49 protein-coding genes, 1 tRNA gene and 1 pseudogene (1 of these 51 cut by a window edge) are annotated in these 57,671 nt (G+C 43.5%); 27 read left to right on the top strand and 24 right to left on the bottom strand.

Annotated features, from left to right (window positions below):
• Window positions 1-135: 135 nt before the first annotated feature.
• The 3 genes from J5X94_RS05160 to J5X94_RS05150 all read right to left on the bottom strand — a co-directional run bounded on the left by J5X94_RS05160 (window position 136) and on the right by J5X94_RS05150 (window position 4,702).
• Window positions 136-2,343, bottom strand: coding sequence for a sensor histidine kinase (locus J5X94_RS05160; protein ID WP_210540472.1), 2,208 nt, complete (start codon window positions 2,341-2,343; stop codon window positions 136-138).
• A gap of 111 nt (window positions 2,344-2,454) precedes the next feature.
• The gene (locus tag J5X94_RS05155) at window positions 2,455-3,177 is read right to left on the bottom strand and encodes a response regulator transcription factor (protein WP_010201627.1); all 723 of its coding nucleotides are present in this window, start codon (window positions 3,175-3,177) and stop codon (window positions 2,455-2,457) included.
• Window positions 3,178-3,472: 295 nt separating this feature from the next.
• Window positions 3,473-4,702 (bottom strand): efflux RND transporter periplasmic adaptor subunit, encoded by a 1,230-nt coding sequence (locus J5X94_RS05150; protein ID WP_210540471.1) that lies wholly within the window; start codon window positions 4,700-4,702, stop codon window positions 3,473-3,475.
• An 814-nt stretch (window positions 4,703-5,516) separates the two neighbouring features.
• On the opposite strand from J5X94_RS05150, the gene pilG reads away from it, so the two are divergent.
• The 9 genes and pseudogenes from pilG to J5X94_RS05105 all read left to right on the top strand — a co-directional run bounded on the left by pilG (window position 5,517) and on the right by J5X94_RS05105 (window position 19,091).
• The gene (gene pilG, locus J5X94_RS05145) at window positions 5,517-5,894 is read left to right on the top strand and encodes a twitching motility response regulator PilG (RefSeq protein ID WP_010201623.1); all 378 of its coding nucleotides are present in this window, start codon (window positions 5,517-5,519) and stop codon (window positions 5,892-5,894) included.
• A 333-nt stretch (window positions 5,895-6,227) separates the two neighbouring features.
• Window positions 6,228-6,590, top strand: a complete 363-nt coding sequence (locus J5X94_RS05140) for a response regulator (protein WP_010201622.1) — start codon at window positions 6,228-6,230, stop codon at window positions 6,588-6,590.
• A gap of 3 nt (window positions 6,591-6,593) precedes the next feature.
• Complete coding sequence (locus J5X94_RS05135) at window positions 6,594-7,124, top strand: chemotaxis protein CheW (RefSeq protein ID WP_210540470.1); 531 nt, start codon at window positions 6,594-6,596, stop codon at window positions 7,122-7,124.
• Between the two features lie 548 nt (window positions 7,125-7,672).
• Window positions 7,673-8,719, top strand: a pseudogene (locus tag J5X94_RS05130) (methyl-accepting chemotaxis protein); the annotation flags it as partial.
• Window positions 8,720-8,847: 128 nt separating this feature from the next.
• Window positions 8,848-9,798: a CheR family methyltransferase gene (locus J5X94_RS05125; RefSeq protein WP_210540468.1), complete on the top strand. Its 951-nt coding sequence runs from the start codon at window positions 8,848-8,850 to the stop codon at window positions 9,796-9,798.
• A gap of 30 nt (window positions 9,799-9,828) precedes the next feature.
• Complete coding sequence (locus tag J5X94_RS05120) at window positions 9,829-16,800, top strand: Hpt domain-containing protein (RefSeq protein WP_210540467.1); 6,972 nt, start codon at window positions 9,829-9,831, stop codon at window positions 16,798-16,800.
• Entirely contained in the window at window positions 16,790-17,785 is a 996-nt protein-coding gene (locus tag J5X94_RS05115; RefSeq protein WP_210540466.1) for a chemotaxis protein CheB, read from the top strand. The genes J5X94_RS05120 and J5X94_RS05115 overlap by 11 nt, the downstream gene beginning before the upstream one ends.
• Window positions 17,786-17,802: 17 nt before the next feature.
• Window positions 17,803-18,387 (top strand): hypothetical protein, encoded by a 585-nt coding sequence (locus J5X94_RS05110; RefSeq protein WP_210540465.1) that lies wholly within the window; start codon window positions 17,803-17,805, stop codon window positions 18,385-18,387.
• 176 nt (window positions 18,388-18,563) lie between these two features.
• A complete protein-coding gene (locus J5X94_RS05105) occupies window positions 18,564-19,091 on the top strand; it encodes a cytochrome b (protein WP_210540464.1) in 528 nt (175 codons plus the stop codon).
• A 108-nt stretch (window positions 19,092-19,199) separates the two neighbouring features.
• On the opposite strand, the gene minE is transcribed toward J5X94_RS05105, so the two are convergent.
• The 5 genes from minE to J5X94_RS05080 form a co-directional block, all read right to left on the bottom strand.
• Window positions 19,200-19,490: a cell division topological specificity factor MinE gene (gene minE, locus J5X94_RS05100; protein WP_010201590.1), complete on the bottom strand. Its 291-nt coding sequence runs from the start codon at window positions 19,488-19,490 to the stop codon at window positions 19,200-19,202.
• 2 nt (window positions 19,491-19,492) lie between these two features.
• Window positions 19,493-20,305, bottom strand: coding sequence for a septum site-determining protein MinD (minD, locus tag J5X94_RS05095; RefSeq protein ID WP_010201589.1), 813 nt, complete (start codon window positions 20,303-20,305; stop codon window positions 19,493-19,495).
• Between the two features lie 360 nt (window positions 20,306-20,665).
• The gene (gene minC, locus J5X94_RS05090; RefSeq protein WP_210540463.1) at window positions 20,666-21,508 is read right to left on the bottom strand and encodes a septum site-determining protein MinC; all 843 of its coding nucleotides are present in this window, start codon (window positions 21,506-21,508) and stop codon (window positions 20,666-20,668) included.
• A 111-nt stretch (window positions 21,509-21,619) separates the two neighbouring features.
• The gene (locus J5X94_RS05085; RefSeq protein WP_228293162.1) at window positions 21,620-22,747 is read right to left on the bottom strand and encodes a hypothetical protein; all 1,128 of its coding nucleotides are present in this window, start codon (window positions 22,745-22,747) and stop codon (window positions 21,620-21,622) included.
• A 443-nt stretch (window positions 22,748-23,190) separates the two neighbouring features.
• Window positions 23,191-24,147 carry an acyltransferase gene (locus J5X94_RS05080; protein ID WP_210540461.1) on the bottom strand — a complete coding sequence of 319 codons (957 nt, stop codon included), beginning with the start codon at window positions 24,145-24,147 and terminating at the stop codon, window positions 23,191-23,193.
• Window positions 24,148-24,560: 413 nt separating this feature from the next.
• Between J5X94_RS05080 and J5X94_RS05075 the strand changes: the two genes are divergently transcribed.
• The 7 genes from J5X94_RS05075 (at window position 24,561) to J5X94_RS05045 (ending at window position 33,129) form a co-directional block, all read left to right on the top strand.
• Window positions 24,561-25,217, top strand: coding sequence for an OmpA family protein (locus J5X94_RS05075; protein ID WP_189585567.1), 657 nt, complete (start codon window positions 24,561-24,563; stop codon window positions 25,215-25,217).
• Between the two features lie 289 nt (window positions 25,218-25,506).
• The gene (locus J5X94_RS05070; protein WP_210540460.1) at window positions 25,507-26,955 is read left to right on the top strand and encodes an imelysin family protein; all 1,449 of its coding nucleotides are present in this window, start codon (window positions 25,507-25,509) and stop codon (window positions 26,953-26,955) included.
• A 274-nt stretch (window positions 26,956-27,229) separates the two neighbouring features.
• Window positions 27,230-28,885 carry a di-heme oxidoredictase family protein gene (locus J5X94_RS05065; protein ID WP_210540459.1) on the top strand — a complete coding sequence of 552 codons (1,656 nt, stop codon included), beginning with the start codon at window positions 27,230-27,232 and terminating at the stop codon, window positions 28,883-28,885.
• Between the two features lie 41 nt (window positions 28,886-28,926).
• Window positions 28,927-30,075, top strand: coding sequence for an imelysin family protein (locus J5X94_RS05060; protein ID WP_210540458.1), 1,149 nt, complete (start codon window positions 28,927-28,929; stop codon window positions 30,073-30,075).
• 3 nt (window positions 30,076-30,078) lie between these two features.
• On the top strand, window positions 30,079-31,695 hold the full coding sequence (locus J5X94_RS05055) for a DUF1513 domain-containing protein (RefSeq protein WP_210540457.1): 1,617 nt from the start codon (window positions 30,079-30,081) through the stop codon (window positions 31,693-31,695).
• Window positions 31,696-31,719: 24 nt separating this feature from the next.
• Window positions 31,720-32,382, top strand: a complete 663-nt coding sequence (locus tag J5X94_RS05050; protein ID WP_210540456.1) for a M48 family metallopeptidase — start codon at window positions 31,720-31,722, stop codon at window positions 32,380-32,382.
• Between the two features lie 144 nt (window positions 32,383-32,526).
• Window positions 32,527-33,129 carry a methyltransferase domain-containing protein gene (locus J5X94_RS05045; RefSeq protein ID WP_210540455.1) on the top strand — a complete coding sequence of 201 codons (603 nt, stop codon included), beginning with the start codon at window positions 32,527-32,529 and terminating at the stop codon, window positions 33,127-33,129.
• Here the strand turns inward: J5X94_RS05045 and J5X94_RS05040 are convergent.
• Window positions 33,110-33,778, bottom strand: coding sequence for a hypothetical protein (locus J5X94_RS05040; RefSeq protein ID WP_210540454.1), 669 nt, complete (start codon window positions 33,776-33,778; stop codon window positions 33,110-33,112). The two genes, J5X94_RS05045 and J5X94_RS05040, sit on opposite strands and share 20 nt — an antisense overlap.
• 53 nt (window positions 33,779-33,831) lie before the next feature.
• Window positions 33,832-34,740 carry a hydrogen peroxide-inducible genes activator gene (locus J5X94_RS05035; protein ID WP_210540453.1) on the bottom strand — a complete coding sequence of 303 codons (909 nt, stop codon included), beginning with the start codon at window positions 34,738-34,740 and terminating at the stop codon, window positions 33,832-33,834.
• 277 nt (window positions 34,741-35,017) lie between these two features.
• On the opposite strand from J5X94_RS05035, the gene ahpC reads away from it, so the two are divergent.
• Window positions 35,018-35,584: an alkyl hydroperoxide reductase subunit C gene (gene ahpC, locus J5X94_RS05030; protein ID WP_210540452.1), complete on the top strand. Its 567-nt coding sequence runs from the start codon at window positions 35,018-35,020 to the stop codon at window positions 35,582-35,584.
• Between the two features lie 175 nt (window positions 35,585-35,759).
• Here the strand turns inward: ahpC and J5X94_RS05025 are convergent, their stop codons facing one another.
• Both J5X94_RS05025 and J5X94_RS05020 read right to left on the bottom strand, forming a co-directional pair.
• Complete coding sequence (locus tag J5X94_RS05025; protein ID WP_189585550.1) at window positions 35,760-36,008, bottom strand: YdcH family protein; 249 nt, start codon at window positions 36,006-36,008, stop codon at window positions 35,760-35,762.
• A 214-nt stretch (window positions 36,009-36,222) separates the two neighbouring features.
• Window positions 36,223-36,471 (bottom strand): YdcH family protein, encoded by a 249-nt coding sequence (locus J5X94_RS05020; protein ID WP_210540451.1) that lies wholly within the window; start codon window positions 36,469-36,471, stop codon window positions 36,223-36,225.
• A 488-nt stretch (window positions 36,472-36,959) separates the two neighbouring features.
• Between J5X94_RS05020 and ahpF the strand changes: the two genes are divergently transcribed.
• Window positions 36,960-38,537, top strand: coding sequence for an alkyl hydroperoxide reductase subunit F (gene ahpF / locus J5X94_RS05015; protein WP_210540450.1), 1,578 nt, complete (start codon window positions 36,960-36,962; stop codon window positions 38,535-38,537).
• Window positions 38,538-38,774: 237 nt separating this feature from the next.
• Window positions 38,775-40,223: an alanine/glycine:cation symporter family protein gene (locus J5X94_RS05010; protein ID WP_210540449.1), complete on the top strand. Its 1,449-nt coding sequence runs from the start codon at window positions 38,775-38,777 to the stop codon at window positions 40,221-40,223.
• Window positions 40,224-40,297: 74 nt separating this feature from the next.
• On the opposite strand, the gene J5X94_RS05005 is transcribed toward J5X94_RS05010, so the two are convergent.
• The 5 genes from J5X94_RS05005 to J5X94_RS04985 all read right to left on the bottom strand — a co-directional run bounded on the left by J5X94_RS05005 (window position 40,298) and on the right by J5X94_RS04985 (window position 44,272).
• On the bottom strand, window positions 40,298-41,041 hold the full coding sequence (locus J5X94_RS05005) for a glutathione S-transferase family protein (RefSeq protein ID WP_210540448.1): 744 nt from the start codon (window positions 41,039-41,041) through the stop codon (window positions 40,298-40,300).
• A gap of 144 nt (window positions 41,042-41,185) precedes the next feature.
• Window positions 41,186-41,518, bottom strand: a complete 333-nt coding sequence (locus tag J5X94_RS05000) for a TIGR01244 family sulfur transferase (RefSeq protein WP_010201553.1) — start codon at window positions 41,516-41,518, stop codon at window positions 41,186-41,188.
• 108 nt (window positions 41,519-41,626) lie between these two features.
• Entirely contained in the window at window positions 41,627-41,953 is a 327-nt protein-coding gene (locus tag J5X94_RS04995) for a beta-lactamase hydrolase domain-containing protein (protein ID WP_210540447.1), read from the bottom strand.
• A gap of 214 nt (window positions 41,954-42,167) precedes the next feature.
• The gene (locus tag J5X94_RS04990) at window positions 42,168-43,877 is read right to left on the bottom strand and encodes a SulP family inorganic anion transporter (protein WP_210540446.1); all 1,710 of its coding nucleotides are present in this window, start codon (window positions 43,875-43,877) and stop codon (window positions 42,168-42,170) included.
• A 56-nt stretch (window positions 43,878-43,933) separates the two neighbouring features.
• Window positions 43,934-44,272 (bottom strand): ArsR/SmtB family transcription factor, encoded by a 339-nt coding sequence (locus J5X94_RS04985; protein WP_228293161.1) that lies wholly within the window; start codon window positions 44,270-44,272, stop codon window positions 43,934-43,936.
• 410 nt (window positions 44,273-44,682) lie between these two features.
• Here J5X94_RS04985 and J5X94_RS04980 point away from each other — a divergent pair, with 410 nt between their 5' ends.
• The 3 genes from J5X94_RS04980 to trxC all read left to right on the top strand — a co-directional run bounded on the left by J5X94_RS04980 (window position 44,683) and on the right by trxC (window position 47,042).
• Entirely contained in the window at window positions 44,683-45,555 is an 873-nt protein-coding gene (locus tag J5X94_RS04980; RefSeq protein WP_189585542.1) for an MBL fold metallo-hydrolase, read from the top strand.
• Window positions 45,556-45,867: 312 nt separating this feature from the next.
• Entirely contained in the window at window positions 45,868-46,488 is a 621-nt protein-coding gene (locus J5X94_RS04975; protein ID WP_210540445.1) for a class I SAM-dependent methyltransferase, read from the top strand.
• Between the two features lie 119 nt (window positions 46,489-46,607).
• On the top strand, window positions 46,608-47,042 hold the full coding sequence (gene trxC / locus J5X94_RS04970; protein WP_210540444.1) for a thioredoxin TrxC: 435 nt from the start codon (window positions 46,608-46,610) through the stop codon (window positions 47,040-47,042).
• A 127-nt stretch (window positions 47,043-47,169) separates the two neighbouring features.
• On the opposite strand, the gene J5X94_RS04965 is transcribed toward trxC, so the two are convergent.
• From J5X94_RS04965 to J5X94_RS04950, 4 genes are all read right to left on the bottom strand, one after another.
• Entirely contained in the window at window positions 47,170-47,571 is a 402-nt protein-coding gene (locus J5X94_RS04965) for a hypothetical protein (RefSeq protein ID WP_010201538.1), read from the bottom strand.
• Window positions 47,572-47,812: 241 nt separating this feature from the next.
• Window positions 47,813-48,172 (bottom strand): SirB2 family protein, encoded by a 360-nt coding sequence (locus J5X94_RS04960; RefSeq protein WP_210540443.1) that lies wholly within the window; start codon window positions 48,170-48,172, stop codon window positions 47,813-47,815.
• A gap of 140 nt (window positions 48,173-48,312) precedes the next feature.
• Window positions 48,313-48,639 carry a BolA family protein gene (locus tag J5X94_RS04955; RefSeq protein ID WP_201592111.1) on the bottom strand — a complete coding sequence of 109 codons (327 nt, stop codon included), beginning with the start codon at window positions 48,637-48,639 and terminating at the stop codon, window positions 48,313-48,315.
• Window positions 48,640-48,911: 272 nt separating this feature from the next.
• Complete coding sequence (locus J5X94_RS04950; RefSeq protein WP_189585530.1) at window positions 48,912-49,724, bottom strand: M48 family metallopeptidase; 813 nt, start codon at window positions 49,722-49,724, stop codon at window positions 48,912-48,914.
• Between the two features lie 596 nt (window positions 49,725-50,320).
• On the opposite strand from J5X94_RS04950, the gene J5X94_RS04945 reads away from it, so the two are divergent.
• Both J5X94_RS04945 and J5X94_RS04940 read left to right on the top strand, forming a co-directional pair.
• Window positions 50,321-50,395: transfer RNA gene (locus J5X94_RS04945), tRNA-Gly, on the top strand.
• A gap of 442 nt (window positions 50,396-50,837) precedes the next feature.
• Window positions 50,838-51,464, top strand: a complete 627-nt coding sequence (locus J5X94_RS04940) for a nitroreductase family protein (protein ID WP_210540442.1) — start codon at window positions 50,838-50,840, stop codon at window positions 51,462-51,464.
• Between the two features lie 245 nt (window positions 51,465-51,709).
• On the opposite strand, the gene J5X94_RS04935 is transcribed toward J5X94_RS04940, so the two are convergent.
• From J5X94_RS04935 to nadR, 3 genes are all read right to left on the bottom strand, one after another.
• The gene (locus tag J5X94_RS04935) at window positions 51,710-52,150 is read right to left on the bottom strand and encodes a DUF962 domain-containing protein (protein WP_010201522.1); all 441 of its coding nucleotides are present in this window, start codon (window positions 52,148-52,150) and stop codon (window positions 51,710-51,712) included.
• 173 nt (window positions 52,151-52,323) lie between these two features.
• Window positions 52,324-53,061, bottom strand: coding sequence for a nicotinamide riboside transporter PnuC (gene pnuC / locus J5X94_RS04930; RefSeq protein ID WP_201592121.1), 738 nt, complete (start codon window positions 53,059-53,061; stop codon window positions 52,324-52,326).
• A 107-nt stretch (window positions 53,062-53,168) separates the two neighbouring features.
• Window positions 53,169-54,239 (bottom strand): multifunctional transcriptional regulator/nicotinamide-nucleotide adenylyltransferase/ribosylnicotinamide kinase NadR, encoded by a 1,071-nt coding sequence (nadR, locus tag J5X94_RS04925; RefSeq protein WP_210540441.1) that lies wholly within the window; start codon window positions 54,237-54,239, stop codon window positions 53,169-53,171.
• A 507-nt stretch (window positions 54,240-54,746) separates the two neighbouring features.
• On the opposite strand from nadR, the gene J5X94_RS04920 reads away from it, so the two are divergent.
• From J5X94_RS04920 to glyS, 3 genes are all read left to right on the top strand, one after another.
• Window positions 54,747-54,959: a PspC domain-containing protein gene (locus J5X94_RS04920; RefSeq protein WP_010201518.1), complete on the top strand. Its 213-nt coding sequence runs from the start codon at window positions 54,747-54,749 to the stop codon at window positions 54,957-54,959.
• Window positions 54,960-55,391: 432 nt separating this feature from the next.
• The gene (gene glyQ, locus J5X94_RS04915) at window positions 55,392-56,363 is read left to right on the top strand and encodes a glycine--tRNA ligase subunit alpha (RefSeq protein WP_210540546.1); all 972 of its coding nucleotides are present in this window, start codon (window positions 55,392-55,394) and stop codon (window positions 56,361-56,363) included.
• A gap of 9 nt (window positions 56,364-56,372) precedes the next feature.
• A protein-coding gene (glyS, locus tag J5X94_RS04910) for a glycine--tRNA ligase subunit beta (RefSeq protein WP_210540440.1) crosses the window boundary here: on the top strand, window positions 56,373-57,671 show its 5' portion. It continues 795 nt past the right edge of the window; 1,299 of the gene's 2,094 nt are visible here — the first part of the coding sequence; it begins with the start codon at window positions 56,373-56,375; the stop codon falls past the right edge of the window.

Raw genomic sequence — 57,671 nt, 5'->3', positions numbered from 1 at the left:
GCACATCCGTGAACGGCTTATGACTAATGGTTATTAGTTATAAGCTATCTGGAAAATTTAAGTTGCTGTATGAGAAGGAGGTTATGACCAGCAGGGTAAAGGATGTTCTGCCAGTTGCTAGTGATGATTATCGTGCTAGTGGTTATTGTCGTGATAGTTATAATGTGGATCTTGCTTTACGGGTATAACGACCAAAAATCTGGTGTGACCATTGATAGTATCAGTCACGATACGCCCTTGGTGAGCAGTGACGATTTGCGATACCAAGGATAAGCCCAAACCTGAGCCTTTGTTCTTTTGCTGCAAGCGCACGAATGGGCTAAAGACTTCTTCGCGTTTGTCTTCAGGAATACCTTCGCCTTCATCAATGACCGCCAAGACCACGTATTTTGGTAGCGGGCGTATTGGTTCGGCTTTGGCTTTTTTCATGTGTTTAGTGAATAAATTTTCTTTACGTGCTGTGGTCGGCGTCTCGCTCTCGCTTTGAGCATTGTCTTTAATATCATCTTTGCTAACAGTTTCATCGGTCGTTAATTTATTAGTTTTCCGAGATTGAATATTATCATTTAATAGCGCATCAGTGGATTTACTGGTCGCTTGGTTATTAATAATTGCTTCGTTATTACTACTGATTTCTACAGATTTTTTACTGTCAGGAACGGCTTTCCACATGACTTTTTTGATTTTCTCAGTCAGTTCCGTGGTAAAACTCTGGTAGTTGGCGATTAGGGACGATTCTGAATTAACGTTGACCGCATTGTCATTGATTATAGTATTTCTAGCAGCATTTTCTTCAACATCGGCACAATTGCTAGCGTCTGTTGCTGAGGTGCCAGTTTCTAGCCCAGTCATGTCAGTTATTTTAGTGTTGTCAGTGATGACGTCAGTTACATCCACATTTGAACTGTCATCATCAGCATCGTTATTATCAAGCACAATGCTCTCACCATTTCGATAAATCGGCGGTGCTGGTAGTGTGATTAGCGCGGCTACTTTTTCTGATTTGTCTTTGTCATTATTGGTTGTAGGAGACCCATTAGAAATTTCGTTAAGTTGTGCCGACGTTTGCTGTGTTAAGTTATCAGAGGCTTGTGATTCATCATAATGGTCAAAATCTGAACTGTTATAATCAGCAAAGCTACTACACACCACTGTTTGCAGCAAATAATCTGGAATGATATCGGCTTCATCAACAGTCTGAATGCCATAGATCAAGACGGTAACCGGTGGCTTACCATGTAGCATGGCATTGGTTAAGAGGTTGCGAATGAGATGGGTCAACATCGGTGCCTGACCATCAATGACGATATGTTCACCTATCAAAGTGGCTTCAGGATAATGCTGACGCTCTTGATTCACTAAGTCATACAAATCTAAATGCTCGACTTGCTGCATGACATGACCAGCATCTAAGCGACTCACCAATAAGATGCTTTCAACCAAATCATTAAGCCCCGACAAATCTCGGTTGATCGCTTGCGCACGTTTATCGAATTTTGCTTTGGTATCTGTTGGCATCGCATTTGCCAGCATATCCATCATCTCGATTTGTAGGCGGATACGGGTAATCGGCGTACGCAGCTCGTGAGAGGCATGCGCCAACAGCAGATTGTTGGCATTAATAAGGTGCTCAATTTTTTGCGCCGCTTGGTTAAAGCCGCGTGCTAACGAAGCAATTTCATCGTTACCACGTGCATTGACTCTTACCGTAAAATCACCATCACCCAATTGGGTCATTTGCTGGCTCATCTGATTGATACGCCACGTCATAGTGCGAGCAATCAACCATAGAACGCCTGCCATAATTAATAGCAGCAATAGGGTACCAGTAAATAAATTTAAGGCAGCGGACAGCACGGGTTTTTTTGGCGGCAAGCGTGATTCGTACAGCAACGTATAACCAGTGCTGCTATACACTTGAGCCTGTTTGGTAGGGGAGGTGTCTGAAAGGGATGGAAAAACTTGTGAAAATAAAGAGGGAGTGGGCGGTAGCACTAACGGCAAGTCACTATTGTCAGTCTGCATAAGCAAACGACCTTCGTTGTCGTATAACCCCATCTTTGCTTGTAAGGATTCATCAAAGATATCAAAGCTTTTTTTGACTACAGCCAGCATAAAGCGTGACTGTAAACGGTTGTCCTTACTAATGGAGATATTCAGCTCATGCAAAAAAGGATCAATTTGACCCAAAATCTGTGTAGCCAATACTTCTGAGCGGATACCCGCATCTTTGTCATGCACCAGCTGTGTCAATAGCACCATGGCGACTGCAAATAAGGTAAGTGCCAGCATCACGCTGGCAAATAACTTGGCAAATACGGAGCGAAAACCCAGTTGCTGCATTAAACCATCTCTATTGTCAGATGCTCGTATCAATTCATATCACGCCATTCGTCTGATTTAATCCAAACTATGGCAACAGGCTCGATTAATTGTATATCGAGCCATTTAAGATTAAACCTGATCGGTAGCAAACTGATAACCGACACCGCGTACAGTAATAATACGCTTTGGTTGGCGTGGATTGTCTTCGATCAAGGCACGTAAGCGTGAGATATGAACATCGATAGCACGATCAATATTGTCTGAACTGTCATCATTTGGCATGGCTTGCCACAATTGCTCACGATTCAGTACCTTACCAGAATGGGTGGCAAAGTAGTGCAGCAATTGAAACTGATGCGTCGTCAAACGCACGGGCAGCTCATCGATCGTTACTTCGTGGCTATCAGGGAACACACTGAGACGGCCAAAGGTCAAACTGTCTGATTGACTGTCTGCTTGATTTGGCTGCTCGTGACGACGAATGACCGCTCGTATCCGTGCCAATAGTTCACGTGGCTCGAATGGTTTAGAGATATAGTCATCAGCGCCCATCTCAAGACCCAATACGCGATCGGTAGTATCGCCTTTTGCCGTTAGCATGATGATCGGCACTTTATTGGTCATATTGTTTTTGTTACCGCGTATCTTTTGGCAAACCTGCATGCCATCCATATCAGGTAGCATCAAATCAAGAACCACCAAGTCAATACCGCGCTCTTTGGTGTCTAGCAACTCCAGACCTTCTTGACCAAGTCCTGCATGATGCACATCATAGTAATTCATGGTCAGATAGTCGCTGATTAGTTCTGCTAAATCTGGATCATCTTCAATTAACAAAATCTGCTTACTCATAGCTTGTCCTCTAGTTGTTGTTATGGTTTGTCAAGAAATCGCTTTTTATTAAAATTCTAGCGCGCCTCGATATCTATACTATCCTAAATCTAAGTGCTTCTAAATCTAAGTGCTTCTAAATCGTTATTGTCCTTAATCATAAGACATTGACCGTTAAGATAGGGTTAAAAAAACATGATTAAGCTTTCAGTCAATATAAGACAAAGTAATAATACTATATTGCCTAATTAGCACGTGACTAAACAAGACACGCTTTGTTAATGTTTCTACACAATGTAACTGTCTCTACTGCTCTCTAAGAAACCACTACTTTTTTGCCTTTAGATTCAATGGTTAAGTCGGCAAGACAAATTAAACTGTCATTGCTAATGCCTGCAATTAAATACTGCTTGGTAATAGGATCGTATTCGACGACCTCAACTGGCTGACGAGTTAGGCGTTGGTCTTGCTTAATAATCCATACATTGGCGCTCAAGGGTCTTAACGGTTTATAGGGTGGGCGCTGCAACTCTGTTAAGTCAACGTCATGTAACGCGCGTTCGGGGACAATCGTACCGACATCGATCTGACCATAATTGACACGCCCCGTCACTTGCATATCGGGCTGTAATTTCTCGCGACTGATTTCATTATTGACGACATTTACATGAACCAAAAGCTGTTTGGGCTGAACTGTTGCCGTCAACCTGCTAACTTGTCCAGTAAACTTATCCGACATGCCTTCAGCGGTAAAATTGACCGTCTGTCCGACAGAAAGCTGAGGCTCAGCTTGAATAGGTACAATGCCGATGAAATGTAATTCAGTTTCATCACTGAGCTGCAAAAGTGGTTGGCGTGCGTCCACTTTTTGTTCAGCTTCGGCATACAGCTTTTCGACACGTCCTGAGAAGCTGGCACGCACCGTCATCAGTTTGTAGGATGGTTTGGTACTAGCAGGTGCATTTTTTCTGGCTATTACATTATTTTTATCAGCGCTAGTTTTATCGCCGCTAGACTGAGGTGCTTCAGCGTTATTTTCATTAGCCTTTCTCGATGTCGGTGTCGGCTTCGTTGTTCGGTTTGGGTTATCAGTCTTGTTCTGTGTTTTACTATTTTGTGTAGATTGTTCTGATGTTGCAAATTCTGTATTCTCAGCCGTTGAGGTAGTCGCTGACTCTGTGGGTTTACTAGCTGCTTCCTGACGCTGGACAATTAACAGTGGCGTGCCTTTTTCTACCCATTGATTTTCTTCTACCAATACCTGCTGGACAGTGAGCGCTTTTGCTGCGGTGAACTGGGTCTTCTTGATTGGTTCAATACGGCCTTGGAGTCCTATGCTGGGCTGATAGCGTGATGGCTTTATACTTAAAATATGATCAGGCGTCATGGTAACGCTATCGTCATCAATGATAATGGGTGTCTCTACCGTCTCACTATTTTCAGCGGTCACAGGCTCATCAGTAGGGGGCGAGGGCTGACAGGCAGCAAGCAATAATAAAGCACTGCATAAATACGCACTATTTTTTAGACCTATAAAAACTCTCATACCAATTGCCCTCATAAACATTGGTTTATTATATAGTGAATCGGGGCGAGGGCAAATAATAGTGCGATATTTACGCAACGAGACAGAGTTATTGATTTCAAACGCATGACTGGAAGAGGAAGAGTCATAATCAGAGTATTTTTGCTAAACCGATGATTAATTTGAACATAAATTCACTAAATAACTGGAAAACAACGAGTAACTGTGCTAAAACGAACATATTAAAATACAGTGATACATATTTATCACAAATGAAGATGATTCGGTAAGATAACTGTTGCTTCTACCCAATGTTAGATTCTTACCACACTTCTTTGATGAGTGTTATGCCCGTTAAATTGTTTGTATTTATAACGATTATGCCTGTTAATTTTGACAGGTTTGAAATTTACATAAGAAAAATGATTGGTCATATAGGCGGTTTTATACAGTAAGACGCTTGTTAGCCACATGACTTCTTAGCTATATGACCTCCCATTTAAGTATTTATCTCATTTTTATTATTATTTTCAAAATGAGGACACGCCCTAGTGATGGTCATAAAATCTGATAATTATCTTCGTAAGTTAAACTCAGATTAGAAATTAATTTACGAAGATAATTGACGATAAAGTGCGTATAGTAACTGAAGGTAACGTCATGCTTGATAGACAATACTGATAAAGAACATGTTAGCTATTATGACAGCGTAAAATGCAAACTTAGTCGTTCATATCAATCCAAGAATAAGCCATTTTATAAATTGGAATAACTGTTAAAATTTTGCACTGACAGATAGCGCTACGAATAAATAGTCATTCATAGGATAATGATAATGGAAAATAATTTTGAGGGTCTGAAGGTCATGGTTATCGATGACTCAAAAACCATTCGCCGTACGGCAGAGACTTTATTGCAAAAAGCTGGCTGCGAAGTCGTAACCGCTATTGACGGTTTTGATGCTTTAGCCAAGATTGTTGACAACAATCCCGATATCATTTTTGTTGATATCATGATGCCACGCTTGGATGGCTATCAGACTTGTGCATTGATCAAAAACAACCCTGATTATGCCAGTAAGCCGGTGATTATGCTGTCATCTAAAGATGGTTTATTCGACAAGGCGCGTGGACGTATTGTCGGTTCAGATGAGTATTTGACTAAACCCTTTAGCAAAGATGAGCTTTTTGAAGCAATCAATCAGTACCGTTAATAACCAACCATTTTATAAAACTGATAATTAGACAGTCATATTGGTATGCTTTATATGTGCAGCGGTACGGCTAGTGCAAGTGGCTAAGAAGACTGTCATACAAAAAACAACTATAGCTGTCGTGACTGTTCCATGAATTAAGATTTCAGGTTAATTAAATAGCCGTGTTAGAAATAGCTCAGTGACGATCACAACAGTATTGTTTAGTATTTACTACTTTATATATATCATCGTGGAAATAGTGCTGCCCTCGAAAGTGTTAGGCATTATTTTTAATAGATTTGTCTCAATAATATATCCCAACGGATATCATCGAAAATAAAGGAAATTTCCATGGCTACTATTTTAGTCATTGACGACTCGCCATCAGAGATGGCGAAATTTCGCGACATGCTTGCAAAAAACAACTATCAGGTGCTTGAAGCAACCAATGGTGAGCAAGGCTGTCAAATGGCAACTGATCATTTACCAGATGTCATCTTGATGGATGTGGTGATGCCTGAAATGAATGGTTTTCAAGCTACTCGCAAGATAACTCGTGGCAAAACAACATCGCATATTCCTATCATTATGATTAGTACCAAAAATCAAGAAACGGATCGTGTTTGGGGTAAGCGCCAAGGCGCTAAAGAATATATAACCAAGCCAGTTGACGAAAATGGTTTGGTTAATATTATTCGCAAAGTAATGGGGTAACTTGTGGCTTCCAAAGGGTTTATTGAGCTTCTGCGTTTCGCAGATTTGGCACGCGCACGTAAAAGTGGCCGTCACGGTGGACAAGAATCCGACTGGCAGGGTGTGGTATTTGAGATTGGTGGTCAGCGCTTGGTGGCACCAATGGGTCAAGTCTCAGAAATACTCACTATGCCAGAATTCACCAGTCTGCCCTTAGTAAAGCCTTGGATGATTGGCATCGCCAACATTCGCGGACGCCTATTACCACTGACGGATTTGTCTGAGTTTTTGCAGGTTCCTAGTCGGTTGGCGCAAATGAGCCAACGCAAGGTTATTGTGATCGATCATGATAATGTGTTTTCAGGATTACTTGTCGATCAAGTACTTGGTATCGAGCAATTTACTCGTGATGAATATCGCCCAGAAACGCTTGAATATAACTCGCCATTCTCTCCTTATAACCATGGCAAGTTTTTTAAAGATGAACAAGATTGGTATATTTTTATGCCAAGCTTGTTAGTGCAAGATTTGCAGTATGCTGATGCAGCGCTATAACGGTCTTTCATACGGTATTTGCTGCCATGAAATACTCGCCTGCTAGCACGATGAAAAGAAACACCGACTGACATAATACAGTTGTATGTCAGCATTCATACAGGCTTTGCTAATCACTATTGTTTCGATAACAATATGATTGTCGGAGTCAGTCACGATAAGACTTTGACGATTGTTCGAAAGGGATACGCAAGATGAGTGATGTTATAAAGAACTCTGTAACTGGCAATAGCAAAACAACGCACACGGTTAAAGACGCCAATAATATTTGGAAATTATTATTGGGGTTTTTTGCTTTATTGACCGTGGTCTGTCTAATTTGGCTAGTCAATTCATTGTCATCAGTAAGTCAATATCTGCCTGATTTTAATCAATCAGTAGTATTGCCAGTGATTATATTTGTAGTAGGTGTTGCCGGTATTCTATTTGCCTTATATAAGTTACTTAGTCAGCGTGGCGGCTCAGAGCGTCTACTCATCGAAAAAGAGACATTGCGTCGTCGTCAAGAAGCAGAAGCAGAATCCGAGCGTGCTCGCCAAATTCAAGAAGAGAATGAGCGCAACCAGATTGCAATTTTGCGTTTGCTTGATGAATTGGGTGATTTGGCAGACGGTGATTTGACGGTCAATGCGACTGTATCAGAGGATTTCACTGGGGCGATTGCTGATTCGGTAAACTTCGCCATTGACCAATTACGTCAATTGGTACTGGTTATCAACAGTACTGCTGATCGCGTTTCACAGTCCTCAGACCAGACGCAGATGAATGCGGTTGAGCTTGCTGAAGCCTCGGAAAACCAAGCGCAAGAAATCGCTGGTGTATCCGCAGCAATTAATGAGATGACTGTCTCGATTGACCAAGTTTCAAACAATGCGGCAGAGTCTGCAACAGTTGCTCAGCGCTCGGTTGCTATCTCTTATAATGGGGCGGAGGTTGTACAGCGCTCTATTGAAGGGATGAACGTTATTCGCGATCAGATTCAAGAGACGTCAAAGCGTATCAAACGCCTTGGTGAATCTTCGCAAGAGATTGGTGATATCGTTGGATTGATTAATGATATTGCGGATCAGACCAACGTATTGGCATTGAATGCGGCCATTCAGGCGTCAATGGCAGGGGAGGCTGGTCGAGGTTTCGCGGTAGTTGCTGATGAAGTTCAACGTCTCGCTGAGCGTTCAGCCAATGCCACCAAACAGATTGAAACACTGGTAAAAACCATTCAGGCAGATACCAACGAAGCTGTGATGTCAATGGAATCCACGACCTCTGAGGTTGTACGCGGTGCACGTTTGGCCAAAGATGCTGGTGAAGCACTAGAAGAGGTACAGAGCGTTTCTAATACCTTGGCAGATCTGATTCAAAACATCTCAAATGCCGCCCAGCAACAGGCTGAGTCTGCTGGACATATCTCTCACACGATGAATATCATTCAAGACATTACCTCACAAACCTCATCTGGTACGATGGCTACGGCGCGTTCTATTGGTGAGCTAAGTGAAATGGCTGCTGCCCTTCAAGAGTCGGTGACTGGTTTCAAAGTATCGAACGATGATGAGCAGTTAGAAAATGAAGAAAACCTATTGGCCAACGCTTAATAATTAGCGAATGCGCAATAAGTGAGTATCATAATTAGTCATCAAGCTTAGGGTTTTGTTATCTTGAGATGTTAATCAAAGTGCTGCTCTAGTAGTGATGCTGGGCAGCAGTAATAATAGCAGGTCACGTGGATAAGCATACTCAACAAGACGTTAGTGTAGTCGATAAAGCCAATCCCGATTTGGTGACAGTCTTAGGGCAAGTTAATGCCTTTGATACACAGCAATGGCAGCGTTATATAGAGCAAGAGATTGGCTTTGTTTTACCTCCTATCCAACGACAGTGGTTGGCAAATGCGATTGACCGTACGGCTGCCGCGCATGGACTATCGATTTTGCAATTATGGCGTCAACTGCCAAGCAATGATGCGCTGCGCCAGCAATTATTGGACAAAGTGCTGATTGATGAAAGTCGCTTCTTTCGTCATATGCCTTCTATAGACTTCATTACAGAGTACGCCTTGCGACATCAGCGACTGAGGCTAACAGATGACAGTATTGATGAGACGTTTCGTATTTGGAGTGTTGGTTGTGCCAGTGGGCAGGAGACTTGGTCGCTTGCCATGAGTTTGGCATCGAAGCAGCTGGTCAGTTACGCTGTATTGGGTACGGATGTCAGCCAAAAAGCAATTACGAAAGCACGTTTGGCACAATATGACAAACGTCAAAAAGCATTGATTCCGTCAAGCTGTCAGCAGTTTATTTACCCATTACATTCTGAAACTGTACCCGATCAATCGACTGTTTTTGAGTCATCTATAGTAGAAAATACTATTAACGACACTCAAGCACATTGGCAAATCGTGCCAACTTTACAGCAGTATGTTAGCTTTGCTTTACACAATATTATCGGTCAAGAACCACCTACGTCCGATCTGCAGCAGGTCATCATCTGCCAAAATATGCTGCTATATTTTCGTAAATTTGATCAGCGAGATATTCTTAACAAGCTGTCAGAGCAGTGTGCGCTAGGTGGTTATATAGTATTGGCTCCAGGTGAGGCGTTATTTTGGCGTCCTTCAAATATGCGCCGTATTGCGCACCCAAAAATTAATGCGTGGCAAAAGATCAGTGCCTAAATTAGCGCCTAGACGAGTTAGGATAAATCTATGAAAAACCAGCCCAATGACATGGTGACGATCGAGTGGTTATTACCACTTTTTAATCAGCAATTATCACAAGTATCTGATGGCTGGCAATTAGACGCTGACAGCAATAATTACGAGCAAATGATGCAGCACTATCATCAAGTTGGTGGTGCTTTAACTATGATTAATCTGCCTTTGCTGTCAAATTTAGCGACTAAGCTGAGTCTGTTGGCAGGGGCGGGTAGCCAAGATGGTTTTACCGCTGATGATCGCCGCATCGGTCAGTTTTCTCATCGGCTGCTACAACGTGAGCTGACGCAATATATGCGTACAAGTAGTCATCATACTGCTCTAATCAGTAGAGCGGCTGATGATCTTACTCAGTCGCTATCACGACTGGGTATAGCGACCGACCATTTGTCACCGCAATCCACTATAGCCAGCAATACTCATTACAAAGACCTTGTCGATGGCGGTGTTAATTCTGAAAAAGTTATCGATGATATTGAACTAGTCGTGCCAAGCCATGCGGTAGATGCTCATCTAGACACTCAGCAGTATCAAAAATTACTATTGGTTTGGCGTCAGCAAGTACAGGCGCTACTGGTTGCCAATAGCAACCAGCCCTCAGTACTGACGATCTTAGAAAAAGTAAGTGAGTATTTATGGCAAACCACGCAAGACGATGATTTGCAGCGTCTATGGTATTTAACCGAGCTGTGGTTGCGCGATCTTGCTCATAATAAAACACCGTTGCCTAAGCACTATGCACCGCTATTGGCAAAGCTTGAGCAAGTGCTAGAGTCTTGTGGACATCAAGCCGAGTTGGCGTCGAGCGTTATTAAAGAATTGCTAGCCAGCCTCTATATTGAGCTGAGTGGTCTTGCGCAAAGCAGCGAGCATACTCAGTCTATCCTTAGTAATCTACCGCAAAGTGCAATAATGGATGCACGTTTTTTACCTCGTATACTGAGCGAGCTTGAGACCCTCATTTTCAGTCTCGATCAACCGCAGACTTTATTGAACCCATTGCAACGCATAAATAGTCAGCTCGAAGCTCGAGGGTGGACTTTTTATGCCTCAAAAGCTGCATCCATCATTGCTGACATAGAGCGTGCCCTTTCCTCAGAGATTGGGTTTGCGCAAGAACAGTGGCAGATTGAACGCCAGCTTCAAGAGTTATATAGCGCTATTTATAATACAGAGCAGGCAATATCTACAAAGATCGGTGATGCCGCTGATTTTACGCCGGCGTCTGATGTAGCAGCGAGTGTCGACGCACAGTCAGATTCTAGTACGGATATCAACTCTACTAGTAAAGACTTACGTGAATTGCGCATTGCTGTTGAAGACATAAAACAAAGCTTTAACGCATATATACAGCGTCAGGATATTGCCCTTTTACCTGAGGCTGCTGATTTTACTAATATTGGTCATGCTTTCGATGAAATGGGATTGCCTTCAATCCGTGAAGCGACTGATGCTATAGCCAGCCTATTTGTACAACTCACCACTCATGAAATTGACGTGCTCAGTTGGAAGGTTACCCAAGCATTGGCTGAAGGTCTGACTTCGATAGAGCTGTTGCTTGATTATCTGGCTCAGCAAGTTTTTGACCAGCCACTATTAGCATTGGCAAATCAGCATATTGATAATGCTGCTACATTGCTCAGTGAGTATATTCAAGCACCTCAAAGTGTTGACCAAAGCTTACTTAGCCAAAAAGTCGCGGCGACCGATGTACTGCGCTACGATGATAACGGTGAGATTGCGCCGATTACTGAGCACGCTATCGATGACCAAATTCTTAAAGATCAAGACTTTGATACGGCAATTTTGAGCCATGAAACGGCGGGAGAAGACGAGTCGGATAACCTCATCATAAATAATACCGTCGGTGATGATTTCAGCACTGTTAATGACAGTGAAGCTTTGCTACGTGCGCGTGAACAAGTGAAGCCAGATAGTTTCGATATAGATGAAGATATTCGTGATATTTTCATTGAAGAGGTGACAGAGGTCGTTGAGGACTTAGAAGATTTTTTACCAATTTGGCAACAGGATTCACAAGATCTAACACCTTTAACAGAAGTGCGTAGAGGTTTTCATACGTTAAAAGGGTCGGGGCGCATGGTTGGTGCCTTTAGTATCAGCGAGATGGCGTGGTCAATCGAAAATCTGCTCAATCGACTTTTAGACAAGACGCTGCCTGTCACTGATGAGGTCGTTGCGCTAGTAACAGAGACGACCAAGCGACTTTCAGTTTTAGTTACAGATTTTACGGCGCAACAATCGCCAAGCTTTGATCCTGCGGTAACCATCTTACAAAGTCATAATGTACTAACGGGACAGCCAGTTAACACAGGTTTAAACATTGCCGTATCTGCCTCATCGGACACTGAATTAGACGAAGCTTTGGACTCAGATGAGACAATGGCAACTGCTGCATATAACAATCTGGTAGACACGATTGATGAGTCTGAAAATGAACAGGAAGTAGGCGGAGACAGAAACGTCATAGACTCTCTTTCTGGTCTGATATTACCTACTGTACTCATTCCTTTCATGCAAGAGACGCAGCAGTTACCGACGGATGCGAATGATGCCGATCCTGATATCAAAGAGATATTTATAGAAGAGGCGAATGAAGTGTTGGACGACATCGTGCCTTTATATGAGCATTGGCAGCTGTCTCCCACTGATTTGAGCGATTTGGCAGACATTCGTCGCGGATTCCATACGCTAAAAGGTTCTGGTCGTATGGTTGGTGCCAACTATACCGGTGAGCTGGCATGGTCAATAGAAAACATGCTCAATCGCATTTTAGATAAGAGTATTGTCGCTTCAGCTGATATGAGACAGCTTATTACCGATGTGTTAGCAGCATATCCTGCTATGCTCATCACGTTTGAAAGTGGCAGCCAAGATTATCCAGTGCTAGTGCCACTATGGATTGCCTGTGCGAACGCTTTTAGTAAGCAGCATGGTAATGAGTTCAGCTATGCTAAGTTATATGAGCAAGCGCTTACCTCTACTGAGCAACCTTCAGCGTTAAAGTATGATGATACGGTCGAAAGTATTGATGATAGTAGTGATGAAGACATTGATAATATGCTGCAGACCATTCATTCGGCTAATGAAATGATGGCAGAAGCGCCAGTCATTTTGACGCATCAGAATGCAGAAGAAAAAGCATTTTTTGAGATTTTCATCGACGAAGCAGAGACCCTATTACAGGAGGTTGATACCTTTGTTAATGAGCATCAAGGTCAGCCCTATGTTGCAGTTAGTGATCATATTGTTCGGGCATTCCATACCCTAAGAGCCGCTTCAGGTTCTAGCGCTTTGGCGGCGATTAGCGAAATCAGTGCAACAATAGAGCAGAGTCTGGAGCTGTTGCAACAGCAAGATATTCCTATGAGGGCGCAACACTTAGAGGCGTTAGCCCAGTCTGTGACACTGATTAATGGCTATCTTAATAATTACAAACCAAACGTCGAACAGCAAGATATATCGGTAGAAGAAGCGCAGAGCCAGCAAGATATTGCGTCATTGCAAGCGATGTTGGGTGAGCATTATGCTGTCGGTGATTATAGTGAGGTAGCAGACAATAAACTCACTATAGAGCAGCTTTTCGATGAAAATATTGATGAACTGCTCGATGCTGAATGGCAATTAAATGAGGCGCTGAGCCACTCCGAAAGTGAGCATGTCCAGAAATATATTGAACAACAACTGGCACAAATAAGTTATCTGGCTGGCAAAGCGGTAGATATTCCAAAATTCACTGCAATTCTCAGTGCCTTAGCTGGCGCTTATAATCATCTGCAAGCCAGTCCTGAAACAGCAGCTGACACGGACATTCAAACCACGTTGTTGGCTGGGCATGCGCAGTTAGTAGGGTTGTTCGATGCATTGGCCGGTAGCACGTCATTAAAAGTCGATGGGCACATTCTTGAGGATTTACAGCGTATTGCTAGTGGCGCTGACACTGAAGATGACATTATTGATGAGGATAATGATGGTTTGCCTACCGTGCAAAGCGTCTCTGCCGCTGAGTTTCAGTTAGAGTCTATCGATACTGACATTGAACTGTTAGAGATCTTTTTAGAAGAAGCGCAAGAGCTTGATGATGCCCTTGCCGAAAGCTTTAATAAGTGGCGTGCGGATATTACTAACATCAATACGCTAAAGGTATTACAACGTCATTTGCATACCATCAAAGGTGGTGCACGCATGGCAGGTATCCGTAGTATTGGAGACTTGACCCATGAAGCAGAGAGTATCTATGAAGCTTTTGTAGAGCACAGACGCGCGCCAACCACACAGTGGCTTGAGATTATGCAAATCGTGCAAGATACCTTGTCGTTGCAAGTCATGCATATGGTAAATCATCAGCAATCATTTTTTGCTCCCGAACTTATCGAGCAATTACAACGTTTTGAGAAAGCACAAGTATTGCCAGATACGGTTAATTTGATTGTACCAGTGCCAAAACATCATACTGTCGCTGAGCCGCAAGCTGTTGAAGATGACTCTATACTCAGCAATGTCGAAAACACAGAAATCCTAACGCTTGATAGAATGATTAAACAGTCATGGGCCAATGGCTTACCGGATCCTGACATATTAGAAGTATTCTTAGAAGAAGCAGAAGCGCTGACCAATAATAATCAATATCTACAGTTATTTTTAGATAACGTGAGCGATACGGTTGCCTTACAAGCGCTACAGCGTGACTTGCATACCCTCAAAGGTGGAGCAAGAATGGTCACGGCTAATGGAATAGCAGACTTGGCACACGACATGGAGTCGGTCTATGAAGATCTTGCCCATCATCGTCGTCCTGCTACAAAAAAAGTCTTAGAGCTACTCGTGGCCTGTCATGACTGGATGGCAGATGCACTATTTATTCTCAAGCAACAAGTCAACCCGCCAACGCCTGCTTTATTAATAGAGGCGCTACAAGAATTTAGTAAAAACCCTGATAGCTTAAAACAAATACCTAATGAATCTCTGCAAGCGCAGCGCAAAGCGATTTTGACTGCCAAAGAAAATCGAAACTCAGCAGGTATGGTAAAAGACATCAGTAAAATGCCGGCGATGATCGGTGAGTTTACGGAGCAAGAGCAGAGCGCTAGTAGCAATGAGATGATCCGTATCTCAGGTGGTTTGATTGAGCATATGATTAACTTGTCTGGCGAGTCGGCGATTAACCGTGCGCGTATTGACATGGGCATGAGTAGCTTGACCAACAGCCTTGAAGAGATGGGCATCACGGTACAGCGTTTGGCAGATCAGTTACGCCGAATGGAGATTGAGCTTGAAGCCCAAATCTTATCGCAGATAGATGATGAGTTGATAAGCCATGAAGGTTTTGACCCGCTAGAGATGGATCAATACTCTTCTTTGAATCAGCTATCAAAATCTCTGACAGAGTCGGCATCAGATTTGGTTGATATTAATCATACTCTTTTAGAAAAAACGCGTGATAGTGAGAGCTTATTATTACAACTGTCACGGACGCAAACTGAGCTACAAGATGGCTTGATGAATTCGCGTATGGTGCCATTTACGCGCTTAATACCACGCCTTGAGCGTACGGTACGCCAAACGGCTAATGAGCTTAATAGGTCGGTTGAGCTGACAATTATTAATGCTGATGACGAAATGGATAGAACCATTCTAGAGCGTATTACGTCGCCGCTTGAGCATATGCTACGTAACGCCGTCGATCATGGTATCGAAGACAGTACAACGCGTCTGAAAGCTGGTAAAGAGCGCAGTGGTAACATCACTTTAGAGGTGTTGCGCGAAGGCAGTGAAATTGTCATCAACTTATCCGATGATGGGCGCGGTATCGATGTTGAAGCTGTTCGCAGCAAAGCCATTGCGCAAGGCCTTATCGATGCAGCAGACAGTAGTCTGACCGATCTTGATATCATGCAGTACATCTTTAATGCGGGCTTAAGTACCAGTAAGCAATTAACACAGATCTCAGGGCGCGGCGTTGGCATGGATGTCGTCATCAGCGAGATTCGTCAATTAGGTGGCGTCGTGTCTGTAGTCTCTGAGCTGGGCAAAGGGTCACGTTTTACCATGCGCCTACCGCTCACAGTAGCCGTATCGGATGCCCTAGTAGTGCGAGCAGCAGATCGCTACTATGCCATACCACTGGTTCAGATTGAGCGTGTGGTACGTATCAATCCAGAAAAGCTTTATGATTACTATCAGTCAAATGACGCCACGCTAAATTTTGAAGACGCTGATTACCGTGTGCGCTATTTAAATGAGATTTTATCAGGTAATAAACTCAATGAGCTGGTGGTCAATACCAATACGAGCTTGCCGGTGATTATCATCAAAAACCGTACTGGACAGAATATTGCCCTGCAGGTCGATCAGATAGCTGGGTCACGTATTGAAGTCGTAGTAAAACCATTAGGACAACAATTCTCAAACCTATCGGGTATTTCAGCCGCTACCATCATGGGTGATGGCTCGGTCATGCTTATCTTAGATTTGATTGCCTTGATGCGTAATGCACCAGCGCTTAAAGAAGTCATGCCATCTGTTGGCTCTAAGCATAGACGCTTAGAATCTCAGCCGACGGTTATGGTCGTCGATGACTCGGTCACAGTACGTAAAGTAACGTCGCGCTTCTTAGAGCGTCAAGGGTATAAAGTTGCCGTTGCCAAAGATGGTGTCGATGCGATTGAGATACTACAAGAGACGATACCGGATCTTATCTTATTGGATATTGAGATGCCACGTATGGACGGCTTCGAAGTGGCCATTCAAATACGTCACAATAAACGCTTGCAGCATATTCCGATTATTATGATTACCTCACGTACTGGTGAAAAGCATCGTGAGCGTGCCCTAGAGATTGGGGTGAATGATTATATGGGTAAACCATTCCAAGAAAACGAGCTACTGAATAAAATCCAAATGCTATTGGGTGAAGAGGTCAGCTTAACTTATGAAGGATAAGGCACCTGTTCCATTAGCGCTCAAAAACAAAAGCGATATCAAGGTGCTGGTAGTCGCAGAAGATCATCACCAGCGTATGGCCTTTTCGGATACCGTACGTGGCTGTGGCTTTACCCTCATTGATTGTGTATCACGGGCGCAGTTGCATGATAAGTTTGAACGTTATGAAACACCCATTGATATTTGGTTGATAGACAGTGATTATGATGACAGTGTAGCCACGGCTACTGCTATGTCTCAATCAATCGGGGTTTTGGTGGGTTTTAGTCAAGCGCCTTATTTAAATGAGGCAAAGCAGTATGCTAAATGGCAACGCAAACTAAAACGTAAGCTTGCACAGATGCTACTCCTACCAGCATTGGTAGATACCAATGCTTATCAGAGCGATACCAATGACTGGCAGTATGTTGTGTTTTTGGGTGCGTCTATGGGCGGTCCTAGCGCTGTAAAAGAGTTCTTAGATAACTTGTCACCCACGCTACCCATTTGTATTTTATTGGCGCATCATTTCAACCAGACGATGATTGGGACGCTACCACGCATACTGAATCGTCATAACGATTGGCGCTGTCAGGTCATTACCTCGTCGCAACGTTTACAGGCGGGTCAATGTCTGATTGCGCCTATTGATAAGCAAATTGTTTGCGATTCGACCGGACGGATTATATTACTTGCTAAAGCATGGGAAGGTGATTACAAGCCCGCTATTGGTCAGATCCTAAAAAACACCAGCGATGTTTATGGTAGTGAGCTGATCAATATTATTTTTTCAGGTATGGGTAACGATGGGGCTCAGCATCTGGATTTAATCCAAGACAATGACAGTCAGTTGTGGGCGCAAGATCCAAGTGTCAGTACTTGTCCTAGTCAGCCACAAGCGATTGTTGATTCTGGATATTGTGGTTTTATTGGTAGCCCTGTGGCTTTAGCACAAAAACTTACCGACTATATTGGTGAAAGGGCGGCTGTTGCCTCTTCGCATTAATCTATTGTGAGCGACGTATGAAACAAATTCTAAAACATTCGTTTGAGGCAGTAAGCTTGCTAACCACGAACAATGGTATGCTAGATGTCACTATCGTTCCAGCATTTAATCAGCCTGATTGGATTATTCCGAGCAGCCTGATTTTGAGTGTGGATGACTTTGATGAGCATATTTGGACTTATCTGTGGCAACAACAAGAAGTCGCTGTATTCCATTTGCTATCCAGTGGGCAAACGCCAGAAAAGATCATAGTATTAGAGGGTAATACGGCTGCCCATCGCATAGCATTACAGACTGTCGGTGAACTGCACCATCTACAGGTACGTATCTCTGACGTCAAGGATATTGAGCTTCCTGAACAGTATACCAGCAATGCTAATATCAGTTATAGCGTCGCCCAAAAAACGAAAAATAGCGACCGCGAAACGGTTCAAGCGACTGGCGAAAATCTGACAGATAGCGAAATCGACTACGCCAAAGAACGCTTTCAAGAAAACGTTGTAGAGTCCTACTTGTTTCAAACCGTAATTATCGATAACATTCTCTACTTGGTGCCTGATTTGGATAAAATTGCGCATCAATTGGTTGATTTAGACAGCTAGCTTTTTTAGTAAGTGTGGCCTATAGTGAATAGCAATTCATTAGTTTTAATCATGACTAATGATCACGACTAATGATAGTGACCAGTAACATCGTCAAGACTAACCTAGCCACAATGACTGTGCCGCCTGTTATTGTCTTTATCTATAAATGTTGGTTAGAGTGAATAGAGCAGCCTATGAATAATATCGATGCGAATGTTTCAAAGTGGTCAATCGCTAGCCGCTTATTTCACTGGATCAGTGCGGTTTTATTGCTGGTAACGTGGCTCATGATGCTGTTATACCAAAATCTTAATGACAATCTCTATATTGGGCTACACAAGGCCTTTGGTATAAGCTTGTTGTGTTGGATGATAGCGCGAGTTATCAATCGCGTCTTTACCAAAGTGCCACCAGCGTTACCGATGCCTAAGTGGCAGCTGTTGATGTCAAAGTTGTCGCACTTTGCGCTATATGCTTTGCTAATCGCGATGCCGTTAGCTGGCTTGCTGATGTCAGTCTATGGGGGTCGACGGGTAGATATATTTGGTTTATTTCAGATTCCTGTCTTTGTCACCCCAGATAGAGGTTTAGCGCGTTATTATAATGATTTACACGCTGATATTATCTGGCCCATGATTATTGCCTTTACTGTATTGCATATCGGTGCAGCTTTGTATCATCAGTTTGTCAAAAAAGACAATTTGATCGCACGTATAAAGTAACGACTAATCTAGAAAGTATACGTCCACAAAAAAGCCCTCAGTATTTTACTGAGGGCTTTTTAGATTAGGGCTTAACTAGAGCGCTTTTTCTATATGCTTTTGAACAGCTTATTTTTTATGCTCAGGCAAGTTGATATTCATCTCTAGCACATCTAAGCTGTCTTCAGAACGATGATTGATATTCACATCATCAATTTGCACGCCATTGACGTACTTATTCACCACTTCTAGTATTTCACGTTTCATTTTTTCGATACGATCCGCTGTTAAGCGGTTGTTTAAGCGATTTTCACTCGCAACGATAACCTTGAGACGCTCAGTGGCTAAATTGGCACTGCCGACATTGCTGCTGTCATCAGTACCAAATAAATTGCTCCAAAATCCTTTTTTCTTACTCATCATTAACCCCCAAACCAGCGCTGTAATAAACTCTTTTTCTTCACGTCAATATGACGTAACGGCCGCTCTTCGCCTAAGAAACGGGCGACAATGTCATCATAACATTGACCAGCGATGGAGTCGGTATAGTGGATAACCGGTTCACCGTGGTTAGATGCCTCAAGCACTGAATGGCTTTCAGGGATAACACCAAGTAATGGTACTTTTAGGATATCATTAGAGATGGTATCGATATCCATCATCTCATTCGCTGCCGCACGTTCGGCATTGTAGCGAGTGATAACCAAATGCTCACGGATAGAACCTTGGTTCTCTTCGATCTTTTTGGTACGGCTTTGTAAGATACCGATAATACGATCCGAGTCACGTACTGAAGAGATCTCAGGGTTGGTCACGATGATCGCTTCATCAGCATGATACATCGCTAACTGGGCACCGCGCTCGATACCAGCAGGCGAATCACAAATGATATAGTCGAACTGCTTAGACAGCTCAGCCATTACTTCGGACACCCCTTCGTCTGTCAGCGCATCTTTGTCCCGCGTCTGACTGGCAGGTAGGATGTATAAGTTCTCAAGCTGTTTGTCTTTGACCAGTGCTTGTGACAAGCGCGCGTTACCGCTGATGACGTCTACAAAGTCATAAACAATTCGATTTTCACAGCCCATGATCAAGTCTAGATTACGTAGACCTACATCAAAATCGATAACAACCGTCTTATAGCCACGCAACGCCAAACCGGCGGCAAAAGAGGCACTAGTGGTGGTTTTGCCCACACCGCCTTTACCTGAAGTGATTACAACAATCTTCGCCACAATGGCACACTCCTATGAATCAATGGGATATCTATTAAATAAAATAGCGCATTCTTTTATGCTTATTATTCACATGTAATATATGCGCTGCGAGCGTAAGCCTAGCATAAATAAACAAAAATTTATAGCAAGTCTGCACTAAAGCGAAAAACAACGATTATCTGTGTTAAGTGCTTCTGCCTACAGGCATTAGCACTGATAGATAGGTTACATAGTGGCAGAGTAAATTATTTGTCTTGAGACAGTTTTGTTAACCAAACTTACTGAAATATTAAGTAAGATATTTAGCCATTACTTTCTCAGCACTACAGCAAATGCCTTTAAGATTTATATATAAAATTCGACAAATCAGCCGTCTAACTAAGCATCATCCATTACGGTAAATACCAAACCTTGACCTTCTATAAAGCGTACTTGTACTGGTTTGTCGATTACGTGTTCCGGTAAATTGTCTCGTAGGCAGTAAGTACCTGCGACTGACACCAATGACGGGTTAAAGACCTGACAAAAAATACGAGCATCTTTGTCGCCTGTTGCTCCTGCGACCAAACGACCTTGGGCGCGGCCGTAGACATGCAAGCTGTTGTCGGTAATCGCTTCAGCGCCACTGTTGACACTGTTGGTCAAAATCAAATCCCCACCGACGTGGTTAAGGCTCTGTCCTGAACGTAGCATTTGATCATAGATGAGGCTGGTGATATGTTCAGCGCTTACCAACGTTTCTGCTGGAATATTGGCGATGGTCGTCTCGGTCGCTGTCTCAAGTGCGGGTTCAGACGCTGCGACTGCGTCATTCGTGCTGGTCGACTCTGTACTTTTGGCTTCTGATGCTTTACTGACCTGAGCAGTGGCTTTTTTACTGGGTAGAATACGCTCGATACGTTTGCCATCGGCAGGAAATATCGCCAATCGCTGCTCACGTGCTTGTGCATCCAACACACCTGTCACGACACCGATAGGTTGCAGTCCCCATGACCATAACAGCTCTACCAATGCAGACAGATCTTGTTCGACCTCGCTATCAATGAGGATAGGGATATTGCTGGATTTGTTGCTAAGCGTTTCAGCAAGCTGAGTCTCGATAGCGTTCAAGTCATCCGTACTGAACTGTAAGCGCGAAAAGGTGAGCATCTTGCCGTAAAAGGCGAGAGCAGGCGTGGCACTCGGGGTTGGGGTGCTGTTGTCGTTATCTAAAATCGTCATAAGATTGATCCTCAAAAAATATCGTATGGCTGCATGCGTACTATATTTATTATTATTTAGTAGTTATTTACTTAGGTGCTGATTATTTAGTAGCCATTTTTAGAAAAAATGTTATAAGTTAAGCATATCTTGGTGCTTCCATTGCTGCACTTTTATTTGTGCTTCAAATGCTGTCAAACTGTCCTCAATAATGCTAGAAATCAAAGTATCCAGCGCGGTGTTGTTGGTATCGATTTGTGCCACACCGCTGGCAATAGCGACCATCAATGCATCAAGACGTTCAGCATCGAGGAGACGCTCGTTTAAAGCAATGACCACATTTTCGCCAATATTGTGTCCCACATGCTGCAATTGCGACTCAATCAAGCCACCAGCGATGGGTATCATGCGCAAGTAGCGACGTAACTCTGGCGTATTGGCCAAACCTTCTTTAATCGCTTCGCCCATCGCACCAGCTATCATGTTATTGCCTCCTGGTGAAGCCGTCAGTGCTTGCAGCTTTGGCGCCAGCTCTGTGCGTAGTAACGACAATAATGCTGCTTCAATCTCATGACGGTTGCGAGCAATCGTTGATTCGATCAATGATTTGTGCGTTTTGGTGTCGGTAAGCTGCACACGAAAATTATCGATTGCAGTCAAAATGACACGATCTGACAACTCTTCTAATAGCAGATCAATATAGAATTTGATGCGGTCAATCCACGACTGCGGTAGTACTTGATAGCCAAGCTGGTAGAGTCGGCGGCCGATAACCACTACTCGAAATAACCGTAGCGCGCGTAGCTGCGGAAAACAGCCCAACACCTCATACCAGTGGACAAACGGAAAAAAGAACCAGCGATAATAAACCTTTTCTTTAATGGCAATTGCCCAGCGTAATAATAGCTCGACGACTAAGAATATGGTGAAAAACCCACCTGCTGTACGCAACGGATCATGCAAAGTGCCTTGATACCAGTTAAGCGCATCACTCAGTGTCAGCCACCCTGCAACATTGCTACTAAAGTTACTCATCAAGATGGCATCTATGCTAATCAATAAGAGATCAATACTAATAGCAACAATCATCAAAATGTCATAAGTCAGTTTAAAGCGACTTGGCTTAGGACGATTTGATTGTGGTGACTGCTCGCTTGAGGGTTGCGTGCTCGGAGATTGACTGCTTGCTAAGTTCGATGACTCATTTGGCATTGCTGCGGCTATTGGTGAGCTTTTAGTAGGAGAGGCGGGCACAGTCATACCTTTTAGTAAGAAATGGCATAAGAAATAATGTCATCAGTAGACAGGGTCAGTGATGATATTACAACTGAGTAAGCGAGCGTTTTAATGACTATTCACATTATCAATGAATGCCATCAAAAAACAACCCATCAACCATTATAATTTGGTATTTTATATCAATTGAGTAAAACCTGATATTAGGGCGTGTCCTCAATCTGAACAGTAAACTGTAAACGGGTTAAAAATGGCTAAATATTTGCCAAACTGCGTCAAGTAGCTTGCTCATATCTCGATATTATCTGTACTATTTTCCTTGTTTAGCTGCCATTTATCTCATTTTTATCAGCATTTTCAAAACGAGGACATGCCTTAGCCAGCTTTTAGTGTTTATATTGCAGCATAAAAAGTATGGCAACATTGTGATTTGCAGGTTTACTGAAAAAAATAATTTATCGTTCAGTCTATTTGCTCTGCGGGTTATCTGCAAAGTCAGCAAGCATGGTGGTAATAAGGTCATCTTTTTGACACCATATCTGTTCAACCCAATCAAACATTTTAGCCTTTATTGCCTCGTCCTCTTCATAGCCACCATTTTTGATACCAGCAAACAATTCGTCAGGTATTTTAATATACCGAACGTCAACGCCCAAGCGTGTGATATTGCCTTTCCATAGATCACCATAGGTTGGCACGCCATCCGGATAAACAATGGTCATATCCAAAATACCATCGATGTCATCCCCTAAGGCATTGATAGCCAGCGCCAAGCCACCCGCACGCGGTTTCAGTAAATGCGTATAAGGTGCATTTTGTTTGGCATGTTTTTCTTGGGTGAAGCGAGTGCCTTCTAAATAGTTTAATAAGGTGAACGGTTTGTCTTTTAATAACGCGCAGGCACGCTTGGCTTCTTCAATATCTTTGCCCTTTAATGCAGGGTTTTTGGCAACCTTTTCTTTAGGATGGCGGCGCATCATTGGGAAGTCTAAAAAATAAAAGGCTTGACCAACGATTGGGATATAAATCAGCTCAAACTTGGTAAAAAATCGGGTGAGGGGCAGGCGCTGTTCACCAATGTATTGCACGATACTGGTATCGACCCATGACTGATGATTGCTAACCAGCAGGTATTTACCGGCCATATGGACGTCATCGGGTAAGTTGATACGCCAATCTTTACGTGGCAACATATTATCGATCAAGGCATTATTACTACTAATCCAGTGGGCAGCAATTTTTATCACGGTTTTATCCGCAATGGGTGCTCCAGTAATCATCTTGGTCGCGCCCATTAGCCATAGCGGAATACTATAACCAAAGCTATTGGCCGCGATGACACCAGCTGCTGTAGTCAGCGAAACTGCCTTGCCCAATTTTGGGGCGCGTTGATGTATTTTTTGAATAGTAGAGGTCAGGCGCATGTTTAATCCCTGTCTATCGATATTGTTGATATATAAACACTCCATTTCTGAAGTCGTTATTTCCAAAATTTTTGGCGGTTTTATAGGGTTGAAATTGCGCTATATGTTTAGTGGTGTTATTAGCGCTGCTTCACGGTCAACTTTATTGCATGATTTTAACAGAAATTATTCATAGTGTACGACTGTAAACGTGACTTGCCATGTCTGGTCTAGTAGAGATAGATAACACAAAGGAGAAGGGTGTGAACCCTCCTGCACTTCTCATACATAGATGTGACAAAATATTACACATAGATAGATGGTAATTGCCATAATAATAACGAACGCAAAAAAGCACCTAAATAAGATTCATAAAAAGCACAGCTTAATCTTAATAAAGCACAATTTTAATTTAATACTTAAGAGGAAATATTATGCGTAATACATTAATGATTGCCGCAGTCGCATCTGGTTTAGCACTTAGTGGTTGTGCTACTGATCCAAACACTGGACAACAACGTTTGAACAAAACTGCTATCGGTACATTGGCAGGTGCTTTAGGTGGTGCAACCATCTCTAAAGCAACTGGTGGCGACAAAACTGGCCGCGATGCAGCTATTGGTGCAGCATTGGGCGCTGGTGTTGGTTATTACATGGAGCGTCAAGCTAAGCAGCTTGAGCAACAGATGGCTGGTACAGGCGTAACGGTTGAGCAAAACCCAACGACTGGTAACATTGACTTAGTTATGCCAGGCAGCATCACCTTCTCATTCGATGATGCTACATTGAGCTCATCGTTCAAGCCAACACTTGATAAACTTGCTTCAACGATGAACCAGTACAACAAAACATCAGTTAACATTGCTGGTCATACCGATAGTAAAGGTTCAACGTCATATAACATGGGTCTATCACGTGATCGTGCTTACTCAGTGGCTAACTATCTGACTGCTCGTGGTGTTGCTTCTAACCGTGTCAACGTTGTTGCTTATGGCGAATCACGCCCAGTAGCTGATAACAACACTGATTATGGTCGTCAGCAAAACCGCCGTGTTGAGCTAACCATTAACTCACCACAAAGCGTAAACTAATAAATGGTTTGATAACCATCTATTTTAGTCGCTTACAGTAAGAATAGTGCAAAAAAGGTCAGCAATACGCTGGCCTTTTTTTGGGCTTAGAATTTGATAAGCCAGCTTTTGATCAACGGTAAGACCCAATCCTTAAATTATATTTGATAATAGTTATCAATAACATTATAATTCGCAAATATTTGAATATTTCAGCAATAGTGATGACAGTGTTTAGCAGCTATGACCCTATACATGAGTCATTTATTGTACTTGCCTTTTTTTATAATGTATCTCATCGAGGACGTGTATGAATATGACCACAGTGACGAGCCGTAAAATTTTACCAACTACTTTAGCCGCTGCGCTTGCAGGGATACTGCTGGTATCGGGTTGTACCAAGCAAGCCAATGACGATGCCGCCACTGATGCACAAACAGAGGTGCAAAATACAGACGCTGCCAATAATAAAACCACATCAGGCGCAGAGCAAGCCAATATCGATCGCTTGGCACTTAGCTATGTAAATATGGCTCATGCTGCCTATAAAGATTCATTAGACACCGCAAAGACTTTGCAGACGGCAGTGAATGCTTATGTAGATGCGCCAACTGAAGCGAATCTTGAAGCGGCAAAAGCTGCCTATAAAGCGGCGCGTCAGCCTTACTCACAGACTGAAGTGTTTCGTTTTGATGAAGCATTTGTGAGCGCTGATGACAAGCGTGAGATTGGTAGCGTCGATGGCTGGGAAGGACAGGTCAATGCATGGCCGCTCGATGAAGCGCTCATTGATTACGTCAGCGACGACTATGAAGGTGAATATAACAGTCAAGACAATATCATCAATAGTGATAGCATTGCCGTCGGTAGCATCAAGCAAGATACCAGCACGATTACGCCGCAACTGTTAGCAGACATGAATGAAATCGGTGGTAGCGAAGCCAACGTAACGACCGGCTATCATGCGATTGAGTTTATGCTATGGGGACAAGATACCAACGGCGTCGGTGAGGGTGCGGGCAACCGTCCGATCAGCGATTACAATACCACCGATGGCGAATGTACTAGTGGTGAAAGCGCCAATACCGATGCAAGCATTTGTGAGCGTCGCGGCGAATTCTTAAAGGCCGCTGCGCAGTTATTGGTTGATGATTTGACCGCGATGGAAGCCCAGTGGCAGCCTGACAGTGAGCATACCTTACGCAGCGATATGATAGCGCGTAAAGATAACAATGGCCTGCGCCAAATTATGTATCAGATGGGCAGCTTGGCATTTGGCGAGTTGGCCTCTCAGCGTATGCAGGTCGCTTTCGTCACGGGATCTACCGAAGACGAACATGAATGCTTTAGTGACTTGACCCATCTTAGCTACGCCAATAATGCTCGCGGTATTCAGAATGTCTTTAATGGCAGCTACAAGACCCTCGCGGATAAAACCGTTGGTGGCTATGGCGTGAAGAACTACCTGATTGATACGGGTCATCAGGATGTTGCTGATAAGCTGGCTGCTGACTTTAGTAAAGTAGAAAGTGATTTTAATATCATCGTTGAAAAAGGCGAAAAAGAAGGTATTAAGATTGATCAAATGATCGCGACCGTTGGTCAAGTAAGCAAACAAGGTATCTCTGCTGAAGAGCAAAATGCTCGTCGTGGTTGGATCGAGACGGCCATTACCAGCTTGCAGGAATTGACGACTGGTATCGAAAGCGCGGCAAAAGCGGTTGGTATTGATAATCTAGATGCTGATGCGGGTTCATAGTTTTAAGCTAGGCTGTTTATACGCTTACTAGCGTCAGTTGTATTCATTTATAATGCCTGATAAGTCGCTATAAGTGAATGAGAATTATTTTCATAAGAAAGTAATTTATGTATAATACACACGTTGTCAATCTCGGTTGGCAATGTGTTTTTTTATGCCCTATTAAAATAGCGCGACCAGCCAGCCTTTTTACAGTTGTACCCTGTTGACTGTAACGACATATTGTTATGGTGCGCGATTTTGATGGTTCTATACTAGCGCTAAGGCAATGCTTATGAACGCCATTTCTGCCACGAAAGACAAACTATCTATGTCTCTTCATACCTCTTTATTGTCTAAAAATACACCGTTAAAGCTTGCGCTTAGTGCTCTCTGCGTCTTGTCACTTACGGCTTGTCAGCCCACTGACAGCTCATCCGCTAATAAGAATGACGTCAATGCTGATAAGCAGGATCAGGATAAAGCCTTGTCTGCTGAACGCAGTCAAAATATCGAAGCGCTGGCTGGGGTGCCCATGCAGCAGCTTGCCTCTTTTGACCCGCAAGAGATTAAACAAGGCGGTGATAGCGGTATTAGTATTACCAGTGCTGAGAGTTACTCAAAACCTTCATCAAATCTCACCGCCTTACGCAAAGGTTCTTTTTTTATTGGTAATGCGTTCTTTCAACAACCGTGGGTGATTGCCCCTGCTAGCACGGACAGCCGTGACGGTCTTGGCGCGTTATTCAATGTCGCCGCCTGCCAATCATGCCATGTCAAAGATGGTCGTGGCCACGCGCCGATGAGCAGCAAGGACGATGCTGATAGTTTATTAATACGTCTGTCTATGCCAGCGACAACGGATGAGCAACGTCAGCAATTGCAGGATTCCCTGATCGAAAAAGTGGTGCATCCTATGTATGGCGGTCAGCTACAAGATCGCGGTATTCAGGGCGTACCGGCTGAAGCGCGAATTGCGGTACAGTGGACCGATATGCCAGTTACTTTTGCCGATGGTTATGTCGAAACCCTACGTGCGCCTAGATTTGAGTTGACCAAACCCGGCTATGGGGCGTTTGATAATGAAATGATGGTATCACCGCGAGTGGCTTTACCAATGATTGGGCTTGGGCTCTTAGAACAAATACCTGACGATGATATTAAAAAACAAGCGGTCAATAACAATAATACTAGCGACATCAGTGGCAAGTTTAACTGGGTGATGGACCCGCAAACTGGCAAGCATGCGCTTGGTCGTTTTGGCTGGAAAGCTGGTCAAACCAAGCTGATTACACAAAACCAAAGTGCCTTTAATGAGGATATGGGGCTGACCTCAAACATTCGTCCTCATGAGTCCTGCATGCCGAGCCAAACCGCTTGTATTAACGCGACTACTGGCGCTGATGAGCAAGGTAACGGTAAGCCGCCCGTCGAAGTGAATGATGAAATAGCCAAGTTTGTAGAATTTTATACGCGGAATTTAGCCGTGCCACATCGTCGCAATGCCGATGATAAGCTGGTACTGGCTGGTAAAAAACGCTTTTATGATATGGGTTGTCAAAGTTGCCATACGCCAAGATATCAGTTGCCAAAAACCGATGACGATCATCTTGAGCAGCATGGACAAGTCATTTATCCTTATACGGATTTGCTGCTGCATGATATGGGCGATGCGCTTGCCGATCGCACGATAGCGGGCAAACTACCAGCAAAAAACGCGCAAGTTGAATTTTTGGCCAACTCATACGAGTGGCGTACTCCTGCATTGTGGGGAATTGGTTTGGCTCAAACCGTCGATCCACAAGCGACCTTTTTACATGATGGTCGCGCGCGCACGCTGATGGAAGCGGTACTATGGCATGGCGGTGAAGCAGAAAACCAACGCCAAAAAGTGTTGAAATTAGATAAGCAAGGACGCGCTGAATTAAACGCCTTCTTAAAATCATTATAAAAATGATATAAATTACTACTTATCCCATTACCGAGAAACTTATGAAAATAAATCCTGCATTAGCAATGGCGTTATCGGCACTGAGTGCTGGATTACTCATCAGTTGTGTCAAGCCTGCCGATGAGAGTAAAACAGCAGAGGTGGATAGCCAAGCCGTCGCGCAAGATGGTGCTTCCTCAAACAGTACGGCCGCCGATAGCGCAAATGACGAACAGATAGTCGCCATAGATATCAGCGCGGAGACCGAAAAAACCTATCTGACGCATGTGGCTGAAGACATTATCATTCCAGCTTATGCGGATGCGGCGAAGCAAAGTGGTTTGTTACATGATTTGGCGCAGAAGCATTGTCAGCAAGCGCCTGTCAGCGGTGATGAATTGCAAGCGTTGCGTGCTCAGTGGCTGGTGCTGGCGCAAGCATGGGCGAGTGCTGAGATGATCAACTTCGGTCCTGCGACTGCTAGTATGAGCAACTTGTACATCAATTATTACCCTGACGAGCGCGGCTTGGTACACAGTGGTGTGGCTGACCTGATTGCCGCCAATCCAAAACTAACCCCAGAGCAGCTCGCTAACGAGAGCGCTATTGTGCAAGGCGTACCAGGTCTGGAAGAGGCGCTATTTGCCAATGACAGCTTGAATGCTGCTCAATGTGCTTATGTGGTTAGCGCCAGCGCGGCACTAAGTACGCGATTAAAAGATATCGAAAGTAACTGGCAGCAGAACGCCACAACTTTACTGGCGATTGATAAAACGGCTGATAGCGATCAAGGTTTGAACCAGTGGTTTAACGCTTTATTGTCATTGATTGAGACGATGAAGACCAATGCTATTGATGAACCATTAGGTCTCACAGGCAAAGCCAAGGGACATCTGCCAGCTGCTACCGCTGGACAAAGCCGCGCTATTATCAATGCTAAGTTGGCTACCTTGAATAAAACGCTGACTGACCCGGTATTGACGGCCATTCTTGGTAGCAATGATGAGAATGCTATTGCGGCCAGTCTATCAAGTGAGCTGGCTGATACGACCACGCTATTGGCGCAGATGCCAGAGGATTTAGCGACTGCCGATAAAGCCAAGCAGCAAGAATTGTTTGATCACTTTACGACCATTACCCGCCTGATGAAACGCCAATTGATTCCCACCTTGGGTATCCGTGTTGGTTTTAACAGCAATGATGGCGATTAAGTCATGCAAATCTCTGAAGCCAATACCGCTGCGATAGCAAAATCTCATAGCGCGTCCTCTAAAGCAACGCCTAGACCAGCAGACAAGCGCTCAAATCATGAGCAGCTGGTGACGTCGGCCTTGACTACGCTCGGTAGCGTATTGGGAACGGTGGCATTGGTTGGTATACATCATCACTATCGCAAGCAGCATCAGCCTGAAGCAAAGTTGCAAGACTATGTGTCGGGTGTGCGTGCTCAGCTGCATATATTGCAAGCATCGCCCAAGTCACAGCTAATCCGTTTTCGCTACGCCTATCAGCACGCGTCTGCTGCGTGGCAACGGGCTTATCATGATGATATCGATGATAAAAATCATGATACTAAAAATACCGTGACCGACCTGACGGCAATGCATAGCACCGTTATGCTGGCGCGTCCAGTATGCTGGGTCAGTGGCGTAGCGTCGATGCCACAGAACCTATCATTGATAAATAACGACGATAGTAATGATGATAGTAGTAATGATGAAACTGGCTTTGGGGTAGTCGGCATCGATGCAGACCGACAAATCGTTTGGCAAACGACCATGCCTGAGCGTGTCCACGATATTGTTGTCCAGCCAATCGCTAATATTCAAAACACTCAAAACAGATCAAATGCTCATAATTGTCAACGCGATGTCGTGGTGTTGGGTCGCCGCCCCAGTGAAAGTTTTTGGGTATTAGACACAGCGACAGGACAGGTAAAGCTTGCTATAAAAGCGGCTGATAATCGCCATTTTTATGGGCATGCTTGCTACAGTTTGGATGGCTCAAAGCTATACGTCACTGAGAATGATACGATAAGCTTGGCGGGTAAAATTGGTATCTACGATGCTCATGATAACTATAATAAAATAACCGAATTTGACTCGCACGGTATTGGGCCACATGAGCTGATTATGCATCCAGATGGCGAGACACTGGTCATCGCTAATGGCGGTATCAAAACGGAACAAGCCTCTCGTGAAGAGCTGAATCTCGATACCATGCGTCCATCGTTGACTTATCTGAGTCGTCATGATGGGACGCTGCTTGAGCAAATTATCCCTGAACACAATCAGATGAGTGTGCGTCATTTGGCCATACATGACGATGGCACGGTGATGATTGGTATTCAATTTCAGGGTGAGAAACATATCAATGTACCGTTAGTGCTGACCCATCATCGCGGTGATTCTGACTTTAAACCATTGGTTATGCCCAATAATCACTGGCAATGCTTCCATCAATACATTGCCAGTGTGGCGGTTGATAGTGAGCGCAATCTGTTATGTGTGACCACACCAATTGGTGGCTGTGCAGCGATTTATGATTTAAACACACGCATGCTGATTGACGCTGTGCGTTTGCCAGATTGTGCAGGAGCTTCGCTAGTCGCTGGTCAGGCATCTGGTCAAACTAAAAGTAATCATGGAGCGTCAGGCTTTATCGTCAGCGATGGGCACGGGAAGCTGACAAGATTGAGGGTGAATACCCTACCAGTAGAAACATCGGATGTAGCAGAATCAAATTCAAAGCATACTGCCGACATTATGGTGCAGGACAGTCAAATACATAATATGTCTTTTGACAATCATTTGCAGGCAGTCTTAGCATAAGCGGTATAAAAGGATAAAATCACGATGCCGCAACAGAGTACGTCTCTAGTGTTAGATATGGCAAGACAACAGCTGGCACAAGCGGATATTGTGCTGTACGTGACCAAAAAGCGCGTCAAAAATATCAATTTTCGCTTAAAGCCTTATGCGCTCATGGTCTCTGTACCGATGTCTATCAGCCCCAGCCAAATCGCTCAGTCTGTCGACAAGCGCGTATCATGGGCGCTAGACAACCATCCGCAAGTATTGGCGCGTTATCATCACAAGCAAACCCCGAAACCTGAAGCTCCACGCGTAGACAGCCCCCTTAGCTTGTGGGGTGTCGAGCAATCGTTCACTCTCAACCACGATGAAAAAATCGCTTATTATCGGCAACAACTTACTGAAGTAAATCCAGCACTATTTGCCAAGTGGCAACCAATAGTCGGTGCTACTGCTAATGAAGTTCGACTGAAAAAAATGCATACGCGCTGGGGCAGTTGTAACACGCGTGCGCGTCGAATTTGGTTATCCGTATATCTTCCCGCTTACCCGATTGAATGCACCGAATACGTCATTGTCCATGAGCTGTGTCATTTGTATCATGCCAATCACAGCAAGGCGTTTTGGCAAACGGTGGCGGCAGCGATGCCAGATTATCAGCAGTGGCACGATATGCTAGCAGGCAAATCGGGTCAGCTGGATTAAGCGCCTCACACAAATGATATAAAGGCATTCGTTAACCCTAACATACCTGCTATGATAAGCGCTCACGTCGCAGTATACAGCGTATCATTCAAATAATAGAATGATAGGTATATTGTAGATGCATGGTATATACAGGGATGTCATATGGACAACGTCAATCAAGCTGAATTTTGGCAGCAGCGTTATGAGACTGGTAGCATACAGTGGGATATGGGACAGGTGTCACCACCGCTAAAAGCTTACATCGATCAACTGCCTGCGTCTGCTAAAGATCAGGCTATTCTGGTGCCAGGGGCAGGCAATGCCTATGAGGTTGGCTATCTACACGAGCAGGGTTTTACCAATGTCACGTTGGTTGACTTCGCGCCTGCACCGATTGATGCGTTTGCAGAGCGCTATCCTGATTTCCCAGCGGCGCACCTGATTTGTGCAGATTTTTTTAATTTATCAGCTGAGCAATATCAGTTTGATTGGGTGCTTGAGCAGACGTTTTTTTGTGCGATAAATCCGTCACGTCGTGATGAATATGTCGAGCAGATGGCAGCGCTATTGAAGCCACAAGGCAAGCTGGTTGGCCTGCTTTTCAATGTGGATTTTGGCCGTGATGAACCACCTTTTGGTGGCACAAAAGATGAATATCAGCAGCGTTTTGAGCAGTATTTTGATATAGAGATGATGGAATCCAGCTATAACTCGCATTCTGCACGTCAAGGCAGTGAGTTATTTATCAAGCTGCAAGCGAAGTAATCTCACGCTTGATATTATCTCGCGCTTGCTCTTCTAATCGTTCAAAGTAATAATCGGTCAGATACAGTCTTGGATGCGCCAACAATCCTTTTAACACCGCTGTTCGTCCGATACGGTAATCGGTAGCTGGCACGTGTGCATACTCTTTACGTACCGCAGATGCATATGGTTCATATTCAGACCATACAGCACCCAAAACGCTCAAATCCATATCTAACAGATAAGCCGCATCGCTGCGTTTATCATCATCGGTTAACTCATCAAGTTGATGGGTAGCCGTCATCATGATAAGTGCATAGATATGTTGGCATTGTTCCGCGCTCAAATATTTCCGTAACGCTTCCACCGCATAGTCTGCACTTTTAAGCTCATTATCTGCCCGTGTTGGCTCGTATATCACATCGTGATAATACAGCGCTAAAGCGATAATATGCGGTTCATAAAGGTTGTGCTTAACTTGCTCAAGCTGCGCAAACAACTGCTTAATGTGGTGCAGGGTGTGATAAGCGCGATGGGCTTCGTTATAACGGGTAGCGACAGCTTGCCAAAGCATCTCCACCTCTACCAGATCGATAGTATTAGCGATGGCAGACAAGTGCATGGCGAAATGCTGACCAAGGTCGGACGTTACGTGCGAAACATCGTTCATATTCATACTCAATTGTCTGAGTTACTTAGCGCCTCACAATCCTAATAGTTAACTTAGTCCTGATGAGCTGCATCTTCAAAGGCTTGTTTAAACACCTTGCCCAATAGATTTACATCGTCGACACGGGCATAATTCAAACGGGTGACAAAGGCGATGTGGCGATGTGGGCCTTTTTCTGCTAATGGCACCGCGACGGCATTTTGATTTTGCAGATGCAATTGATCCAGCGCCATCTCAGGTACTAAAGTTGTGCCCATATTAGCGAGTGCCATCTGAATGAGCGTGTTTAAGCTAGCGTCAGAAAAGCTCGATTTCATTTGCGCCCGATCAAAATGACAAACCGATAGCGTCTGATCGGTCAGGCAATGTCCTTCACCCAGCAGCATGAGATTGGCAGTAGCGAGATCCTCAGAATCAATGGTGTCAAGCTTGGCATGGACATCGTCTTTTGGGAATACTGCGAAGAAGTCTTCACTCCAAAATTCAAAACTATGCAATCCGTCTACGGCATAGGGTAGCGCAATGATTGCTGTGTCAATATGACCGTAACGCACTTGCTCAAGCAAGCGTTCGGTTTGTTGCTCAACGATGGTCATGCGAAATTCTGGATAATTGGCTCGCAGTGCAGGCAAGACTTTTGGCAGCAAGTAAGGAGCAATCGTTGGAATGATACCCACGGTCATCGGGTAGGCAAGCGGCGTTTGATGACTGTGCGCACGGGTGGTCAAGTCGCTCACTTCAGAGAATACACGCTGCGCCCGCGTCAGGATATCTTGCCCAATAGGGGTGATAAGCACTTGTTTGTTATTACGCTCAAAAATCTGTGTGTCTAGTTGCTTTTCTAATTCTGCGATACCTAAGCTCAGCGCAGACTGCGAAATATTACAATCTTCTGCTGCCCGTTTGAAATGGCGGTGTTTAGCGACTGCTAAGGCAAATTCAAGTTGACGTAAGGTAATCATAAGACCTCTTTTTTGGTTGTTTTTCACGCAAATGACAATACTTATGCATCTTGGTCATTATCGAGATTTACCGATAGCACACTGATGACATGAAGTAGATAGAATAGTTTAACAAGTTTAATAAAACAAAACATCACATTAAAAACTTTTAACTGGATTAACCATAGAATTCGCGTATAGTTTGTCAGGTAGCCCAGATAGTTCAAGGCTTAACGGAAACAATCAAATAAATAAGCACCATTAAATTAATCACACTTAATCAAAAAAGGAGCCAATCATGGCGTCTATTATCAATCAAGAAATCCCAGAATTTTCAGCAGATGCATATGTAAACGGTGAGTTCAAAACCATCACTTCAGAAGATGTAAAAGGTAACTGGGCGATTTTCCTATTTTACCCAGCTGACTTTACTTTTGTTTGCCCAACTGAGCTTGAAGACATGGCAAACCATTATGAAGAGCTACAAGGTTTGGGCGTAGAAGTATACTCAGTATCGACTGACACTCATTTCACGCATAAAGCATGGCATGATTCTTCAGACGCAATTGGTAAAGTAAACTATCCAATGATCGGCGATCCTACTGGTAAAATCACTCGTGGTTTTAACGTGATGATCGAAGAAGCAGGCCTAGCTGAGCGCGGTACTTTCTTAGTCGATCCAGATGGTTTGATTCAGGTTGCTGAGATTCATGCTGGCGGTATTGGCCGTAGCGCAAAAGACATGCTGCGTAAAGTAAAAGCGGCACAATATGTCCGTGAAAACGATGGCGAAGTTTGCCCAGCAGCTTGGGAACAAGGTGGCGATACATTGAAGCCAAGTCTTGACCTAGTTGGTAAAATCTAGGTTAGCAAAACCTAAGTAGTTATCCAACTATTTAGCGATAGGTAGCGCTGTTTTTATTATTTTATAATTTGAACCAGCGCTATAAATAAAGACCCCATCAGCTTACGTTGATGGGGTCTTTTTATATCTTAAGCTAAAGTTTTATTAGTGTTATTTATCGATAATAAATGAGCGATTACGCTTGAGATTGTACTTTATTCTTATCTATGGTTTTGTAAATCTCATCTTTGAGCTGTAGCTTGCGCCGCTTCATTTGTTCGATTTCTTCATCGCGGCTGGCGTGTTTGACTACGTCATTCTCAAGCTTATCAATTTGCCTGTCCAGTATAGTATGTTCATCGAAGATACTCGCAAAGTGCGCATCTTTTTGCTTGAGCTCATCGATGATGTCGCTGTGATCTTGCCATTTATCAGTCATGGTCATGTTGTCATCCTTGTTATTTAGCGTGTGCTTAGCATAAGCAGTGACGCGTTGTGGTTAAGACAGATTATGATTGTGAGACTTGTTGATTATAAAATTAAGATTTATAAAACTAAATGTAAGAAATTCTTAGCAGTAATTTTGGGGTGTATCCTCAATCTGAACGAAAGTGCTCAGATGAGATAAAAATGAGGACACGCCCCTAATAAATGAAGCATTAAGCGTGAGATTGCATTTTGTTTTTATCGATTATCTTATAAATTTCATCTTTAAGGTGTAGTTTTCGACGCTTCATCTGTTCTATTTCATCATCACAGCTGCTATGTTTTATCAAATCCTTTTCGAGATAATTGATCTTCTCATCCAGCTGAGTATGTTCAGCAAAAATACTCGCAAAATGGCTGTCTTTTTGCTTAAGTTCAGCGATAATTTCTTTGTTATCTAGCCTTGTATCAGTCTTTCTCATCTGGTCATCCTTGTTATGAAGCGCAAGCTAACGATCAGCATCAGCGCATTGTCGTTAAGATTTATGATTGTGAGACTTGATTATTACTCAACCAAACCGCTATTACGCTCAATAGTGATAAGGCTTAATACAAGCAGAAATAGCCTTTGATAAGCACGCATAAAAGCCAATCTTCCGCTAGGAAACAGGAATTATTCCTATTGCTCTTATTCGATTGTAGCGAAAAAATCATCTTGATACTATGATAATAATCCTCTTATAAGTTTAAATTTAATTATAAATACCAATTAATGATTGGTTTTATAAAACATAAGGTTTGGGTTTCTCAGCTTGCTCAAATCTATGGAACCTATGATAATAGGGACATCAAAAGGCACAAGCCTTATCCAAATAACACTTTAAACGATATTACTTACTACAGATTTTCCATCTTTAAACGTGCAACCGCTTAGTTGCCGTTACATATTAAATAATAATGAGGAACAAACATGATAGATCAAAGTTTATTAGATGCCATCAAGAGCTATAGTGAAAACATGACCCGTCCAATTACCTTTGTCTTAGGTAATGGTACGCATGAAAAGCGGGCAGAGTTGATTGACTTTTTGACCAAAATCGCTGGTACGACTGACAAAATCAATTTTGATGCAGAAGCGATTGATGAGAGCTTGCCTAGTGCGATTAGTTTTAAAGTCGTCAGTCATGTTGATGGCGATTTGGCTGATACTGGTATCGTCTTTAGCGGTATTCCTGGTGGTCATGAGTTTACCTCGCTTATTTTGGCAATCTTGCAAGCGGGTGGTCATACGCTCAAACTAGACGAAGGTATTCAAAAGTTAGTCAAACGTTTTAATAAGCCCTTACAGTTCCAGACCTATGTGTCATTGTCTTGCCACAGTTGCCCAGAAGTCGTGCAAGCTTTGAACCAATTTGCGCTATTAAACGATGATATCAGCAATGAGATGATTGATGGTGCGTTATTCCAAGAGCAAGTAGAAGCGAATAACATCCAAGGAGTTCCAGCGGTATTTTTAAACGGTAAGCCGTTTGCTAATGGACTAATCGATACGGCTAAGCTGATCGGAAAATTGCAAGAGCAGTTCCCTGACTTGTTGTCAGAAGTGGAAGACGACGCTGAGCAATTAGAACAACAGGATGTCACTATCATTGGCGCTGGTCCTGCTGGGGTCGCTGCTGCCATTTATACCGCGCGTAAAGGTCTAAAAGTGACCATGGTCGCTGATCGTATCGGTGGACAGGTCAAAGATACGCAAGATATCGAAAACTTGATTTCTGTACCATTGACGACAGGTACACATCTATCAGCAGACTTCGTCAAACATTTAGGCGAATACAACATAACGCTAAAAGAGCACGTCAGCGTTAAAGAAATCGGCGAGACGTCGGAAGAAAACTATAGTATTCATCTAAATACGGGTGAGACTTTTGAGACGCGCAGTATTATCTTGGCGACGGGTGCCCAATGGCGCAAGCTTGGTGTACCAGGTGAAGAAGAAAATATTGGCAAAGGCGTGGCTTTCTGTGCCCACTGTGACGGCCCGTTCTTTAAAGGTAAAGAAATCTCTGTCATCGGTGGCGGTAACTCTGGTGTCGAAGCGGCGTTAGACCTTGCCGGTATCGTGAAGCATGTAACCGTGCTTGAGTTCGCTGATGAGCTAAAAGCGGATCAGGTCTTGATCAACAAAGCCAAAGAGAGATCAAACATCGAGTTCATCACTGGGGCGGCGACCAAAGAGATTAAGGCCACTGATGGTAAAGTCAGCTCTATCGTCTTTGAAGATCGCAAAACAGGTGAAACCCATGAGCGTGATTTGTCCGGTGTCTTTGTACAGATTGGCTTAGTACCCAATACTGGATTTATCAAAGGCTTCGTTGATTTAAACCGCTTTGGTGAAATTGAGATTGATGAGCGCTGCCGTACGGATCGCAAAGGTATCTTTGCTTGTGGTGACGTCACGACTGTGCCATTTAAGCAGATTAACATCGCGATGGGTGAGGGTAGTAAAGCAGCATTGTCAGCGTTTGAATACTTGGTTATGCAGTAAGTTTGAAGTTAGTTTGAATTTGAAAAGCCACCTCTTTTGAGGTGGCTTTTTTGTGCTATCGTATAAATACGTCTATATAGAACAAATCCTAATATTTAGAAAATGATCATTTAAGTAAACCAATAAAGCGATTTTTCTCAGAAAATATCAGCATTTACGTTACAAACTCGTGTTGTTGATGTAATAATGAGCTCAATAAAACCTATCATATGATCATGAACTATAAGGAAAATAGGCATGGAATATATTGAAGCTTTTTTTGCTCTAGTCGGGGATCTAACGTGGGGCTGGGCACTTATCCCTATGTTAGTTATTTTTGGTTTATTATTTTCCATCGTGGGTAGATTTGCCCAGTTTAGATATTTTAAACGTATGTTCCGTGTATTTAAAACGGATGAGGTAGGAGACGACGGAATTTCTGCCCGTCAGGCGTTGCTCGTTTCTATCGGTGGACGTGTTGGCGGCGGTAACATTGCTGGCGTTGCTGTTGCAATCTCTTTAGGGGGTCCGGGAGCGGTATTCTGGATGTGGGTTGTGGCCTTAATTGGAATGATGACTAGCATTGTTGAGTGTAGCTTAGCCCAGCTTTACAAGCGTAGAGATACTGATGGTAACTTTCGCGGTGGCCCTGCGACCTATATTTTACATGGCTTAGGTAAAGAATATCGCTGGCTCGCCATCATCTATGCAATCTCTCTACTACTGTCTTTTTCTATCGGGTTTGTGGCGTTCCAAGGCAATACGGTGGCAGGCTCTGCTCTTGAAAGTTTTGGAATTGACCGCTGGATAACGGGTGTGGTACTGGTGGTTGCAGGTGGATTTATTGTCTTTGGCGGTATTCAGCGCATTGCTAAAGTGGCCGACGTTGTCATTCCTGTTATGGCATTAATTTATATCAGTATGGCACTTATTATTATTGCATTTAATTTCACAGAATTGCCTGCACTAATAGTAATGATTGTCAAAAATGCTTTTGGCATTGAATCTGTCGTGGGCGGTGGTATTGGTGTGGCGATTGAGCAAGGCATGAAGCGTGGTTTATTCTCTAATGAAGCAGGTCTGGGTTCTGCGCCTAATATCGCTGCCACCGCTTACGCCACTCATCCTGTGAGTCAAGGTATCTCGCAGTCATTATCTGTGTTCATTGATACGTTAGTCGTATGTAGTGCCACAGCATTTATGATTTTACTGAGCGGTGTCTATCAGCCAGGTGCTGAAGTTGATGGTATTGTACTGGCACAGCAAGCGCTAACAACCCAGCTTGGAGATTGGGCGCAGTATATCCTGACCATATCGATATTGTTATTTGCCTTAAGCTCTATCATGTATAACTATTATATGGGTGAAAATGCCATTAACTTTTTGGTCAAAAAGAATATCAAAATGGCGACTCTGATTTTGCGAATTGTTGTGATTGCGGTATTATTCTTGGGCGCAGTGGCTCCTGCAGCAACCGCAGTGTTCTTCTTTGCGGACCCGTTGATGGGCGTGCTAGCGCTAGCAAACTTATTGGCCTTGATAATGTTATTTCCACGAGCTAAGCGTCTACTTGACGACTTTGCAAGTCAATTAAAATCAGGGGTTAAAGAGCCATTATTCGATGCGCAAGAGTATGAAAAATTGGACCTCGATCTGAGCGCATGGGGTAAAAAAGCAGTAAAAGAAGCTTTAGACCAAAAACAGTAGTAACCGTACGCTTTACTTGTCATGAAAGAAAAAACCACTTTAACTGAGTTAAAGTGGTTTTTTTATGCAAGATACTATTTATTCGCCAAAATGCCAGCTATCGACATTATCTCACCTGCTTCATCTTCTTCGATGACGCGTGTCTCCTTTAAAGCTGAATCGATCCAAGCTTGTATATGAGGATTGTTTAACATCGTTTCACAATACTGTTTAGTCGTCGGCTTTAATTCTATGCTGGAGGCATCAGTATAAGTCTGCAAGCGTAGCACTACAGGCGCAAAAAAAGCATCGGCAGCCGTGAATTGACCAAAAAGGTAGCTGTCTTTTGAGCGATTTTTTAAGCAATCCGCAAAAATATTTTCGATACGAGCAATGTCAGTTAAGCAGGTATTGCTTGGTTGTATCTTAGCAGTCGCTCTGATATTCATCGGCATCTCATTACGAATACCCGCTAGACCAGAATGCATCTCAGCGACGATGCTTTGGCAATAGGCGCTATTTATTCTGATGCTAGTATGGCTTTTAGTCTCAGACTTACTCAGTCCTGTCCAAACATCTATGTCGGTAAAATAATCATTGATATGCATGGCAATCGCTAAGGTATCCCAAACCGTAAATTTGTCATCATTTTCACCATAAACCAAAACGGGCACTTTGCCTGTTGGCGCATGCTCATCGAGAATGGATGACGCTGAGGGATGAAACAATTCGATAAGCTGCTCATTGAAGTCAACATCGAAGGCTTTGAGCAATAGCCAAGCTCGCAATGACCACGATGAATAGTTTTTATTGCCGATGATGAGAAGTGGTTTTTGCATCATAAAGTCCTATTAAATAAAATTTAATTATGTACCCAATGCTGAAAATTGACCAGTCTATAGTTTAGTAATATGCAAAAAAATGCCCATCCAAATTTTGGACGGGCATTTTCTTAAGTAGTGGCACGTTTGTTTAGGTCGATATCAATCGTCTAACAAGTCCATGCGCTTAGCGGCTTCATAGATACCCGTTGAGCGATTACCCGTACGGCAAAATATTAACACTGGCTGCTCAGCTTGATTAAAGAAGTCAGCAAATTCCTCGACGTGGTTTTGATTGAGCTCACTACCAGCAAATGAGACTTCTTTATAAGCAAGTCCTGCTTCTTTAGCAGCTGCTTCGATATCAGCGCTGGTAGGTTGTCCAGGCTCTTCGCCATCAGGACGATTATTGATAATGGTTTTGAAGCCGTTTTCGGCAAGCATAGGGACTTGATCAGGGGTAATTTGTCCCGTAATACTGATTTCGTGGCTCATAAGAGCTCCTTTTATTGTTTATATGAAAGAGTGGGATGTAAAGTGTAGGAATACAGTATCTAAGCCTAGGCTTATTGCAGTCATTTCTAAAGAGAAGGTGTGTAAGCGTTATAGCAGCCCTTGCATCAACGCGCTTTGATAAAGGAGTTTGGCGCGAGCACCAGTACCACAAAACATCAATATGGGCTTGGGCATTGAGTGATAAAAGACGGCAAACTGTTCTACGGTCAGCATACTCAGGCGCTCATCATCAAAGGGTAGGTGATGATACGTCAGATTTGCCTGCTTCGTTGCAGTCGCCAAGTCACAGCTACTAGGCTGTGTCTCGATCTCAGCATCTGGGCGTATATTGAGCACTGAGCGATAGCCCAGCTCAGCAATCTTGACACATTGGCTTGGGTATATTTGCTTATAAATCGTTAAATCATCGGTCATAAAAAGGGTCATTTACGTTTATTAAAAAATGTTAAAAACACTAAAGCGTCGATTTGACGTCTAAATGTTGTCTTATTTCAGTTCGGCTTGATTTAGCTTGTTTAGATTGAGTGCAGCCATACAACAAGCTAGCATACTATACGCTCTATCATAACGATATTTTGTTGCAGACATCAATAGTGATTGTATGGTTGACGAAAATAGTAGGGCGTATTTATATTTGCTTTAGGTCATTAACGGCATCCATAGTACTGAGGTACACCTGTCCTGATAGCTCAGCAATTAGCGGAGTGTGCTCGATGACATCCATGACTGGGCCTTTAATAAAGCTAAAGTGTAAATGCTTGTTTTGCAGGGCCAGCTCTTGATTTAAGGTGCTGAGCATTTCCTGCGCGGTCAGATCAATATGATTGACCGCGGCCATAATGAGAATCAGCTCATGCGCTTCGGGATATTGTTGTAAGGCATTTAAGATGCGCCGATGTACCGATTCGCTATTACCAAAAAACAGACTCTCATCGATACGTAACATCAATAAATTATGAAAAGTGACGACATCGTGGCGATTGATATTGCGAAAGTGTCCTGTCCCAGCCAATTGTCCGACGATGGCGACGTGTGGTTGGCTCGATTGCCAGATGAGACTGGCAAATGACACCATGAGACCGATGACCAGTCCGGTATTTAGCCCAAATATTAGTACCCCTACAAACGCTGCGATAAAGCTTGCGCCGTCTAAGCGATCCCGTTGCCAAGCAGACTTTAAGGTCGCAATATCGATCAAGCCAATGATGGATGCCATGATGGTTGCGCCAAGTAGAGCATAGGGCAACGGCGCAAGTGCGCTATTAAAGGCGATTAGTGCGGCAATCATCACCAGCACCGTCATCAGGCTGGCGAGTGGAGTTTTGGCACCTGAGTCGACGTTGATTGCCGTCCGTGAAAACCCGCCTGCCACGGCAAAGCTCTGAAACAATCCACCAGAAAGATTGGCGAGTCCAAGCCCTGTCAGCTCACGATTGGCATCAAACTTCTCACCGCGCAGTCGCGCATAGGTGCTGGCGACGGAACTGCTAGAGACAAAGATAATAAGCGCCATCAATCCTGCGGTTGGTAAAAGTTTGAGCGCTTCTTGGATGTCTGGTATATGGGGCAGTGTGAAACGTGGTAACCCTTGCGGAATATTACCGATAGTCGCCACGCCACGCGCGTCCCAATGCAGTGCCATACTGAGTAAAATGGCAATGCCGAGCAAAATAAGGGGAAATAAGCGTTCTGCCCATTTGGCAGATGAAGATGACAGCCACGTTCGCCACACCCATTTGCTACCGTAGCGATTTGCGACCAAGAGCGCAAAAGCGATCACGCCAATCAACAAGGTCAACGGATGTAGCTGGCGCGCATATAACTGCATGGTCGATAAATAACCGATTAGGCTACTGCCCGCGATCGGGATATCCGTTAAGTATTTGAGCTGACTGACGAAAATGAGAACCGCCGCACCGCTCACAAATCCTGCCGATACGCCGCGACTGATAAACTGCATGATCCAGCCAAGCTTGAGCCGTCCTGCGATCCAAAGCAGTGACCCCACCATCAGTGCCAATAGACTTGCCATTAGGGCATACTGCTCAGTGCCTTGCTCAGCGTAAGGCAACAAACTACTGGCAGTCATAATAGCGGTGATGGCCACCGGTCCGACCGCTTGTACATTGCTAGAGCCAAGCCAAGCATAGACGATGACAGGCACAATCGCAGCGTACAGACCATAGACGGGCGGCAAGCCTGCAAGTACGGCGTAGCCTAGGCTTTGCGGTATCACCAGTACGCCCACCACCAGCCCAGCGATGACGTCAGTTGGCAAGGCAGCCAGCTGATACTGGCGCAGCCAAGTAGGAATCAGGCGAGCAGCGATAGAGGTCATATCAATACGTCATCACAATAAATAAAGTTAAAAACAGCTAAGAACTCAATAACCAGTTAAGTATCTGTTTTGGCACAAAAGCGTTGATAAAGTAGCTCTAAGACTGCTAAGGCATCGTCGCTGGCGATGCTATAGTAAATTTGCTTGCCGTCACGTCGTGTCGCGACCAGCTCATCCTTGCGCAATATGCCTAACTGCTGCGATAAGCTTGGCTGTCCAACACCGACCAAGCCCTCAAGCTCACCAACGCAATACTCACCTTGAGTCAATTGACAGAGAAGGAGTAAGCGATCAGGATGCGAGAGTGACTTTAGTAATTGGCTGGCTTGTAGCGATGCTTGTTGCATCTGTTTGGCCAGATCTAGCGGTACAGAGTCTGCGTTATTGACTGACATAGGGTCGGCCTTACTGTCAGTAGAGGTAGCCAATGCTGAGGTAGAAGTTGTCAGAGTGAGCTCCTTATATAAAACCAGATAAAGGTCGCGTGGTTTTTATAAAAGTGATGAGTGATTACCGTTAATTATCAATGATATCGCAGCTTACATCAAGTTATATTTATTTACATTATATAATTTGATAAATTGTATGGTGATTGCTATATTGGTATTAACGTTAAGAAAGCATGTTAAAAAGGCATGCTAAAAATTTGACCGCTGATGTTGTCGGCGGCGTTGATATTAACTGCAATAATTTATAAACATTCAATATGCATTAGTTTTTGAATTAAATATTGTATATGACGATCCATTATACTTAAAGAATGGTTCGAAGGTTAAAACAATCCTATAAAAGCAAAGAGGCAGCTATGCAAGTTCATTCTTTTTTAGATAGTGATACAGAAACTTATACTCACGTTATCGCTGATACCGAACAGAAACTGTGCGCCATTGTCGATCCCGTACTGAACTTTGATGCCAAGTCAGGCAGAACGAGTACCAGTAGTGTGGATGAAGTGATTGAGTTCGTACGTGAGCAGGGCTGGGCGCTTAAATATATTATCGAGACGCATGCGCATGCAGACCATCTATCTGCTGCTATTCATGTAAAAGAAAGCCTTGGTGGACAATTAGTAATTGGTCAGCATATTACCGAAGTACAAAAAATCTTTAAGCAAATCTTTAACTTTGACACCAGTTTTCGTACCGATGCCAGTCAGTTTGATATTTTGACCGACGAGGGTGAAACACTAGCGCTTGGTGGTATTACCATTACAGCCATGTATGTGCCCGGTCACACACGGGCAGACATGGCTTATCTGGCGGCTGACGATGAAAAGACAGTGGTATTCGTTGGAGATACCTTGTTCGCGCCTGATGTCGGTACAGCACGCTGCGACTTCCCCGGCGGCGATGCCAAAACGCTCTATCAGTCTATTCAAAAGCTGTTGGCGCTTCCTGAAGATACAGTCATGTATCTGTGTCATGATTATCCGGGTGAAGGCCGTAAGCACTGTCCAACGGCGACTGTTGCTGCACAAAAACTAGAAAATATCCATGTTAAAGACAGTATAAATGAAGCCGAGTTTGTACAGATGCGTGAGCGCCGCGATGCGACTTTGGGTATGCCACGGCTTATCATTCCTGCCGTGCAGATTAATATTGATGCAGGACATTTCCCAGAGCCAGAAGACAATGGTACGCGCTATCTAAAAGTACCGATCAATGTCCTTGGTGAATAAACTGTAGTGAGTGAAAAGTAATATTGACACATCGTGCACTGCTGATATCAATTTTTCTTGATTACTGTGCCTGCGCAGACAGAGGCTACAAAAAATTGATATCAGCAATACCATCGCGTTTTTAAAATATTTTGACTATAAAGTATTTTGACTATAAATAGTGCAATAAGTGATAACTGTCATCTTATGCCTCACTACGCAAGTATTGTATGATTGATATCTATCAGAATGCTACTCTGTAGATTATCTGCTGTACAGAAGCTTGGTATGAATATCCACAAGCGCTAAATATGGCAATGACTGGAGAGAATAATGAACCCTTATGAGCGCTATGTATTGCCCAAGCTGATAGATGTTGCCTGTAGTACAGGTAACGTGATGAAAGCACGTTCTAAAATTGTTCCTCAGGCGTTGGGCGAGGTATTAGAAATTGGGATTGGCAGTGGTCTTAATTTGCAATTTTATGATGCCAAAAAGGTTTCTTCTGTTATTGGTATCGACCCAGCGGCTCAGATGCAGACATTAGCACGCAAGCGCGCCGCTGACATTAGTATTCCAGTTGAAGTGATAGCCGTTGATGTCCAAGGCATTCATGCGGATACGGATCAATTTGATACGATTGTGATGACCTTTACCCTATGTAGTATTGATGAGCCAATAGCTGCACTTCGAGAAATGGCGCGCGTGTTAAAACCTAGCGGTCGCTTGTTGTTTTGTGAGCATGGCTTAGCGCCAGATTTTTCTGTTGAGCGATGGCAGCATCGACTGACGCCTTTTTGGAAACCGATGGCCGGTGGTTGTCATTTAGATCGCGATATTCCAGCACTGATTAGAGCAGGTGGTTTTGTCATTGACGAGCTGAGCGAAGAGTATTTGCCCGGCCCAAGACCGATGAGCTATGTATATAGTGGCGTGGCACAGCAAGTGGCGTAGAGAATGAGTATAATTGACTGTGCTAAAATTGCTCGTAAAGCCAATTCAAATAGCTTTTAGTTAAAAATATCAAAGTCGAATTTTCGAGACCGTAAAATAATTAGAATAGGAATCATATGATGAGTGAGCAAAGTTTTCATCTGGTCTGTCCCCATTGCCAAGCAACCAACCGTGTACCTGCTGCACGGCTAAGCGCTGCACCGAAATGCGGTAAATGTAGTCAGCTATTACTGACAGCAAGTCCGCATGAGCTGAATGGGCAAACAGCCAATAAAGTCATCCAAAAAAATGAGGTACTGACCATCGTAGACTTTTGGGCGAGCTGGTGTCAGCCTTGTATCATGATGGCACCAGAGTTCAAAGTCGCTGCTGGTCAGCTGCCTCAAGTGGTCTTTGCCAAAGTTCAAACGGATAAATATGAGCAGGCGGCAGCTCCCTATAATATTCGCAGTTTACCAACGATGGTGGCCTTCAAAAACGGCAAAGAGGTCTCGCGTCAGTCAGGTGCGCTACCTAGCAATCAAATCGTCCAATGGGTGCAAAGCTTACGCTGATCGCTCAATTGATTATGTTTGTTAGGTGGGATAAAAGTCGTTAAAAAAGCCAATATGCAGATCGCATATTGGCTTTTTCATTGTGTGGTCGCGCCATCTTAATCATTTAAACAGCTTTTGCTTAATGTTACTCACCATAAATCTTAACACCATTGGCAAAGCTACAACGTTGAATACGCGCCGATTGGACAATCGCATCACGCTCGCCATAAAGCCGTGATAACTTGGCATCGCGGGCTTTGGTATTGTTACTTTTGCCAACACCAAAGCTGATATTCGGTGAGATGCCCCAGCGGCCTGCAGAAACCCCAACACCCACACCCGAAGCGGACAAGGTTGATTGCTCATTGCGAGTGGCGTCAACATAGCGATTGACACGGACGTACTCTTGGCTCAATGCTTGGCAGTCATAGCTCTGATAAGTGCTTGGCGGCACATATTGCGGCGTGATATTGCCAGTAGAAGCGCAGCCTGAGAGACCCAACATGCCGGCTGATGCCAATAGTGTCGCTATAGTAAAAGTTTTCATAATGGCTCCATAGGGCTAATTGAGGGTATGTGGCGTTGTCGCGATTTTAAGTAAAATTATCGTGATTGCTTTGCTTATAGTCATCTGCTTGCAAACCTCTGTTCTTAATAACGAGCATGCAAGGCATTGTATTTATTTAAGATAGCAAAAATACTGGAATTAAGATATTAAAAATACACTCCCTAGTAGCCATTCATGCCGCAATCGTTCTATCTAAGATCAGTCAGATATAAAGTGACGATCAAAATAAATTATCAGGTTTGCTAAAGGCCAGTAATACAATACCAATATAAGCCACGGCAGCGATAAGAATGCCAGTTTTGGTTTGACCAGGTGTCGCGTGAGTTTGAAAGGCTTTTATACTGGCACTAATAGCCGCCACGAGTAAGATTATTTTGGCGAATACCCATTGTACAGGCGCATTGGCATTCATCAGTTGCATCAGCATTATAGCCCCTGATAGGATGAGCAGCGCATAGAGGACATGGGTGGCTATTTTGACCACGCGCGGCGCTCGTATATTGGCGCTTAATGCGAGATAGCTTTGGTATAAAAATAGCACAATCACCAATACTGCCATGAGCATATGTAAATGTTTCATTGGATGTCATTTCCTTTAACGGCGCAATTTGTAAGTCTGTAAAAAGTCACGTGATGTACGGTTTTTAAATAGCCACCACACCGTGAGCAAAGTATTTTTATGATTGTTATTTAACTAAAACTTCGTCAGCTAAAGTATATCTAAGCTTTATTTTGTCCGGCACATAGCGGGCTATCAGGGCTTTGACCTTGCCATTCGATTGGCGTAAAAGCATGAATCGCTAAGGCATGTACCTGACCACCCTGAGAGGTCAATAAAGCATTAACCAAGCCATATACCAGCTGATGACGCGCTACTAAGCGCTTGCCTTCAAAAGCGTCACTCACGATAGTCAGTTTAAAGTGGCTTTCTTTACCATCGAAGTAACCAGAATGATTCATCGATTCATTAATCAGTTCGATATGTTGTGGTTGTAATACCTGTAGCTCATGTTGGAGCGCATCAGCAGTGGGTGAGTGGGTACTCATAAGAATCCTTTGTTTTGTGTTGCTTAGCAAGCTTTGAAGCAATATTTGAGACCGTGTGGTGACCATTATAACAGACGCTGACAACTGTACAGAAAGCTATTGGATAGACCATAGCACATGCGACAGTTTTAAGATAATACAGCCAGCTTCTGCGCCAAAAACACAAAAAAGCAGAGCGCAACCCATGGGCTATACTCTGCTTTTGGTAAGCTATCAACCTCTATGTAAGACATTGATAGCTGACAGCCGGTAACTACTAGCTAAAATAGCTATTAGCGACGTGATTTTTGATACAGCGGCATCACTTTAGGCATCAATGCTTGCAATTGGCTAATGCGATTGCTACTGGTTGGGTGAGTACTTAAGAACTGTGGTGGCTCACCTTGGCTGGCGCGCTGCATTTTTTGCCATAAGCTGATCGCCGCTTGAGGATTGTAGCCTGCGCGTGCCATTAGCTCGAGACCGATTTGGTCGGCTTCAGCTTCTTGGGTGCGACTGTGTGGACGACTCAAACCTAAATCTCCAGCAACGTTCGCTAGATCAGCTTGACCTTGTGATAGACCAAAGATACTTGCTGCGACGCCGATACCGGTCTGAGTAGCATACTCGCGTGAGAGACGCTCACGTGAGTGCTCACGCAGGGCATGAGACATCTCGTGACCCATAATCGCGGCAATCTCATCATCCGTGAGGTTTAAGCGATCAATAATGCCAGAGTAAAACATAATTTTGCCACCCGGCATAACAAAGGCGTTCAGCTCGTTGGATCTAATGGTATGTACTTCCCATTTCCAATTAGCTGCATCAGGGCGATATACGCCTACTTGACCGATGAGGCGGTTAGAAATATTTTTTAAACGATTGAGCTGAGCTTTATTGGTGTCGAGCACACCGCGTTTGCTAGCTTCTTGCAAGTTTTTATTATAGCTTTGCGCTGATAGCTGCTGTACTTGCTCGCTAGAGACCAAGAGTAGCTGTTGACGATCGACGCCGACCGCGCCACTGTTGGTGGTGCTGGTGCAGCCAGTCAAAGTAAGTGCCGACAATGACGCGGCCATCACGGTGGTGGTAAGCAATTTTCTCATGATAAACATCCTCGCTGTAAATGATAAAAAGTAAAGTTAAACAAAGTTAGTAATAGCGGAGTAGGCCAGTAACAGCAGAGCGGATAGAAGGGCAGTTTATTATTGAAGTTTTACTACCGTCTACCAATCTACTTAATCACTGAAATTTTACCTGAATGGTAACAAGCCATAAGTATAATAATGTTAACAGCCTAAAACCAAGGCAGAAAAAGTAACAATACAGCGTATGATTGTAAGTGGAATCAATATTAACGAGAATAGCGTAACTTTTATTCTTTTATCGTCATAAAGCAGTACGATGTAGTACTACTAATAATAGTTAGTGAATGGTCATATTCAGAATTGATGAAAGAGTCAGGAATAATAGAAGAGATTTTCCTATTACTTTATAAAATAGTTTTAAACGCTGCAATGACTGTATTGATTGCAATATCAATCATTTATGATAAATATGCTCTCGAATAAAAATTAAAAGTGGCAATGCTGATGAAAAATATGAAAAAACCTGTTGACACACGCAGGATATTTGCTAGAATAGCCAGCCTATCGAGACGTAGTAGTTAACAAGTTGTTAGCGATATTGCGAATTGATTTAAGCGGGAATAGCTCAGTGGTAGAGCATAACCTTGCCAAGGTTGGGGTCGAGAGTTCGAATCTCTTTTCCCGCTCCAAATATGGCTCGTTTAGAGCACTAAAGCCTCACTTCATTGTGGGGCTTTTTTTATGGGTGAAATTTGAGAGTGCCGTCATTGAGTACACCAAACCATGAGCACACCAAATCATCTTAAAAAAGAAGAGGCTGGGCAATCCATCATCGACTGGAAAGACGGTCGTAAGGGTTTTGGTGAGGTTGATTCTAAACTAAAATGCTTATCTTCCTGAGTTACCCGAGAACTGCCTAACAGCTTTAAAAATTTTATTGTGTAATAAAACTTTCATAATTTATTTAATTATTAAGTTTTTATTACAAAAATAAGTGTGAGTTTAGCCCATTTTTTCTTATAATAAATCACATTGAAAAATTAAAATTTTTGAAGGGATTGATGAGCCATGTTTATTGAACCTCTATGCTCATTATATTAAATACATACTAATAATTCGGAGTACTATCCTATGTCAAATACGTCGAATACGTCAGATCTACAAGCATTGCAGCAATTGGCTGAAAAACGTCGTTCTATTTATGCATTGAATGATCAGTTACCAGTTGCAAAAGAAGAAGTGGTTAAATTGGTTGAGCATGCTATTTTGCATACGCCATCATCATTTAACTCACAATCGACGCGCATCGTCGTGTTGTTTGGTGACGATCATCAAAAGCTTTGGGATATGACCGAAGAAGCATTACGTGGTATCGTTGGTGATGAAGAAAAGTTTACGCCAACCAAGCAAAAAATCGACGGCTTTAAAGCAGGCGCAGGTACGATTCTATTCTTTGAAGATCAAAAAGTAGTGAGAGCCTTACAAGAAGGAGCGCCATTATATGCCGATAAATTCCCTGTTTGGGCAGAGCACACCAGTGCTATGCATCAGTATGTAATCTGGACAGGGCTTGCTAGCATTAATGTCGGCGCTAACTTACAGCATTACAATCCAGTGATTGACCATAAAGTTGCGAGCACTTGGAGTATTGATGCTGATTGGGATCTGACTGCACAAATGGTATTCGGTGGTATCGAGCAGCCAGCAGGTGATAAAGAGTTCATGCCTGTTGAAGAGCGGATGAAATTATTTGGTTAAACCATTGCGTTTATCTATTATAGTCAGAGCACTTTTAAACCGCTACGGTGTTACCTATCCTAGATGTACTCAGTGTACTATCTGCGGTCGGCCGCCTTGTAGCGATTCTAAAATTCCTTGACTATATTTAGCGAGATAAACATAAAAAAGCGCCGTCCAGCAATTTTGCTGGACGGCGTTTTTTTATTTCAAAGTATAAGTCAGTCGTTGTATAAATAATTGAATGCGCTAAATGGTGACACGCTCTAGTTACGTCGCATAAGACTGTTGGCGACCCAAGCTGGACCGATTAATAAAAACTGTAAGTCTTTAAGAAATGACGGTTTTTTGCCTTCGACTTTATGACCAATAAACTGGGCAATCCAAGCTACAACAAAAACAGCTGCCCAAACCTTGAAACTTAAAGGTAATAAGGTCATCACTGATAGACAAATGAGAATAAAAATCCCCATTGCCAAAAATAATGGCGTCGAGAGTTTCATATAGAATAAGAGTACTAAGGCACTAAGTACCAAAGTAAACCAGACTGACAGTGACATACCCATTCCTAATAGACTAACAAAAATAGTGGGGACACACAGCCAATGGATTTTTTTGTTGATTAGGTTTTGATGACTGACCGAATATTCACTGAGCCATTGCTCAAGAGTACGCTTAGACATCTTTTGTTGACGATTACGAGACATACTAACCTCCGTGTTAGTAAATGAATGACTAGTAGTAGCTCAATGCGTGAGTCTACTGACGACTACCAGTTGTAGCACTAATTTGTGCAATCTACCATATTATCTGGTAAACCGCACAGTCAAAATAGATTATGCCAACGATGCCAAATGGGTTCATTTTGAGCCAATATGTTTTATGCGGATAGTTGCTCGCTGCGGTACCATTCATATAGGCCAACGAAAGAATTTACTTGGTAAACCATGGTCTGAATAGCAAAAATATAATTGCCCGACATGAGATTCACGATCAGCCAAACAAAATTGACGATAATCCATAACCACCAGCTAAAAGAATAACGCAGAATCATCGCGGCTTGCGCAGTAATAGACAATACAAAAGCAATGACGTTAATCCAAAAGAAGGAGATGAAACCTAAAAATAGACTGCTATCGTCTTCTACGACCGCGTAGCCGTAGTTGGCCAATAAGTCGTTGACGGTGGGGAAGAGTACCAAGCCGATAACAATAAATACGGCGGTAATTAACCAAACCGCTTTGCTAGCAGACTTCGGTATCATATCGCCATCAGGGTCAGTGTGCTTTGACCAATAAAAAATACCGTAGACATGGGTAAAAAAGTTAAATAACGGTGCCAGCATCAAGCCGACTGCGCCGGAAGTGGCTTGTACCACGACTTCGCCAGCGGTAGCGCCCATCCCAAAGCCATTGCCCATGACGTTTTTTCGGAATGACAGCGATACCACGCATATCAGACCGATAAATGAGACAGCCAAATAAAACCAATCAAGCGTGGTGTGGTCTGTGGTGAGCCAAAAACCTGCGGATAACGCAATAACGCCACAAATGAACCAGGTTATGATCCATTGCAGCGCCCATTTTCCAGTAATATTGTCTAATAGCTGAATGCGCATAACTGTTTTTTCCTAAAATGAATATGGCTATCAACAAGGTGCTGATAAAAGACACTGACAGCCGCAATATTATTATAAATCCATGAATTTTGGGTATGTTTTTTATTCTAAGAGTTTTTACCATAAACATGCTGATCGATAAGCAGTAACGCTTGCTGGTAGCGTGCATCGTAATCAGGCTGATCAACCATATGCGGCTTAATATCATGACGGGAAAAAATGTCGACGAGGCGCTGCTCAAAGCGTCCACGCGCCTCAGGCGTACCCAATGAGCGCATGCCATCGTCAACCCACGGCGTATTATTGTCCAGCATAATCGTATGGTCTACGCGAAACTCACCAATACAAGCCGCGACGAAAGGATGCGTGCGACCTTCATATTCTTCACAGAATGCTTGAGTGGTCACAAAGTCAGTATCAATAATAGTGACAGGCGCAGTCGCTCTAGCTGCTGCTTCTCGTATCGCCTGAGCATGATGGAGCGCAATGGGTGCATAATCACTGTATTGTAGCCCGATCTCGCTCCCGCCCAAATCCGTACCGACATACAGTCGTCCCATCTCCAATGCAAAGCTAGCGCCATAGTAGTTGGCAAGCTTGTGCACCAGTGTCGTCTTGCCTGAGCTTTCACCACCAACGATGGCAACGGTCTTGGTATAGTCCCCACGTGCTTGTGGATGCAGCGCTGACCAGTGCGCTACGGGATCACGGGCGATGGCATAAGAATCAAACTCAGGCTGTAGCGGGGTAGTGACGACTGGTATCGATAACTGCTCATAAACATCGCTTTGAGCCAATGGATGGTTTTCTGCGACAAATAATACTGCCTCTGCGGGCAAGTTGAGCACTTCTGTCAAACGTTGTAATTTGGCATTACTGGAGGAAATATCGATTGTCACATCAACGAAGCCATCATGTAGAGGCAGCTCAATCTCATGAGTGGTATGAATACGAACAAAAGGCAAGTCTGCACAAGCCATCTGCAACCAACGCGCTTTGTCTTGTAAGGTGATACTAAAATCGGCATGCGGTGATGGGTGTGCCATTATGACGATATGCAAGGTCTTTGCTTGTCCTGCCGCTGCCAATATGCTGCGCATCTGCCCCAAATGGAGCGGTTCAAAATGCCCAATCATTAAACCCGTCTCGTACATAGCTATCCTTATCTGTATCCACATTATGTTGAACCGACTATATAAAGGTTTGTCCAGACTTACAGGTAGGTTATTGTAAACAGCCGTTTTATGCTCAGAAAAATACCGTAAATCTACCAAATTTACTCTGTATAACTTAATATTTCCCTCGCTTTTATGGGCATGTTAACCATTTGTCATAATTTATTGGAATATCAAAAGGTTAGAGTCACTGTAGTAAAGCCGTAAGGTTGTAGAAATAAACTGCGCTCTGAAACATTTTGAAATATCTATTTAAAATCAGGGGTTTACGAGGCCTTATGACAGGTTAGGGCAAGTTTAGGTAGCATAAACTCACAAAGTACGTCTACATACTCAACAGATTAACTTATAAACATTGCTATAATTATTCATAAGTTGAGAACGCTAAGCATTTTTAAGAATAAGCATCTTCAATAGTAAATGTTTTTAGTAGTAGGTGTTCTTAATAGTAAGTGTTTATATAAAATCAAAAGTAAGCAAAAGAAAAACTATATTAAAGAGGTATTTGATTTGGCTAAATTAGCAAAATTACATCGCTCACAGAATAATCGCATGATAGCAGGTGTGATGGGCGGCATCGCAGAGTATGTCGGCTGGTCACCTACTTGGGTAAGAGTGTTATTTGTAATTATTTCATCATTAAGTGCAGCAGTACCAGGCATATTAATCTATATCATTTTATGGATAATCATGCCCAAAGCAACAAATGAATCGTATCAGTAAACCAGTTCTAAGATCTAAAGCTATACTTTGCAAGTGAAAGTTTAACTAAAAAATAAAAAGCCTGATCAATCAGGATACCAAAGACATACTTTTCCTCCTGCCCAAATGTTCACGCATTTGGGTATTTTTTTGTCATTTATGCTTCCCTTTATGGTTTCGTCAATGAAGCTTCTAGTGCTCAATGAGCAAATATGCACCATTTTTAGGGTGTCTCTTTGATTGCTTGATAAATTTAGTTGATGTAAATATGGATAAAATAGTCATTTTTTAGTAAGGTGAGCAGACAAATAGAGTCGTTGCCGAGTAGGCTGTACGAGTGCTATCAACGTTTTGTTCAACAGACCCTAATACTAATTCCACAGTGGCTTTATTATGATGCCCCAAACTATGACAACTCAAACTATGACAACTGAAGCGAAAAACTCTCAACCGATGACTTTTCAGGATTTAATCCTAACCTTGCAGAACTATTGGGCTGACAAAGGCTGCGTTATCTTGCAGCCTTATGATATGGAGGTCGGTGCAGGTACTTTCCATACGGCGACATTTTTGCGTTCGTTAGGTCCTGAGCGCTGGAATGCTGCCTATGTGCAGCCGTCACGTCGTCCTACTGATGGACGCTATGGCGATAACCCAAACCGCTTGCAACATTACTATCAATTCCAAGTAGTGTTAAAGCCAAATCCACCTAATATCCAAGAGCTATATTTAGACTCGCTAAGAGCTATTGGTATCGATCCGTTGGTGCATGATGTACGTTTCGTCGAAGACAACTGGGAGTCACCAACGCTAGGTGCGTGGGGACTTGGTTGGGAGATTTGGCTAAACGGTATGGAAGTGACGCAGTTTACTTACTTCCAGCAAGTGGGCGGTCTCGAATGCTTCCCAGTCACTGGCGAAATCACTTACGGTCTTGAGCGCTTGGCGATGTATGTACAAGGCGTCGATAGCGTTTATGATTTGGTCTGGGCAGATGGTGAGTTTGGTCGTGTCACTTATGGCGATGTCTTTCATCAAAATGAAGTTGAGCAGTCTACCTATAACTTTGAGCACGCCGATGTGCCGATGATGGGTCAGATGTTTGATTTTTATGAGCAGCAAGCGGATAAGCTAGTTGCCGAGGGCTTGCCACTACCAGCCTATGAGATGGTGTTAAAAGCCTCACATGCCTTTAACTTACTTGATGCTCGCGGTGCTATTTCAGTGACTGAGCGTCAGCGTTTTATCCTACGTGTGCGTACGCTTGCTCGTAAGGTTGCTATTGGTTATGTTGAAGCACGTGCCAAGTTAGGCTTTCCATTAGCAGACGAGGAACATCGTCAGGCAGCGCTCGATAAGTATTTGCCAAAAGAAGAAGCCGTTGAAAATACAGATGACAATCAAACTACTACTAATAATAAATAGGAGCATCCCATGAGTACTATTCTATTTGAACTGGGGTGTGAAGAATTACCTCCAAAAAGCCTAAAGCCACTACGTGACGCGCTACAAGCAAGTGTCACTGAACAATTGACTGAAGCAGGTATCAGCTTCGATGGTATCAAAGCCTTTGCCGCGCCGCGCCGTTTGGCGCTTCAAATTCAGGGTATTAGCGATAAGCAGCCAGATCGCAGCGAGCAAAAACGTGGTCCTGCGATTAAAGCAGCATTCGATGCAGAGGGCAATCCGACGCGCGCAGCGATGGGTTTTGCCAAAGGCTTGGGTATTGAGGCCAGTGAGCTGATAACGATTAACACCGATAAAGGTGATTATATCGGTTATGAGCAAACCATTCAGGGTCAAGCGACGACTGAATTGCTGCCCGCTATTTTCCAAACAGCGCTTGATAACTTACCTATTGCTAAGCGTATGCGCTCAGGCGCTAGCCGTAATGAATTCGTTCGTCCAGTACAATGGGCAGTATTGATGCAGGATAATGCTGTCATTGATGCGACCATCCAAGGTCATCAGACAGGAACACAAACCCGTGGTCATCGCTTCCACAGCCCTGACTACCATAACATTGGTCATGCCAATGACTATGAAGAATTACTAGGTGGCTTAAAAGTAGTTGCTGATTTTGACAAGCGTCAAATGCTGATCAAAAATCAAGTCAAAGCATTGGCAGATGAAGTCAACTCAGATGCTATTGTTCCGCAAGCGTTGCTAGACGAAGTGACGGCATTGGTTGATTTTCCGATTGCCTTACGAGCAAGCTTTGAAGCGCGCTTCTTGCAAGTGCCACAAGAAGCGCTTATTTCTACTATGCAAGCGGATCAGAAGTATTTTTGCCTGACAGATAAAACCGGCAAGTTGCAGCCTTACTTTATTTTTATTACCAATATTGAGTCAAAAGACCCGAATCAAATTATTGAAGGTAATGAGAAAGTCGTGCGTCCACGTTTGGCTGATGCAGAGTTTTTCTTCTTACAAGACCAAAAGCAGCCATTATTTGCACTAACAGAAAGCCTAAAAACTCGCGTCTTCCAAGACAAATTGGGTACGATTTGGGAAAAATCTGAGCGCATTGCCAAGCTTGCTGCATTTATCGCCGCCTTAATGCAACAACAAGGTAGCGAGATTAGTATCGATGAAACGGTACGTGCAGGTATTTTGTCCAAAGCAGATTTGGCAAGCTCATTGGTTGGCGAGTATCCTGAATTACAAGGTATCGCGGGTACATATTATGCGCGTTTGAATGATGAGCCAGAAGCAGTCGCGGCAAGTTTAGAA

Origin of the sequence: Psychrobacter sp. K31L (genome assembly GCF_017942195.1) — a bacterium.
In the GTDB taxonomy this organism is placed as follows: Bacteria; Pseudomonadota; Gammaproteobacteria; order Pseudomonadales; family Moraxellaceae; genus Psychrobacter; species Psychrobacter glaciei.
This window is presented reverse-complemented; position numbering and strand designations above follow the sequence as displayed.

Bases quoted from the DNA above. Each gene is read 5' to 3' on its own strand.
- J5X94_RS04960 (WP_210540443.1), bottom strand. From the start codon at position 48,172: ATGAAACATTTACATATGCTCATGGCAGTATTGGTGATTGTGCTATTT.
- pilG (WP_010201623.1), top strand. From the start codon at position 5,517: ATGGAAAATAATTTTGAGGGTCTGAAGGTCATGGTTATCGATGACTCA.
- J5X94_RS04975 (WP_210540445.1), top strand. From the start codon at position 45,868: ATGAACCCTTATGAGCGCTATGTATTGCCCAAGCTGATAGATGTTGCC.
- J5X94_RS04940 (WP_210540442.1), top strand. From the start codon at position 50,838: ATGTCAAATACGTCGAATACGTCAGATCTACAAGCATTGCAGCAATTG.
- J5X94_RS05120 (WP_210540467.1), top strand. From the start codon at position 9,829: ATGAAAAACCAGCCCAATGACATGGTGACGATCGAGTGGTTATTACCA.
- J5X94_RS05040 (WP_210540454.1), bottom strand. From the start codon at position 33,778: ATGAACGATGTTTCGCACGTAACGTCCGACCTTGGTCAGCATTTCGCC.
- J5X94_RS05085 (WP_228293162.1), bottom strand. From the start codon at position 22,747: ATGACTGTGCCCGCCTCTCCTACTAAAAGCTCACCAATAGCCGCAGCA.
- J5X94_RS05140 (WP_010201622.1), top strand. From the start codon at position 6,228: ATGGCTACTATTTTAGTCATTGACGACTCGCCATCAGAGATGGCGAAA.
- J5X94_RS04985 (WP_228293161.1), bottom strand. From the start codon at position 44,272: ATGTCAGTCAATAACGCAGACTCTGTACCGCTAGATCTGGCCAAACAG.
- pnuC (WP_201592121.1), bottom strand. From the start codon at position 53,061: ATGCGCATTCAGCTATTAGACAATATTACTGGAAAATGGGCGCTGCAA.
- J5X94_RS04965 (WP_010201538.1), bottom strand. From the start codon at position 47,571: ATGAAAACTTTTACTATAGCGACACTATTGGCATCAGCCGGCATGTTG.
- J5X94_RS04955 (WP_201592111.1), bottom strand. From the start codon at position 48,639: ATGAGTACCCACTCACCCACTGCTGATGCGCTCCAACATGAGCTACAG.
- J5X94_RS05025 (WP_189585550.1), bottom strand. From the start codon at position 36,008: ATGACCATGACTGATAAATGGCAAGATCACAGCGACATCATCGATGAG.
- J5X94_RS05080 (WP_210540461.1), bottom strand. From the start codon at position 24,147: ATGCGCCTGACCTCTACTATTCAAAAAATACATCAACGCGCCCCAAAA.
- J5X94_RS05070 (WP_210540460.1), top strand. From the start codon at position 25,507: ATGAATATGACCACAGTGACGAGCCGTAAAATTTTACCAACTACTTTA.
- J5X94_RS05055 (WP_210540457.1), top strand. From the start codon at position 30,079: ATGCAAATCTCTGAAGCCAATACCGCTGCGATAGCAAAATCTCATAGC.
- ahpF (WP_210540450.1), top strand. From the start codon at position 36,960: ATGATAGATCAAAGTTTATTAGATGCCATCAAGAGCTATAGTGAAAAC.
- minE (WP_010201590.1), bottom strand. From the start codon at position 19,490: ATGAGTAAGAAAAAAGGATTTTGGAGCAATTTATTTGGTACTGATGAC.
- J5X94_RS04990 (WP_210540446.1), bottom strand. From the start codon at position 43,877: ATGACCTCTATCGCTGCTCGCCTGATTCCTACTTGGCTGCGCCAGTAT.
- J5X94_RS04935 (WP_010201522.1), bottom strand. From the start codon at position 52,150: ATGTCTCGTAATCGTCAACAAAAGATGTCTAAGCGTACTCTTGAGCAA.
- J5X94_RS05105 (WP_210540464.1), top strand. From the start codon at position 18,564: ATGAATAATATCGATGCGAATGTTTCAAAGTGGTCAATCGCTAGCCGC.
- J5X94_RS04980 (WP_189585542.1), top strand. From the start codon at position 44,683: ATGCAAGTTCATTCTTTTTTAGATAGTGATACAGAAACTTATACTCAC.
- J5X94_RS05060 (WP_210540458.1), top strand. From the start codon at position 28,927: ATGAAAATAAATCCTGCATTAGCAATGGCGTTATCGGCACTGAGTGCT.
- J5X94_RS05050 (WP_210540456.1), top strand. From the start codon at position 31,720: ATGCCGCAACAGAGTACGTCTCTAGTGTTAGATATGGCAAGACAACAG.
- J5X94_RS05035 (WP_210540453.1), bottom strand. From the start codon at position 34,740: ATGATTACCTTACGTCAACTTGAATTTGCCTTAGCAGTCGCTAAACAC.
- J5X94_RS05000 (WP_010201553.1), bottom strand. From the start codon at position 41,518: ATGAGCCACGAAATCAGTATTACGGGACAAATTACCCCTGATCAAGTC.
- J5X94_RS05155 (WP_010201627.1), bottom strand. From the start codon at position 3,177: ATGAGTAAGCAGATTTTGTTAATTGAAGATGATCCAGATTTAGCAGAA.
- trxC (WP_210540444.1), top strand. From the start codon at position 46,608: ATGAGTGAGCAAAGTTTTCATCTGGTCTGTCCCCATTGCCAAGCAACC.
- nadR (WP_210540441.1), bottom strand. From the start codon at position 54,239: ATGTGGATACAGATAAGGATAGCTATGTACGAGACGGGTTTAATGATT.
- J5X94_RS04995 (WP_210540447.1), bottom strand. From the start codon at position 41,953: ATGACCGATGATTTAACGATTTATAAGCAAATATACCCAAGCCAATGT.
- minC (WP_210540463.1), bottom strand. From the start codon at position 21,508: ATGACGATTTTAGATAACGACAACAGCACCCCAACCCCGAGTGCCACG.
- J5X94_RS05110 (WP_210540465.1), top strand. From the start codon at position 17,803: ATGAAACAAATTCTAAAACATTCGTTTGAGGCAGTAAGCTTGCTAACC.
- J5X94_RS05115 (WP_210540466.1), top strand. From the start codon at position 16,790: ATGAAGGATAAGGCACCTGTTCCATTAGCGCTCAAAAACAAAAGCGAT.
- J5X94_RS05020 (WP_210540451.1), bottom strand. From the start codon at position 36,471: ATGAGAAAGACTGATACAAGGCTAGATAACAAAGAAATTATCGCTGAA.
- J5X94_RS04950 (WP_189585530.1), bottom strand. From the start codon at position 49,724: ATGAGAAAATTGCTTACCACCACCGTGATGGCCGCGTCATTGTCGGCA.
- ahpC (WP_210540452.1), top strand. From the start codon at position 35,018: ATGGCGTCTATTATCAATCAAGAAATCCCAGAATTTTCAGCAGATGCA.
- J5X94_RS05065 (WP_210540459.1), top strand. From the start codon at position 27,230: ATGAACGCCATTTCTGCCACGAAAGACAAACTATCTATGTCTCTTCAT.
- J5X94_RS05160 (WP_210540472.1), bottom strand. From the start codon at position 2,343: ATGCAGCAACTGGGTTTTCGCTCCGTATTTGCCAAGTTATTTGCCAGC.
- J5X94_RS05010 (WP_210540449.1), top strand. From the start codon at position 38,775: ATGGAATATATTGAAGCTTTTTTTGCTCTAGTCGGGGATCTAACGTGG.
- J5X94_RS05045 (WP_210540455.1), top strand. From the start codon at position 32,527: ATGGACAACGTCAATCAAGCTGAATTTTGGCAGCAGCGTTATGAGACT.
- J5X94_RS05075 (WP_189585567.1), top strand. From the start codon at position 24,561: ATGCGTAATACATTAATGATTGCCGCAGTCGCATCTGGTTTAGCACTT.
- J5X94_RS05005 (WP_210540448.1), bottom strand. From the start codon at position 41,041: ATGCAAAAACCACTTCTCATCATCGGCAATAAAAACTATTCATCGTGG.
- J5X94_RS05150 (WP_210540471.1), bottom strand. From the start codon at position 4,702: ATGAGAGTTTTTATAGGTCTAAAAAATAGTGCGTATTTATGCAGTGCT.
- glyQ (WP_210540546.1), top strand. From the start codon at position 55,392: ATGACTTTTCAGGATTTAATCCTAACCTTGCAGAACTATTGGGCTGAC.